Origin of the sequence: Streptomyces sp. NPDC094448 (genome assembly GCF_044763775.1) — a bacterium.
Lineage (GTDB): Bacteria > Actinomycetota > Actinomycetes > Streptomycetales > Streptomycetaceae > Streptomyces.
The window spans coordinates 115,344-173,014 of the sequence record NZ_JBIWGU010000007.1 but is presented as its reverse complement, the minus strand read 5'-3'; the positions used below and the strand labels follow the sequence as shown (position 1 = coordinate 173,014).

Genomic DNA, 57,671 nt, shown 5'->3' with positions numbered 1-57,671 from the left:
TGCGCCGCTGACCGGTACCGGCAGCTTCACGGTATCGGCCCGGGTGCGGCTCTCCAGCAAGACCGCCACCACCCGACAGGCTCTGCTGTCCCTGCCCGGCGACACGACCAGCCGCTTCGTCGTGCGCTTCACCGCTTCCCAGGACGGACAGCCCGGTTACTGGGAACTGGTTGTACCGAGCGAGCCCGGCTCCGAGAGCCCCGCCGCGGTGGCCCGCGCCTACCCGAAGGGCAATCCGGATCAGGAATCGGGCCAGTTCATCACCGTGACGTACGACGCCCTGACCCAGAGGCTCAGCCTGTACGTCGACGGAGAGGCCGCCCTGCCGGTCCCCGGCTCCCCGGGTTCGGTGTCCGGCCACATCGACGGAGTCGTCATGACCTGGCCCGCGACCGGTGGTCTGCAGGTCGGTCGTGCCCGCACCGGTGCGGGCACCTGGGGCGATCACCTTGCCGGAGAGGTCGACGACATTCGCATCTACAACGGCGTCCTCGACAAGCCGACCATCGACCTTCTCCAAGACGTCTTTGCCAAGCCTCACCTTTAAAGACCAATAAAACCTCTTATATCCATCCATCATCCCGGGGTCGTCGCTCATGAGCGACGACCCCGGGTCTACCCACCCTTGTCTCTGTCACGGGAGTTCCCCATGCCAGCCCCCAGACGACGCTCACGCTTTCTCAGCGGGCCCAGAGTCGTCGCGGCCATCGCTCTGACGCTGTCGACCGTGCTCACGGCATCGACGGTGCAGGCGGCGACGGTCTACGACGATCAGGGCCGCCCCTACCGGGCGGAGAAACCCACCTTCGACGACCCCGCCGAAACCACCCCCATCAAAGCCAAGCCACGGGCGGCCGACGCGACGAAGAAAGCGGCGGTCACCAAGCTCGACCCGGCCAGCTGGCCCACCGCGGGCAGCACCACCGCCGACCTCACCACCGGGACCAAGACCGTCCGTCCGGGCGGCCTCCCCATCACTATCACCGCACCCGCCGCCGGCATAGCCGGGAAAGCCGCCGCTCGCAGCAGCACACCTGCCGCACCGCCGATAACGGGCAAGGTGCGCATCGAGGTCGTCGACCGGGCACGAGCCACCGCGGTCGGCGCCGCCGCCCTCCTCAAAGTGACCCAGGAGGAAACCGCGGCCGCCCTCACCGCCGGAACGCAGTCCAGGGCCGTGGCGACCGCATCCACCAAGGCCCGTATCACCGTCGACTACACAAGCTTCGCCGAAGGGCACGGCGGAGACTACGGCGCCCGACTCTCCCTCTTCCAGCTCCCCGCCTGTGCCCTGAACGCCGCACCGGGCTCCAAGGCATGCCCCCAGGCAGCTGTCCCCCTGCGGACAGTGAACAACACCGAGAAGAGAACCCTGGCCTCGGACATCACCGTCCCGGCCGGGAAGAGCGCGCCCCTGCTGGCGGTGGCCGCCACCCCCAGCTCCTCGCAGGGCTCCTACGACGCGACCCCGCTCACCGCCTCCGCCTCGTGGAACGTGTCCCCCTCCTCCGGCGGCTTCAGCTGGTCCCACCCGATGGACACGGTCCCCGTACCCGGCGGATTCCAGCCGGAGATCGGCCTCTCGTACTCCTCCCAGAGCGCGGACGGCAAAACCGCGATCACCAACAACCAGGGCTCCTGGATCGGTGAATCCTTCGGCTACGAACCGGGCTACATCGAGCGCCAGTACAAGCCGTGCTCGGACGACGGCCACAAGTCCTCCGGCGAGCTGTGCTGGTCCCACGAGAACGCCACCATCATGCTCAACGGCTCCTCCGGCCAGCTCATCCTGGATGACACGTCCAAAGAGTGGCGCATGGTCAGCGACGCCGGCTGGAAGATCGAGAAGCTGACCGGCGCCGTCAACGGCGACAATGACGGTGAGCACTGGAAGGTCACGGCCGACGGTACCGAGTACTACTTCGGGGTGAACCGGCGGACCAAGGCCTGGACGGCCGGGAAACCGGAGACCGAATCGGCCTGGACCGTTCCCGTCACCGGCGACGACGTCGGAGACGAGTGCTACAAGCCCGCGTTCGCCGACGCATGGTGTCAGCAGGCCTGGCGCTGGAACCTCGACTACGCCAAGGACCGTAACGGCAACACGATCTCCTACTTCTACGACAAGGAGCTCAACGCCTACGCCCGCGGTGGCAAGACCGATGTCAACGGCACCACTTACACCCGCGGCGGCCACCTCCAGCGCATCGAGTACGGCCAGCGTGAGGGCGAGCTCTACACCGTCGCGGCCCCGGCCCGGGTCCTGTTCACTACCGCAGAACGCTGCGAGAAGACGGCCGACTTCGACTGCGATCCGGCGAAGTGGACCGCGGCCAACACCGCCCGCTGGCCCGACACTCCCTTCGACCGCTACTGCGCCGTCGGTGCGAAGTGCACCTTCAGCCAGGCCACGCCGTCCTTCTTCACCCGCAAGAAGCTGACGACCGTCACCACCCAGATGCGGACCGGCACCGCCACCTACGCCAATGTCGAAGCCTGGCACCTCCGGCATCTGTTCACCGACAACGGCGATTCCTCCAAGACCCTGTGGCTCTCCGAGATCCAGCACGAGGGCCTGGCCGGGGGCGGCAGCATCAAGCTGCCATCGGTACAGCTCATCGGGCGGAAACTCGACAACCGGGTCGATGAGATCGGCAACAACCTCTCGCCGATCAAGAGATTCCGGCTCCACACGGTCACCAGCGAATCCGGCGCCCAACTCGATGTGACGTACAAGCCGGTCGAGTGCGCCGTCGGGTCGCTGCCGCAGCCCGGGGCATCCACGAAGCGGTGCTATCCGGTCGTATGGGCGCCACCCGGCTATCTGGACCCCATCACCGACTGGTTCCACAAGTACGTCGTCGCCTCGGTGCAGCATTCCGACCGCACCGGCCAGAGCGACCCGATGGTCACCCAGTACGACTACCTCGACGACGCCGGCTGGCGAAAGGCCAGGCCCGACGGCATCACCGACCCCAAATTCCTGACCTGGGGCCAGTGGCAGGGCTACGGCAAGGTCCGGGTCACCGCCGGCGACGGCCAGAACCAGACCTCACGGGTCGAGCACACCTATCTCCAGGGTCTGCACGGCGACGAACTCCCGGGCGGCGGCACCCGCACTTCCACGGTCACCGACTCCTCCGGCACGGCTCACCCCGACCACGAGGACTTCACGGGCTTCGAACTGGAGAAGGCCGCGTACAACGGGGGCAAGATCGCGTCCAAGACGATCAGCACCCCCTGGCGCCACACCACCGCCACCCAGACCCGCACCTGGGACGGGAAGAAGGAAGTCACTACCGCAGGCGTCACGGCCACCGAGCGCAACCGCGGATTCACCAAACTCCCCGGCGACGGCAAGACACCTGAGACTCCGGCGTGGCGGGAAGCCCTGTCCGAGAACACCCTGGACACCGCCAAGGACACCGCGGGACGCGTCACGGAGGTCAACGACCGCGGCGACCTGTCCACAACCGCCGACGACCGGTGCACCCGCACCGAATACGCTGACAATCCTGATCTCAACCTCCGCAACCTGCCGAGCCGGGTCGAGACCGTCTCCGTCGCCTGCACCGTCACACCCAAGCGCGGCACCCAGGTCGTCAGCGACGTGCGGACTCTGTACGACGGCAAGAAGCTCGGCGAGGCGCCCACCCGCGGTCTGGCCACCCAGTCCGAGCGGCTCACCGCCCACGACGGCACCAAGGCCACCTACCAGATCACCGGAATCTCGACCTACGACGACGACGGCCGACCGCTCAGCCAGACCGACGAGCGCGTCCCGGCTGACACCACCGACCCCACGAAGCCCGTCAAGGCCACCACCACTTACACCTATACCGAGACCAACGGCCTCACCACCAAGAACACCGTCAGAAACCCCGCAGGCCACGTTGTCACCACGGACCTCACGCCCGCATGGGGGCAACCCCTGGGCCGTACCGACACCAACAGCCGGCGCGTCGACTACGAGTACGACGCCCTCGGCCGTCTGGCCGCGGTATGGCAGCCCGACCGCCTGAAAGCTGTCAACCTCCCCAACATCCGGTACTCCTACCTCATCCGCCAGGACGCGACCTCCGCCATCAAGACGGAGAAGATCGGCAACAGCGGCGCCTACAACCCGCCCGAGTACGAGCTCTTCGACTCGCTGCTGCGCCCCCGCCAGCACCAGACCGAGGGTCCCAACGGCACTCGCATGATGGCCGACGTCTGGTACGACGGCCACGGCAGGATCGCCAAGGCCAACACCACCTACAACGCCCTGGGCGCCCCCTCCGACAACCTGGTCAACACACCCGACGGTGAAGTCGGCGCCCAGACCCTGAACCAGTACGACGGTATGGGACGCCCTGTCGTCGAGATCTCCGCCATCGCCGGTCACGAACAGTGGCGTACGACGACGAGCTACGACTCCACGGCAGAGGGCGACCGCGTCCACACCGACCCCCCGCAGGGCGGCATTCCGACCACGTCGATCACCAATGAAGCCGGACAGCTCACCGAACTGCGCCGCTTCGAGAGCGCGGCTCCGGTCGTCAGCGGCCCCCTCGGCACTCACACCAGCACCACCTACACCTACCGGCCCGCCGGCCAGCTCGCGACCGTCACGGACGACGACAACAACGTCTGGACCTACGAGTACGACCAGCTCGGCCGTAAGACCAAGGCGACCGACCCGGACGCCGGCACCACGACCACCGCATACGACACCGCCGACCGGCCGACCACCACGACGGACGCCCGCGGAAAATCCGTCACCACCGCCTACGACATCCTCAGCCGCCCGCTGACCACCCACGACGGTACGGCGAGCACGGACCCCAAGCTGACAGAGACCAAGTACGACCGGGCCGGCGCCCTCGGATACCCGTACGCCTCCTACCGCTACGTCAGCGCGGACAAGTACTTCGGCTCCACCACCGTCCGGTTCGACAGCTTCTACCGGCCCACCCAGCAGCTCTTCCAGGTGCCCGACACCGAAGGCGCGCTCAAGGGCAACTTCATCTACACCACCACCTACAACGCCGACGGCACGGTCAAGTCGACCGGTCTGCCCGGGATGGGAGGACTGCCTCAGGAGACCCTGGTCACCACCTACGACGAGCTCCAGAGGCCCGTCACTCTCACCGGAAACCACAGCTACGTCACCCGAACGGCCTGGACACCCACCAGCCAGCTCTCCACCCTCACTCTCAATACCGGTGCCAAGCAGTCCGAGCAGCACTTCTTCTACGAGAAGGGCACCGACCGCCTCGAACGCCAGCTGGTCACCGTAGAAGGCCTGGGCCGGGCGGCAAAGGACGTCCGCGCCTCCTACGACCTGTCAGGAAACGTCCTCTCGGTCTCCGACACCGCGAACACCAGCAGCGCTTCGGCGATCGACCTCCAGTGCTACGCCTACGACGGCCAGCGCAGGCTCACCGAGATCTGGACCCCCGAAGCCAACGCGACCACCGCGGCAGGCTCCGGCACCGTCGGTATGGCCACCCCCGAGTACGCGGGCAAGACACCGACCGCCTGCACCGACGCCAAACCCGGGGTCAATCCCCTCGGCGGGCCGTCCCCGTACTGGACGTCGTACTCCTTCGACAAGATCGGCAACCGCAGCAAGGAAATCCGCCACGACACCGGCCGTGACGCGTCGAAGGACATCGTCCGCACCTACGCATACGCCGACGCCAACCAGAACGGCACGCCCAAGGAAGCCGGTGACGGCGGCCCGCACGCCGTCACCAAGGTCTCCGAGACCACTCCCACGGGCCAGCAGGACTCCCACTTCGCCTACGACGCGTCCGGTAACACCACCCAGCGCAAGATCAGCGGCAATACCCAGACGTTGCAGTGGAACTCCGAGGGCAAGGTCGGCGAGATCACCGATCCCGACGACCTGACGACCCCGAACGTCAACGAGTCCAAGTCGACGACATTCCTCTACGACACCCAGGGAAACCGCCTCAAGCGAGAAGACTCGTCCGGCACCACCGTCTACCTGCCGGGAGGCACGGAACTCCACCTCCCCTTGACCACAGGCGCCACCCCCCAGGGCACCCGCTACTACAGCCACGCGGGCCAGGCCGTCGCCGTCCGCACCGCCGGCAAGGTCTCCTTCCTCGCCGCGGACCAGCACGGCACGGGCGATATCGCCATCGACGCCACCACCGGCGCGGTCACCCAACGCCGTCTGGACCCCTACGGCAACGAGCGGGCAGGCTCGGCGCAGCCCGGGGCCTGGCCGGGCCAGAAGGGCTTTGTCGGCGGAACGATCGACGCCGATACGGGCCTCACCAATATTGGCGCACGACAGTACGACTCAGCGCTCGGAAAGTTCATATCCGTCGACCCGATCATCGACGTGAACGACCCGCAGCAGATGAACGGCTACTCCTACGCCAACGACAACCCCACTACCTATTCCGACCCGACAGGCCTGAAACTCGCCTGCGGAGGCCGCGACGACCCCGCCTGCCCTCCCAACCCCAACAAGCCCAAGGAAGATTCCTCCTCATCGACAGGCAGCGGGGGCGGCAGCAGCGGCCCCAGCAAGGAAACCCAAAAAGCCCAGAAAGAGGTCAATAACGCCCAGGCGGCACACAACAAGGCCAAGCAGAAGATAATGGACACCGCAAAGGAGTTGGGCGAGGAGCGGCTGGAACTACTCGGCGTAACGGCCGCCCTCGACTGTATCTCCAGCGGAAATATGGACACCTGCGGTGACACGCTCCGCGCGGTTATTGAATACCGAGTGGGCATCAAATTTGTCAAGGTTGGAATCGCGAACTTTACACAGGCTCCGCGCAACCTAGGGCTCCTCGGAGACATTGTCTTCGGAGTGAAAAAGGCATACGACACCTCCAAGAAGCTCGACAGAGCCAGGGATAAGCTCGCAGCGTCTCAAGCGAAGGACAAAAAGAGGTCCGACGACGATGACGACTGTCATAGCTTCCTGCCTGGCACCCGGGTCCTACTCGCCGACGGATCGACAAAACGGATCGAAGACGTCAGGCCTGGCGATAAGATCATCACAACCGATCCCAAGACCGGTAAAGAAGTAATCCGCAACGTCTCCGGAACCATCGTCACCGAAGACGACAAAGACTTCGTCGACCTCACCATCACCGCAAACGGCGTAACGTCCTCTCTGATCTCCACCACGACCCACCCCTTCTGGGTCGAATCGGAACGCGACTGGGTCAAGGCCGGCAACCTCAAGCCGGGCATGCGGCTGACCACACCTGAGGGTGCTAACGCAACCCTGGACGACACCCGCTACTTCGAGAAGCGGCAGCGCACCCACGACCTCACCATCACCGACCTGCACGCGTACTATGTGCTGGCTGGAGCCGCGCCGGTCCTCGTTCACAACTGCAACACTCTGAGCTGGGAACGCGCAAAGATCAACGAAAGCGGCGTGAATGCTGTCGAGAAACATCTATCGCGATTCACGGATGGTGGTCCGCTCGAAGCCGCAGAACAAGGTATGCTGGATCGCCTGCGTTCGATTTCATCGGGCGAACTTAAAGCGACATCGCATGATCTCAAGTTCTACACTCACGAACTCCGTGAATCGGTTCTCTATCGCAAGGCGGGCTATCCAAGCGGACAGCCTGAAGTCGATTCTTATGAGCTATGGGATGAGCTTCACACTCAGGCGCTGAAGGATTATGGTTTGACGCGGAAGGGTGCTCCGAACGAGCTCTATCATCCAAGTGTGAGGTGATGAATGTGAATGTAATCCCGACACATCTTGTGCTTGAGGTCGTACGTGATGGTCGTGGGTATTGGGACACGCGGACCATCGATTTTGAATTGGGGCGGCGGGGTGCCATCATAGAAAGTGGAATCCTCGCAGAACTCCGACGGATTTCCGATCAAGGGTTGATTCAAGAAGACAACAGCGAGCCTCGCGGAACGGGTCCGCGATGGTGCCTGACTAGCCGCGGAATCACCTACCTTGAATCGTCGTCCGGCGAAGGCAGTCCTTAGATACGGAAAGAAGCAGTCCTTCCGCAAGGAAGCTCATCCCATCACATAGTGGTAGCAAAATTTGGGCCCCGCCAGGCATGTCCTGGCGGGGCTTTTGAATCGGCATTCGATCTCTACAGCAAGCTCTGGAAGTCGAGAGGGGGTCAAGTGTGATCCAGCTCCATGAATTCAGCGGTCCGCACGATTTTATTCGTCGCCAGCAGCCGCGATTCTTCCGAATGGGAGCCTGTGCTCCTCGGGATATGGCAAGCCGGATCGCTTCTGAGGCGGTTCTTGCTGGTGCCGGGGAAGTTCGTGTCTAATTCGATTCTGATTGGATCGTGATTCAGGCAGACATCGATTGGCTGGAAACGTTGACGGTGATGCTTTTGCCAATCCGACGGTATTTCCGCCCGGTGGGCCGACCGATACGACGAGAGAGGTTCTTGCCCGGCATGTTGAAGAGGTTCCGACTGTAGGTCACCCTGACCCCCCTTGGTAGTGGAATGACTACAGAGAGGAGTGAAGGCGTGGGCGCAGATGGAGTGAAGAGCCCCGTACCCATGGTGTTCACATGGCCGCCGTGCGAACGCGGGAGCGCGAAGTGCCCCGACGCGGCCCCGGCGGACGAAAGCACCAGCCGCGACGACTGGTCGTACAGCCCCACCATGGCGCGGCTGCGCCCCCGGGTGGAGGAAGCCAACCAGCGTGCGGGGGGACACCGGTGAACCGGCAAGACGACTGTTACGAGTGCGCGAGGCTCCGCACTCTCCTGGCGCGGGCGGAGGAAGCAGGAGACGGGACGGTTGCCACCGACTGCCGTGTGCTGCTCCGTCGCCATCCGGCACACGACGACGTACCCGTCGCAGCCGAGTGGGGAAAACCGTCCGGCCGCGTCGACGACGTGGTGCGGTGGTATCCGCCGACCAGTGACGAATTCATGTGCCTTCCGGACGCGTCACCATGACCCGCGAAGCCTTGCTCACCAGCGCGCCGGAACCGTTCACCGCGCCCTGTGTCCGCTGCGGGCGTACCACCACCGTGCCCGTTGTCGTCGGGGTCACCGAGCGCACCAGTGGACCCCCGATGGTGCAGTACGCATGCCCCGAGGACGCCGTACGGTACGGCGCCGGACCGTCCCCCGAGGACGAGATCGGGTAACTCCCGGACTCAGGGGCCTTGAGTGACGGGGCAAGTCGAGTGACGGGGGAGGGGCGTGCAGGGTCGCCCCCGCAGGGGACCGGTGAGCAGGTGGGTTCGCCCTCGGGCGGTGCATCGCCGGCCCCGAGGAGGTGAGCCCGGAGGCATCCGACCCACCCGCACCGGACAAAGACCGCGACCTACCCCCCGTCGCAACCGTGACCAACCGCCGAAGAAACCCGCGCCGGGCAAGGGCGGACACCACCCGGGGGCGGCCCGCGCCTCGGGGGTGGGCCACCCCAGGCGTCCGGGTCAGAGGCCCAGTTCGCGGGCGATCAGCATGCGTTGGACCTCGCTCGTGCCCTCGCCGATTTCCAGGATCTTCGAGTCGCGCCACATACGGGCCACCGGGTACTCGTTCATAAAGCCGTAGCCGCCGTGGATCTGGGTGGCGTCGCGGGCGTTGTCGACCGCGACCGTCGACGAGTAGAGCTTCGCCACCGCCGCCTCCTTCTTGAAGGGTTCGCCCGCGACCAGCCGGGACGCGGCGTCGCGCCAGCCGACGCGGGCCATGTGGGCCCGCATCTCCATGTCCGCGATCTTGAACTGGATCGCCTGGTTGGCGCCGATGGGGCGGCCGAAGGCGTGGCGCTCCTTGGCGTACTTCACGGATTCGTCGACACAGCCCTGGGCCAGCCCGGTGGCGAGGGCGGAGATCGCGATGCGGCCCTCGTCGAGGATGCGGAGGAACTGGGCGTACCCCCGGCCCTCCTCGCCCAGCAGATTGGCCGCCGGGACCCGGACGCCGTCGAAGGAGAGTTCGCGGGTGTCGGAGGCGTTCCAGCCGACCTTGGAGTAGGCGGGGGCGATCGTGAGGCCGGGGGTGCCGGAGGGGACGATGACGGAGGAGATCTCCGGACGGCCGTCCGTGCCGCGGCCGGTGACCGCGGTGGCCGTGATCAGGCCGGTGATATCGGTGCCCGCGTTGGTGATGAAGCATTTGGAGCCGTTGATCACCCACTCGTCGCCGTCCAGGACGGCGGTCGTACGGGTGCCGCCCGCGTCGGAGCCGCCTTCGGGTTCGGTGAGCCCGAAGGCCCCCAGCAGCTCCCCGGAGCAGAGCCGCGGCAGCCAGGTGCGGCGCTGTTCCTCCGTACCGAAGCGGTAGACCGGCATGGCGCCGAGGGAGACCGCCGCCTCCAGGGTGATCGCGACGGAGGAGTCGACCCGGGCGAGTTCCTCCAGGGCGATGCCGAGGGCCAGGTAGTCGCCGCCCATCCCGCCGTACTCCTCCGGGAACGGCAGCCCGAACAGGCCCATGCGGCCCATTTCGCGGACGATCTCGTACGGGAATTCATGGCGCTCGTACAGGTCACCGATCTTGGGAGCGATCACCTCGTGGGCGAACTCCTCCACGGTGCGGCGGAGTTCCTCGTGCTCGGGGGTGAGCCGGTGGTCCAGAGGCATGGGGTCACTCCTTGGGGGACAGGGCGCGGACGGTGCGGGACGGGCTGGGGCGGCCCAGCTTCTCGGCCATCCAGGAGCTGGTGGCGGCGAGCAGGCCGAGGTCGACGCCGGTCTCGATGCCGAGGCCCTGGAGCATCCACACCAGATCCTCGGTCGCGAGATTGCCCGTGGCGCTGCGGGCGTAGGGGCAGCCGCCGAGGCCGCCCGCGGAGGCGTCGACGGTGGTGATGCCCCGCTCCAGCGCGGCGAGGGTGTTGGCGAGGGCCTGGCCGTAGGTGTCGTGGAAGTGGACGGCCAGGGCGGAGACGGGCACGCCCTCCTCGCCGAGCCGGTCGAGCAGGGCCCGGACATGGCCGGGGGTGGCGGTGCCGATGGTGTCGCCGAGGGAGAGTTCGTCGCAGCCCAGGTCGTAGAGCTGTCGGGCGATCCGGACGACCTGGCGGAGGGGGACAGGGCCCTCCCAGGGGTCGCCGAAGCACATGGAGAGATAGCCGCGGACCCGGATCCCGTCGGCCTTGGCCCGGCCGATCACGGGTTCGAACATGGCGAGGGACTCGTCGACGGTCCGGTTGAGGTTCCGCCGGGCGAAGGTCTCGGTCGCGGAGCCGAAGACGGCGATGCTCCGGGCGCCGAGCGCCACCGCCCGCTCCAGACCCCTCTCATTGGGTACGAGGACGGGCAGCCGGACGCCGGGCAGATCACCGAGGAGGGGGTACAGCTCCTCCGCGTCGGCCAGTTGGGGCACCCAGGAGGGGTGGACGAAGCTGGTCGCCTCGATGGTGGTGAGCCCGGCGGCGGCCAGCCGGTGGACGAATTCGGCCTTCGCCGGGGTGGGGATGGTGGTCTTCTCGTTCTGGAGGCCGTCCCGGGGGCCGACCTCGTGGATCGTGACCCGGGCCGGCAGGCCGGGGGCCGGGAATCGCATCGGCAGTCCGGGGGCGCTCATCGTCCGTCCCCTTCCGATGGCGTGACCACGGCCAGCACCTGGTCCATGGCCACGGTCGCCCCGGGCGTCACATCCAGTTCGGTGACGGTCCCCGCGTGCGGTGCGGAGATCGTGTGCTCCATCTTCATCGCCTCCACGACCAGCAGGCTCTGCCCGGCCGTGACCTCGTCGCCGACGGCGACCTTGACCACCGTCACCGTGCCGGGCATGGGCGCCGCGAGGGTGTCGGCGCCCGCGTGCCCGGCGGCCGACAGGGAGGCGGCGACCGGGTCGTGGTCCCTGATGTGCCAGGAGTCGCCGTCCCGACCCAGCCAGTCGGCCGCGCGGCGGAAGGTGTGGGTGATGCCGTCGAGGGTGACGGTGACCGTGCCGGCGGTGACCACCGCCGTCGCGGGGGCTTCCTGTACGACGGGTTCACCTCCCGTCACTCGCAGGGGGAACGCGAGCGGTGCCGGGGTGCCCCCGAGCCGCCAGCCGTCGGGCCGGCCGAAGGGGTCGGTCCAGCCGGCGGCGTCGGGAGCGGGGGCGAGCGCCGCCGCCCGTACCGCCGCGGCCGCCGCGTACACCTCGGCCGGGACGGCGTCCGGCAGCAGCCCGTCCGCCTCCCGCTCCACCAGACCCGTGTCCAGGTCGCCCGCGACGACCGCGGGATGGGCCAGCAGTCGGCGCAGGAAGCCCGCGTTGGTGGGGACGCCGAGGGTGACCGTCTCGCCGAGGGCGGCCCGCAGCCGGCGCAGGGCGGTGGGCCGGTCGGGGCCGTACGCGATCACCTTGGAGAGCATCGGGTCGTAGAGGCTGGAGACCTCGGTGCCGGGGCTCAGCCCGGAGTCGGTGCGCACCCCGGCGCCGTCCGGTTCGCTGAGGGCGAGGACCGTACCGCCGGAGGGGAGGAAACCGCGCGAGGGGTCCTCGGCGCAGATCCGGGCCTCGACCGCATGGCCGGTGAGCGCGATGTCCCGCTGTTCGTACGGCAGGGGCTCGCCCGCCGCGATCCGTACCTGCCACTCGACCAGGTCGAGGCCGGTGACCAGTTCCGTGACGGGGTGTTCGACCTGGAGACGGGTGTTCATCTCCATGAAGAAGTAGTCGGAGGGGTTGCTGCCGGGGACGATGAACTCGACCGTCCCGGCGCCGGTGTAGCCGCAGGAACGGGCCGCCTGGACGGCCGCCTCGCCCATGGCCGCCCGGGTCTCCTCGTCGAGCAGGACGGACGGAGCCTCCTCGATGACCTTCTGGTGGCGGCGCTGGAGGGAGCATTCGCGCTCGCCGAGGTGGAGCACCCGGCCGTGCCCGTCGGCGAGGACCTGGATCTCGATATGGCGGGGCCGGTCGATCCACCGCTCCACCAGCAGGGTGTCGTCGCCGAAGGAGGCGCGGGCCTCCCGGCGGGCCGCCGCGATCTCGTCGAAGAGGGCGGATTCCAGCCGGGTCAGCCGCATGCCCTTGCCGCCGCCGCCCGCGGACGGTTTGAAGAGGACCGGCATCCCGATCTCCCGGGCCGCCGCGGCCAGTTCGCCGTCGGTCAGCCCGGATCCGGAGGAACCGGGGACCACCGGCACCCCGGCGGCCCGGACCGTCTCCTTGGCCCGGATCTTGTCGCCCATCAGGGCGATCGCGTCCGGCGGGGGGCCGATGAAGACCAGTCCGGCATCCGCGCAGGCGCGGGCGAAGGCGGCGTTCTCCGCGAGGAAGCCGTACCCGGGGTGGACCGCCCCGGCGCCGGTCCTGGCCGCGGCCTCCAGCAGCCGTGGGACGGAGAGATAGCTCTCGGCGGCGGGCGCCGGGCCGATCCGGACCGCGGTGTCCGCTTCCCGTACATGCCGGGCCCCGGCGTCGGCATCGCTGAACACGGCGACCGAGCGGATGCCGAGGGTCCGCAGGGTCCGGATGACGCGGACCGCGATCTCGCCCCGGTTGGCCACGAGGACGGTGTCGAACATGGTCACGGTGCCCCTCACATCCGGAAGACGCCGAAACCCGGCGCCGACGGGTCCTTGGCGGGCAGGGGCGCGTTCGCGCAGACGGTCAGCGCGAGCCCCAGCACCCGGCGGGTCTCCAGCGGGTCGATGATCCCGTCGTCCCAGAGCCGGGCCGTGGCGTAGTAGGCGCTGCCCTGCTCCTCGTACCGGCTGCGGATGGGGGCCTTGAACGCCTCCTCGTCGGCGGCCGGCCACTCCTCGCCACGGGCCTCGGCCTGATCGCGCCGGACCGTCGCCAGCACGGACGCGGCCTGCTCGCCGCCCATGACGGAGATCTTGGCGTTGGGCCACATCCACAGGAAGCGCGGCGAGTAGGCCCGGCCGCACATCGAGTAGTTCCCCGCGCCGTAGGAACCGCCGACGACGACCGTCAGCTTGGGCACCCTCGTACACGCGACGGCGGTCACCATCTTGGCGCCGTGCTTGGCGATCCCGCCGTGCTCGTAGTCCTTGCCGACCATGAAGCCGGAGATGTTCTGGAGGAAGAGCAGCGGGATACCGCGCTGGTCGCACAGCTCGATGAAATGCGCACCCTTCTGGGCGGACTCCGCGAACAGGATGCCGTTGTTCGCCACGATGCCGACGGGATGGCCGTGGATCCGGGCGAAACCGGTCACCAGCGTCTGCCCGAACTCGGACTTGAACTCGGCGAACCGGGAGCCGTCGGTGATCCGGGCGATCACCTCCCGGACGTCGTACGGAGTCCGCGGGTCGACGGGCACCGCCCCGTAGAGCCCGGCCGGATCGGCGGCCGGCTCCTCGACGGGCGCGACCGTCCACGGGAGCGGGCCGCGGGCCGGGAGCGTCTCCACGATGGTCCGGACGATACGCAGCGCATGGGCGTCGTCCTCCGCGAGATGGTCGGTGACCCCGGAGATCCGGGAGTGCACCTCGCCGCCGCCCAGCTCCTCCGCGGTGACGACCTCGCCGGTGGCGGCCTTCACCAGGGGCGGGCCGCCCAGGAAGATCGTGCCCTGGTTCCGTACGATCACGGCCTCGTCGCTCATCGCGGGGACGTACGCCCCGCCCGCCGTGCAGGAACCGAGGACCGCGGCGATCTGCGGGATGCCCGCGCCGGACATCCGGGCCTGGTTGTAGAAGATCCGGCCGAAGTGCTCCCGGTCCGGGAAGACCTCGTCCTGGAGGGGCAGGAAGGCGCCGCCCGAGTCCACCAGATAGACGCACGGCAGCCGGTTCTCCAGGGCCACCTCCTGGGCCCGCAGATGCTTCTTGACCGTCATCGGGTAGTACGTCCCGCCCTTGACGGTCGCGTCATTGGCGACGATCACCGTCTCGCGCCCGGCGACCCGGCCGATGCCCGCCACCACTCCGGCGGCCGGCGCCTGCCCGTCGTACATCCCGTGGGCCGCGAGGGGGGCCAGCTCCAGGAAGGGGGAGCCGGGGTCGAGCAGGGTGTCGACCCGGTCGCGGGGGAGCAGCTTGCCCCGGGCGGTATGCCGGGCGCGGGCCTTCTCGCCGCCGCCGAGCCGGGCCGCGGCGAGCGCCGTCCGCAGCGCGTCCGCCAGCTCCCGGTGGCCCGCCTCATTGGCCTGCCAGGCCGCGGACGCCGGGTCGGCGGCGCTCGTCAGGACGGGCGCCTGCCGTGGCGGCACGGGTGTCTGGTGCATCGAGTCGAGCCCCCTTGCCCGGACGGCGTCAGTTAATGAGCGTTAACACTCGGTTCCCAGGTTAACGATCGCTAACCAGCTTGTCTAGAATTGTTTTCCATGAGCACCAGGACGGACGCGCCCACCCGCCGCGAGCAGATCCTCAAAGAGGCCGCGCGGCTCTTCGCGGAGCGCGGATTCCACGGCGTCGGCGTGGACGAGATAGGGGCCGCCGTCGGCATCAGCGGCCCCGGCCTCTACCGCCATTTCGCGGGCAAGGAGGCGATGCTCGCCGAGCTGCTCGTCGGCATCAGCGAACGGCTGCTGAGCGGCGGCAGGCTGCGGGTCCAGGAAGCGGCCGAGGACCCCGGGGTGCTGCTGGCCTCCCTCATCGACGGCCATATCGACTTCGCGCTCGACGACCGGCCGCTGATCACGCTGCACGACCGGGAGCTGGACCGGCTCCGCGAGAGCGACCGCAAGCTGGTCCGGCAGCTCCAGCGGCAGTACGCCGAACTCTGGGTGACCGCGGTACGGGAACTCCACCCCGAGGTGCCGGAGGCCGAGGCCCGCGCCGCCGTCCACGCCGTCTTCGGGCTGCTGAACTCCACCCCGCACCTGGGCACCCGGGCCGACGGGGGCGCGGCGGCGCGCGCCCGTACCGAGACGCTGCTCCGGAGGCTCGCGCACGGCGCGTTCGCATCCCTGACGCCCTGATGCCCTGATGCCCTGATGCCCTGACGTTGTGACGTTGTGACGCCCTGACGTTGTGGTGCCGTGACGTCGTGACACTGTGGTGCCGTGGTGCCGTGGTGTCGAGTGGTCGGATCCGGGTTCCCCCGTGGTCGCTTTCCGGGCGCCCCCTCGGTCTCCGGCGTCCGCGCGGCCGTGACGGCACAATGGTGACCATGCCGATACCCAGCCGTGCCGCCCTCGTCGAGCATCTCGTCCGCACCCGCATCGCGGGCGACGTCGCCACACCCCGCGACAACAACCTCTCCCACTACCGCCGGCTCGCCAACGGCGACCGGCACTACTGGCTGGGCCTCGAACTGGGCGACCGCTGGACGGACGAGCAGGACGTGCTCGCCGTGATGGCCGAGCGGTGCGGTGTCAGCGACGACCCGGAGCACCGCGCGGGCCAGGACACCATCGACCCCGAGCTGACCGTGGCCGGTCTGGACCGGCTTGCGGCCCGGCTCCGCAAGGCCGCCGCCGGACGGGAGCGGGTCCTCTTCGCCACCGGGCACCCCGGTGGCCTCCTCGACGTCCACCGCAGGACCGCCGACGCGCTGCGCGCCGCGGGCTGCGAGATCGTCGCGATCCCGGGCGGACTCCAGGCCGACGACGGCATGGTCTACCAGGTCGCCGGGGTCGCCGTGCTGGAGCGCGGCGCGACCCTGTGGCACACCCACTCGCCGGTGCCGATGGCCGCGATCCTCGACGGGCTCGCCCGCGACGGCAGCCCGCTGCCCGATCTGGTCGTGGCCGACCACGGCTGGGCGGGCTGCGCCGCACAGCGCGGCTTCGACACCGTCGGCTACGCGGACTCCAACGATCCCGCGCTCTTCATCGGTGAGGCCGAGGGCGCCCTCCAGGTGACCGTCCCCCTCGACGACCATGTCTACGACCCGCGGTTCTACGAGCCCATGACGGACTATCTGCTGGACGCGGCGGGCCTGGCGGTCTGACCCCGCGGGAGCCGGGAACGGCGGGGCCGGGACGCATCACCGGGCCCCGGGCTCCGGGCCGCCGCCTTCCGTTCCCGGGTTCTCCGTTCCCGGGTTCTCCGTTCCCGGATTCTCCGGTCCTGAGTTTTCCGTTCCCGGGCTTTCCGTTCCCGGGCTTTCCGGTCCCGAGCCCGGGCCCGCGCCTTCCGGAGCCGCGCCTTCCGGGCGCCCGGCGCTCGCGTCCCGTTCCCCCGCGATACCGGGCGTCGGGTCCAGATAGACCCGCCGGACCGCCGGGAACCGCTCCCGTACCTGCTGCTCCGCCTCCTCGCACGCCCACTCCACCTGGCGGGCGCTCGACGCGTCCCGGAAGTCGACCTTCGCCGCCACCAGCACCTCCCGCGGCCCCTGGATCAGCGTCGTCAGCTCCAGCACCGCCACGATGTGCGGCACCGTCAGGATCTCCTCGCGGACCGCGTCCCGCAGCGCCCGCGGCAGCGGCCTGCCGATCAGCAGCCCGGCATTGCTGCGGCCGAGCACCCAGGCCACGTACACCAGCAGCAGTCCGATCAGGACCGACGCGATGCCGTCGGGCACCGCCGAGCCGGTGAGCTGCGTGCCGAGCAGCCCGGCCGCGGCGAGCAGCAGACCCGCCAGCGCCGCCGAGTCCTCCATCACCACCGCCTTGACGGCCGTGTCCGGGGTGAACCGCAGATAGTGCTTCGCGGGGACCCCGAGACCGGCCGCCTCCGCCCGGACCTGGCGCAGCCCGGTCCGCAGCGACAGGGCCTCCAGTACGAAGGCGACGCCGAGGACCACGTACGACAGCAGGGGGTCGCCCGGCTCCTCGCCGTGGGCGAGCGTGTGGATCCCGTCGTACACCGAGAACACCGCGCCGCCGACGAAGGTGGCGACCGCGGCGAGCAGCGCCCAGATGTACCGCTCCGGGCCGTAGCCGAGGGGGTGGTCCTCGTCGGGCGGCCGTTCGCTGCGCCGCAGGGCGGTCAGCAGCATCACCTCGGTGACCGTGTCGGCGACCGAATGCGCGGCCTCGGAGAGCATGGCGCTGGAGCCGCTGAGCAGGCCCGCGACGGCCTTGGCGGCCGCGATGCCGAGATTGGCCACGGCGGCGACGACCACCGTCGTGACGCTCTCCGGCCGCTCCGGCTCCGGCGGCGGGGGAGCGGAGCGGGGCCGGACGTCCGAGTCGGTCATACGGCGGACCGTATGCGGCGCGGGCGATCCGGCCGGTGCGCCACGCCCCGCGGCCCGGGGCCGGCTCCGCGCCGTTCACCATGCCGCCGACCGTCGGCCGAGGGGACTGCGGCGGCGGGGCTCAGCCCAGCGCCCGGATGACCCCCTCCTGGATGACCGAGATCGCGAGCCGTCCGTCCCGGGTCCAGATTCGGGCCTGGCCGAGCCCCCGGCCACCGGCCGCGGACGGCGACTCCTGGTCGTACAGCAGCCATTCGTCGGCGCGGAACGGCCGGTGGAACCACATCGCGTGGTCCAGGGACGCGCCCATCACGTCGCCGACGGCCCAGCCGCCGCGCCCGTGGGCCAGCAGCACCGAGTCCAGCAGGGTCATATCGGAGACGTACGTCGCCAGGCAGACGTGGAGCAGCGGATCGTCGTCGAGTTTGCCCGCGGTGCGGAACCAGACCTGCGAACGGGGTTCGCGGACCTCGCCGACGGTGGCGTACGGCGGCGGGTTGGCGTACCGCAGATCGACCGCCGCCCGAGCCTCCAGGAGGCGTTCCGCGGTCGCCGGATCGGTGAAGTGCCGGGCGTACGAGGGCAGGGCCTCGGCTGCCGTCGGCAGGGAGTCGGGGTCCGGCGCGGGCGGCATCGGCGCCTGGTGGTCCAGCCCCTCCTCGTACCTCTGGAACGAGGCCGAGAGGTGGAAGATCGGCCGGCCGTGCTGGACGGCGACCACCCGCCGGGTGGTGAAGGACATCCCGTCGCGGATCCGGTCGACGGTGTAGACGATGGGCGCGCCGGGGTCCCCCATGCGCAGGAAGTACGCGTGCAGGGAGTGCGCGCCCCGGTCGGCGGGGACGGTACGGCCCGCGGCCACCAGGGCCTGGGCCGCCACCTGGCCGCCGAAGACCCGGGGGACGATCGTCGGGCGGGACCGGCCGCGGAAGATATCCCGCTCGATCGGTTCGAGGTCGAGCAGACCGAGCAGATCGTCCAGTGCGGTGTCCGGGCCCGGGGCCGGTTCCCCGGGCCCGGAGGGTGGTGCGGTGCTCATGGGGCGTTGCGTCCCGTCGCCTCAGAGGCCCATGGACTTGGCGATGATCGACTTCATCACTTCGCTGGTGCCGCCGTAGATCCGGTTGACGCGGTTGTCCGCGTACAGGCGGGCGATCGGGTACTCGTTCATATAGCCGTAGCCGCCGTGGAGCTGGAGGCAGCGGTCGATCACCCGGTGGGCGACCTCGGTGCAGAACAGCTTCGCCGACGCGGCTTCGGCGGCGGTCAGCTCGCCCGCGTCATGGGCCTCCAGGGCGCGGTCGGCGACGGCCTCGGCGGCGTCCACCTCGGCCTGGCAGGCGGCCAGTTCGAACTTGGTGTTCTGGAAGGCGGCCACCGGCTGTCCGAAGACCGTGCGGTCGGTGACGTACTGGCGGGCGAACCGGATTGCGGCCTTGGCCTGCGCATAGGCGCCGACGGCGATCGCCAGCCGCTCCTGCGGCAGATTCCGGCCCAGGTAGGAGAAGCCCTGGTGCTCCGCGCCCAGCAGGTCCTCGGCGGGGACCCTGACGTCCGTGAAGGACAGTTCGGCGGTGTCCGAGGTGCGCAGGCCCAGCTTGTCGAGCTTGCGGCCGACCGCGTACCCGGGCAGCTTTGTGTCCACGACGAACAGGGATATGCCGTGGCGGCGGTCCTCGGGGCTCGGCGGCGCGGTCCGGGCGCAGACGATGACCCGGTCGGCGTGGACACCGCCGGTGATGAAGGTCTTCGCGCCGTTGAGGACGTAGTGCGTGCCGTCCTCGGAGAGCTTGGCGGTGGTCTTCATACCGGCCAGATCGGAGCCGGTGCCGGGTTCGGTCATCGCGATCGCGTACATGGCGGAGCCGGAGACGAAGTCGGGCAGCCAGCGCTTCTTCTGCTCCTCGGTGCCGTACTCCAGCAGATAGGGGAGGCAGAGCGCGACATGCACCCCGGAACCGCCGAAGGAGACCGCGGCCCGTGCGGTCTCCTCGGTGATGACCGCCTGGAACTTGAACGACGTCTCGCCGGCGCCGCCGTACTCCTCGGGCACCTCGATACCGAAGACGCCCAGCTCGCCGAGCTTGTAGTAGAAGTCGCGGGGCGCCTGCCCGGCCGTGTACCAATCGTCGTACACGGGAACGACCTCGGCCTCGATGAAGGCGCGGATGGTCTCGCGGAACGCCTCGTGGTCCTCGTTGTACACGGTGCGGCGCATGAACGCCCTCCTTCTCGCGGTGCCTGCGGCTGTCCCCGGGTGCTGTGTCCTGTGTCCTGTGTGCCGTGCGGCGAGCCGTTGGCTAAGCGCTTGCTCAGACGTGGCCCGTGGCCGAAGTTACCCGTAGGTCACGGGGCCTGTCCAGAGTCGCCGGGGCGATGGCCGCGGGCTTCGGACCGGCCCGGGCGGGGCCGGGAACCCGCGGCCGGCCGGGGTCAGGGCAGGGACCGCAGGGCGAACCACAGCTCCGCGCGGACATCCGCGTCGTCCAGATCGGCGGGAACAGTATCGGCGGGAAGGGTGTCGGCGGAGGCGGTATCGGCGGGGGCGGTCGCAGTTGTGCGGGTGGCGGGCGTGCCGAGGAGGGCGGCGCAGCGGGCGATGCGCTGGCGGACGGTGTTCCGGTGGATGCCGAGCGCCGCAGCGGTACGGTCCCAGCTCCCGTGCAGCGACAGCCAGGCCCGCAGGGTCTCGCGGAGCGCGGGCGCGCCGGCCAGCGGGGCGAGCAGCGTCCGGGCGTGGGTGGCGGCCTCGGCGGGCGGGACCAGCGCGGTCAGCGGGCCCGGACGGTGCACGGCCACGTCCCGGCGGGCCGCTGTCGCCGTGTCCAGCGCCCGCGCGGCCTGCGCGTCGGAGTCCGCGAGGCCGCCGGGTCCGGCCGGGCCGCCGACCCCGAGCACCCAGCCCGGCTGCGCGGGCACGTCGTCCACCGCGCGGGGGAGCAGGACGCGGACGGTCCCGTCGGGTGCCGGATCGACGAGCGGGCTGCCGAGGGCCGCGCCGAGGGCGGCCGTGGCGAACGGGGTCGCGCCGCCGCGGCCGGGGCGGGCCCGGACCGCGGTCCACCGGTCGCCGCCGAGTTCGGCGGCGGTGGTGGCCGGATCGGCGCCCAGCAGCAGCCGGACGAGGGCGGCGTCCCGGCCCGAGCCGCCGTCGGCCTGGCCGGGGGCGGTCAGCAGGGAGAGCAGGACGACCGCGACCCCGGCGACGGTGTGGTCGCCCGGTTCGCGGTCAGGGGTGGCCAGGCCGAGCACCAGACCGCGGCCGCCGCCCACGGCGTAGGCGGCGAGCCGGGTGCCGTCGGCGGTGTCGGAAGCGGCGGAGACGCCCTTGCCCCCGGAGACCCCCTTGCCCCCGGGGGCGCCCTTGCCCCCGGGGGCGGCCGGGAGGTCCGGTGCCGACGGGCCCGCATGAGGTGTCGCCTTCCCGCCGCCGCCGGGCGCGGCACGGGCCTTCGGGGCCGGGGGAGGGGACTTCGGGCGGACGGCCCCGGAAGTGTCCGGTGCCGCGGGGCGCACCACGGCCGCGAGTCTGCCGAGCGCCCGCGCGGCCGGACCGGACAGCGGACGTCCGGCGGCGGCGAGTTCGGTGCCGTCGGCCGCCAGCAGCACCGCCCGGCCGCCGAGCCGGGACGCGAGCTGGCCGAGTACCGCCGGGATCGGGTCGGGCCGGGCCGCGGCGGTCGCCAGACCCTGCTGGGCCCGGGCCACCCGGCGCAGTTCGTGGTGGCGGGCCAGGGCCATCTGCTGCCAGACCGCCCGCGCCACGGCCGTGAACGGGGTCCTCGGCGGCACCTCGACCAGCGGCAGCCCGTACCGGTCGCAGGCCGCCACCAGCCCGGCGGGCACCGTGTCGTACACCGGCGCCACCCCGAAGCCGAGCGCCGCCGCGCCCGCCTCCACCAGCCGGGCGACATAGGTGTCGGGGTCCGCGAGCTGCACCCCGGCGCTCAGCAGCAGTTCACCGCCGAGGAGATACGGATACGGGTCGGCCATCTCCGAGGTGTGGACCCAGTGCACCACCGGCTCCGGATCCCAGGGCCCCGCGATCCGCTGCAGCCCGAGATCCTCCCGGGCCAGCAGGGCGCCCAGCGGAACGGGCGGTGTCGGCGGTGCCGCTGGGGTCTGTGCCGTCTGCGGGGGGCCTGCGGGCCCCGCGCCTGCGGAGCCCTCGGAGCCCTCGGAGCCCTCGGCGGGCTGCCCGGGCGCGCATTCCGGCACGGTCGGCATGTGCGGTCCATCCATCAAGGCCATCGGGAATGGAGGAAACGTACACTTCATGGTTTCTTTCCGGCCACCTACGGTCGGGGGGCGGCACGCTGCCGCAGCCCGGTGAACGGGTGAGCGGGTACGGGGCGGGTACGGGCGCATGCGCCGTGGTGCGGCCCCGAGTGCCGCACCGGCAGCACCGGCGGCACATGCGACTTATGCAGCACACGGGGCCACGTACGACCACGTACGACCAGGGACCCGGGGGACCGGAAACGGAAGCGGGAGGGAGAGCCGATGGCTGTCGACTACGCGGTGATCGTCGTCTATCTGGCCGGAATGCTCGGTATGGGCTGGTGGGGCATGCGCCGCGCCAAGTCCAAGAGCGAGTTCCTGGTCGCAGGGCGCCGGCTCGGTCCGGGCATGTACTCCGGCACCATGGCCGCCATCGTCCTCGGCGGCGCCTCCACCATCGGCGGTGTCGGCCTCGGCTACAAGCACGGTCTCTCCGGTGCCTGGATGGTCCTAACCATCGGCTTCGGCCTGCTCGCGCTCTCGGTCCTCTTCTCCGCGCGTATCGCCCGGCTGAAGGTCTACACCGTCTCGGAGATGCTCGACCTGCGGTACGGCGGCCGGGCCGGGCTGATCTCGGGCCTTGTGATGTGGGCGTACACCCTGATGCTGGCGGTCACGTCGACCATCGCCTACGCCACCATCTTCGACGTCCTGTTCGACGTGAACCGCACGGTGTCGATCGTCCTCGGCGGCGCCATCGTCGTGGCCTACTCCACGCTCGGCGGCATGTGGTCCATCACCCTGACCGACATGGTGCAGTTCGTCGTCAAAACGGTCGGCGTGCTGCTGATCCTGCTGCCGGTCGCGGTCGTCAAGGCGGGCGGCTGGAGCGAGATGCGGGCCGAGCTGCCCGACGAGTACTTCGCCCCGCTCGGCATCGGCGGCGAGACGATCTTCACCTATGTGCTGATCTACACCTTCGGCATGCTCATCGGGCAGGACATCTGGCAGCGGGTCTTCACCGCCCGCAGCGACAAGGTCGCCCGCTGGGGCGGCACCGCGGCCGGCACCTACTGTCTGGTGTACGCCGTCGCCGGGGCCGTGATCGGCACCGCGGCCAAGGTGCTCTACCCGAACCTCACCAACCCCGACGACGCCTTCGCGCTGATCGTCAAGGACGAGCTGCCGATGGGCGCCCGCGGGCTGGTGCTGGCCGCCGCACTGGCCGCCGTGATGTCGACCTCCTCCGGTGCGCTGATCGCCTGTGCCACCGTCGCCAACAACGACATCTGGTCCAAGCTGCGCGGGCTCGGCTCGGGAGCCGGGACCGGGACCGGGGGCGGGACCGGTGCCGGGGGCGGTGCGGACGAGCCGCACGACGAGGTCAAGGGCAACCGGGTGTTCATCCTGGCCATGGGGATCGCGGTGATCGTGATCGCCATCGCGCTCAACGATGTGATCCAGGCGCTGACCGTGGCGTACAACCTGCTGGTCGGCGGGCTGCTGGTACCGATTCTCGGCGGACTGCTGTGGAAGCGCGGCACCGTCCAGGGCGCGCTGGCCGCGGTCGCCGTCGGCGGAGTCGCGGTGATCGGCCTGATGGCGTCGTACGGCATCCTCGCCACCGAAGCCGTCTACTACGGTCTGCTGTCGTCGCTCGCCGCATACGTCGCCGTCAGCCTACTGACCCGGCCCACGGACGAGGCGATCCTCGCCCACTGGCGGGAGCGGCTCGCGGGCCGCGGCGGCGACGACGGCGACGGCGAGACCGGGGCCGCTGCCACCGCGGCGGACCCCGGGGCGAAGACCCCCGTCTGAGCACCCGGCGGCCGGGGGCAGGCCCCCCGACCCGCGGCCCCGGCCGCCGGGCACCCCCGCCCGCTGGTTACCGTGGAAACCTCGAACCCCTTCAAGAGGGTGAGAGGCCCCCAAAAGGGGACGAAAGTCGGCCGGGGTGGGCGGCGGGAAAAGCGGCCGCCCCGGCATCCGGGCGCTGTCGGCGCCATCCCTACCAGGAAGAACGCAGGAAGAGGGCATACGGGTATGAGCACTGCTCCGAACAGCGGCGGTAGCACCACCGGCACCACCACCGGCACCGGCGGCGACGGCCGGCCGCGCGGCCCCGTCGACTCCTCCCGCATCCCCCGCTACGCGGGCCCGGCCACCTTCGCCCGGCTGCCCCGCCTCGACGAGGTCGGCAGCGCCGATGTCGCCGTCGTCGGCGTGCCCTTCGACGCCGGGGTCTCCTACCGGCCCGGCGCCCGCTTCGGCGGCAACGCGATCCGGGAGGCCTCGCGCCTGCTGCGCCCGTACAACCCGGCACAGGACGCCTCGCCGTTCGCGCTCGCCCAGGTCGCCGACGCGGGCGACATCGCTGCCAACCCGTTCAACATCAACGAAGCCGTGGAGACCATCGAGGCCGCCGCCGACGACCTCCTCGGCACCGGCGCCCGCATGATGACCCTCGGCGGCGACCACACCATCGCCCTGCCGCTGCTGCGCTCCGTCGCCAAGAAGCACGGGCCGGTCGCGCTCCTCCACTTCGACGCCCACCTCGACACCTGGGACACGTACTTCGGTGCCGAATACACCCACGGCACCCCGTTCCGGCGGGCCGTGGAAGAGGGCATCCTCGACACCTCCGCCCTCTCCCACGTCGGCATCCGCGGCCCCCTCTACGGCAAGCAGGACCTCACCGACGACGAGAAGCTGGGCTTCGGCATCGTCACCTCCGCCGACGTCTACCGGCGCGGCGCCGACGAGATCGCCGACCAGCTCCGGCAGCGCATCGGCGACCGGCCGCTCTACATCTCCATCGACATCGACTGCCTCGACCCGGCGCACGCGCCCGGCACCGGCACCCCCGAGGCGGGCGGTATGACCTCTCGCGAACTCCTGGAGATCCTCCGCGGACTGGCCTCCTGCCATCTGGTCTCCGCCGATGTCGTCGAGGTGGCCCCCGCCTACGACCACGCCGAGATCACCGCGGTCGCCGCCTCCCACACCGCGTACGAACTCACCACGATCATGAGCCGGCAGATCGCCGCCGAGAGGGCCGGGAAGTGACCCACGACCACGACCTGGTGCTGAAGCCGACCGCCCGGCAGACCGAGGCGGCGCTCAATCCGCCGCCCGGCCGTACCGGCGGCGACCTCGTCGTCGAGACCCTCCAGGGTCTGGGCGCCACCACCGTCTTCGGACTGCCCGGACAGCACGCCCTCGGCATGTTCGACGCGCTGCGCCGCTCGTCGCTCTCGTACGTCGGACTGCGCGTCGAGAACAACGCGGGCTTCGCCGCCGACGCCTACGGCCGGATCACCGGAGAGGCCGCCCCGCTGCTGCTCTCCACCGGCCCCGGCGCGCTGATGTCGCTCGCCGCCCTCCAGGAGGCGGCCGCGGCCTCCGCGCCCGTGCTCGCCATCGGCAGCCAGGTGCCCTCCGCCGGGCTCGGCGGCGGCCGCCACGGCTACCTCCACGAACTCCGCGACCAGCAGGCGTCGTTCCGGGACATCGTCAAATCGGTGCACACCGCCCGTACCGCCTCCCAGATCCCGTCCGCGATCGCCGACGCCTGGCGGTCCGCGCTGACCGCCCCGCACGGGCCGGTCTGGGTCGAGATCCCGCAGGACGTCCTCCTCGCCGAGACCCTGCTGCCGGTCGTCACCGCCATGGACGCCACCCCGGAGGACGTGCTTCCGCGGCCCGAGCTGACCGCGCTCGCCGCCCATCTGCTGGCCGGTGCCGAACGCCCGGCGATCATCGCGGGCGGCGGAGTGGTCCGCTCCGACGCGGCGGGCAAACTGCTCGCGCTCGCGGAACGGCTCAACGCGCCCGTCGTCACCACCTTCGGCGGCAAGGGCGCCTTCCCCTGGGAGCATCCGCTCTCGCTCCAGTCGTGGCTGGAGGACCGGCACACCACCGACTTCCTGGAGGACGCCGACGTCCTTCTGGTCGTCGGCTCCGGCCTCGGCGAACTCTCCTCGAACTACCACACCTTCGCCCCGCGCGGCCGGGTGATCCAGGTCGAGGCGGACGCGGGTAAACTGGAGGCCAACCACGCGGGCATCGGTATCCACGCGGACGCCAGGCTCGCCCTCTCCGCCCTGCTGGAGACCGTGCCGGAGCGGCCCGACCCGGCGGCGCCGGAGCGGGTCCGGACCGTACTCGCGAAGGTACGGGAGCGGATCGCCGCCCAGGACCGGACGGAGGAGCAGCAGCTGCTGGCCGCCGTCCGGGAGGCGCTGCCCGACACCTCGCCCAGCTTCTGGGACATGACGATCCTCGCCTACTGGGCCTGGTCCGCCTTCGACGCCCGGCAGCCCAACACCATGCACTCCGCACAGGGCGCGGGCGGCCTCGGCTACGGCTTCCCGGCCGCGCTGGGCGCCGCCGCCGCGGATCCGTCCCGGCCGGTGCTCGCCGTCTCCGGCGACGGCGGCGCGATGTACTCGATCGCGGAGCTGGCCACCGCCCGGCAGTACGGACTGCCGGTGACCTGGCTGATCGTCGACGACGGCGGCTACGGCATCCTCCGCGAGTACATGACGGACGCCTTCGGGGAGGCGACGGGCACCGAACTGGCCCGGCCCGACTTCGTGGCGCTCGCCGAGTCCTTCGGTGTACCCGCGGTCCGTACGGCTCCGGAGACGCTCGCGGCCGATCTGGCGAAGGCACTGGCGGAGCCGGGGCCCTCGGTGGTGGTGCTGCCCGCACTGCTGAGGATGTTCGCGCCCACGCACCTGTAGGAGGCCGTGTCCGGCGCCCCGCCCCGCCCTTGGCGCCCCCGCCGCCCCCGCCCGCGTCGCCCCGCCTCCAGTGCCGTCTGCTGTCCGCCGTCCGGCCCGACGACCCTTCGTCCGGCACCCACGGCCCGACTCCGACGCGGACCTGGCCTGGACCTGGCCTGGACCTGGCCTGCGCTGCGCCCGTGCGATGCAGTGCCCGGCGGTGGTGGGGGCGCACCGGGCGAGGCGGGGGTTCCGGCCGCCGGCATCGGCACCGGCAGCAGGCGGCCCGGGGTCCGACCGCGGAGGCGCGGCCGCCAGGCGGGGGCGGCGTCAGGTGGGGCGGGGTCAGGCCGGCGGGCGGGGTCACCGGCTCCGGCCCGGGAACGGCGGGGCGGAGGTACCGGTTCCGGTAGTGGCTCCGGCCGTCCGGCGCGCCGTCGCACCCTGGTGCCGATGTCGTTGATTCGTACACATGTGTCACTGGTAGGTAACTGTTCCCCCTCCGCGGCCCCCGGCGAGGCAACCATTCGGCCTCCCGGCTGTCATCTCCAACGGTGGACGTACCGAACGGTTGTACGCCCATGCATTGACTCCAGGGGATGGGAAGCTTCCATGATTCGTCAGCGCACCGCGATCACCGCGGCGCTCGCCGCCGCTGCGATGGTGCCGACACTGCTCGCCGCCACTCCGGCCGCCGCGGCCACACCGCAGGTCACGTGCGTCTCCAAGAAGGCCGGGCTCGCCGCCAAGCTCACCAAGGACATCAACGCGGCTCTCAAGGGCCGTACGTCGACGACGGCGATCTACCTGAACGACCGGGTCGGCGGCACCACCTGCCAGCTGCGGGAGACCCAGAAGTTCGACTCCGCCAGCATCGTGAAGTCCACGGTCCTGGCCGCCCTGCTGCACGATGCGGACCGGGCCAAGCGCAGCCTCACCTCCCGTGAGAAGAGCCTGGCCACCGCGATGATCACCAAGTCCGACAACAACTCCACCACCGCCCTCTGGAAGCAGCTCGGCACCACCAAGGTCCAGCGCTTCCTGACGGCCGCCGGAATGACGCAGACCGTCCCCGGCAAGAGCGGCTACTGGGGGCTCACCCAGATAACCGCCCGTGACCAGCAGATACTGCTGGGCCGACTGACCGAGAAGAACGGCCTGCTGACGGACGCCTCCCGGGCGTACGCCCTCAAGCTGATGCGCGCCGTCGTCAGCTCGCAGCGCTGGGGCACCCCGGCCGGTGCGCCGACCACGGCCGCCGTGCAGGTGAAGAACGGCTGGCTGCCGCGGGCCACGCTCGGCTGGCGGGTCCACAGCATCGGCGCCTTCACGGGCCGCGGCCACAACTACTCGCTGGTGGTGCTGACCCACAACAACAAGGCGATGCAGGACGGCGTCAACACCATCCAGGCCGTGGCGCGGGCGATCCACAAGGACATCAACCCGGCCGTGGCGGCCCGGAGCACCTTCGTGCCCACCGCCGTGCCGTACGAGTCCGTGCCCGCCACGCCCGAGCGGGCGGCGACGGAGGCCGTTCCGGCCACCCGCTGACCGCCGGGGTCCGGGGTAATCGGATCCGGCCACAGGCGTCATCCGCGCCCGGTGTGCGCCCTTCGCGCACGCCGGGCGCATTTTTATGGGGCCGCCGTGCTTCGTCACACGGTGTCGCCGATTGTTACGACGGGATGAAAACCGGACTGGGGCGTGTTGACGACATCCGCCGGTACGGACGGACCGGCGGACCGGTACGGACGGACCGGCGGAACCGAAGGGGAGGCATCACGTGGCGGCCCGAGGGGCGAAACAGCAGGCGGCGGACCTGCCTGAAGAGCAGGGTCCGGGACCGGGCCGGGGACCTGGGACGACCGGCCCGGCACCCGGGCCCGCTCCCGGCTGGGCGCGTCGCCTCTGGCAGTACGCCTGGCAGTACCGCCTCAACGTCGTCCTCGCCCTCGGCTCCTCCCTCGCCGGGATGGCCGTCATGGCACTGGTCCCGCTCATCACGAAGATCGTCATCGACGATGTGATCGGAGCGGGCAGCTCCGGCTCGGGCTCCCTCGCCCTGTGGACGGGGCTGCTGATCGCTGCCGCGCTTGTCGTCTACGTCCTCACGTACATCCGCCGCTACTACGGCGGCAAACTCGCCCTCGACGTCCAGCACGATCTGCGTACCGGGATGTACGCGACGATCACCCGGCTCGACGGACGCCGCCAGGACGAACTCTCCACCGGCCAGGTCGTCGGCCGTGCCACCAGCGACCTCCAGCTCATCCAGGGCCTGCTCTTCATGCTCCCGATGACCATCGGGAACGTCCTGCTCTTCCTGGTGTCCCTGGTGATCATGGCGTGGCTCTCGCTGCCGCTGACCCTGATCGCCCTGGCCGTCGGCCCCGCCCTGTGGTGGGTCGCCCGCCGCAGCCGGGCCCGGCTCCACCCCTCCACGTGGTACGCGCAGAGCCAGGCCGCCACCGTCGCGGGCGTCGTGGACGGTGCCGTATCGGGCGTCCGGGTCGTCAAGGGCTTCGGCCAGGAGGACCAGGAGTCGGCGAAGCTGCGCGACGCGGGCCGCCGGCTCTTCGCCGGACGGCTGCGCACCATCCGGCTGAACTCCCGCTACACCCCCGCCCTCCAGGCCATCCCCGCCCTCGGGCAGGTCGCGATGCTCGCGGTCGGCGGCTGGCTCGCCACCCGCGGCCAGATCACCCTGGGTACGTTCGTCGCCTTCTCCACCTATCTGGCACAGCTCATCGGGCCGGTCCGGATGCTCGCCATGGTGCTCACCGTCGGCCAGCAGGCCAGGGCGGGCGCCGAGCGGGTGCTGGAACTGATCGACACCGAGCCCGTGCTGAAGGACGGCAGCAGGGAACTGCCCGCGGACGCCCCCGCCACCGTCGAATTCGACGACGTCACCTTCGGATACGAGACGGAATCCGGCCGGCCGCCGGTACTCGACGGCTTCTCGCTGGAGATCGGCGCGGGCGAGACCGTCGCCGTGGTCGGTGCATCCGGCAGCGGCAAATCGACCGTCTCCCTGCTGCTTCCCCGCTTCTACGACGTCAGTCACGGCGCCGTGCTCGTCGGCGGCCACGACGTCCGCGAGCTGACCCTCGACTCCCTGCGCTCCGCCATTGCCCTGGTCCCCGAGGACAGCTTCCTCTTCTCCGACACCGTCCGCGCCAATATCGCGTACGGCAGGCCGGACGCCACCGAAGAGGAGATCGCCGCCGCGGCGCACGCCGCCCGCGCCGACGGGTTCATCGCCGAACTGCCCGACGGCTACGGCACCCGGGTCGGTGAACACGGACTGACCCTCTCCGGCGGACAGCGCCAGCGGATCGCCCTCGCCAGGGCCATCCTCACCGACCCCCGGCTGCTGCTCCTCGACGATGCCACCTCCGCCGTCGACGCCCGGGTCGAGCACGAGATCCACGAGGCGCTGCGGGCGGTCATGGCCGGGCGCACCACCCTGCTCATCGCCCACCGCCGTTCCACGCTCAACCTCGCGGACCGCATCGCCGTACTCGACGGCGGCCGGCTCACCGACATCGGCACCCACGACGAACTCGTCGAACGCTCCGCGCTCTACCGCAGGCTGCTGACCGACCCGGAGGAACTGGGCGGGATATCCCCCGGCCACGCGCCCGTACTCGACGCCGACCAGGAGGGAACCGGGCCCGGCCCGCTCGATCTCGACGCCGCTTCCGCGTACGACCCGGAGCGGGGCATCACGCCCCGGCTGTGGGTCCGCGACGAGACCGTCACCCCCCGGCCGGCCCCGGACGCCACCCCCGAACTGCTGGCCAAGGTCGCGGCGCTGCCCGCGGCCGACGACACCCCCGATATCGACGAGGACCGGGCCGTCCGGCCCGATCCGAAGCGCCGCGGGCTGCGGCTGGTGCTGAGCGGCTTCGGGCTGCCGCTGCTGCTCAGCCTGGCGTTCGTGGCCGTCGACGCCGGAATGGGCCTGCTGCTGCCGGTCCTGATCCGGCACGGGATCGACCAAGGCGTGGAGGAGGCGGCCCTCGGCGCCGTCTGGGCGGCGTCCCTGCTGGCACTGGCCGCGGTGCTGGTGCAGTGGGTCGCGCAGACCGCCGAGACCCGTACCACCGGGCGGACCGGTGAACGCGTGCTGTACTCGGTCCGGCTGCGGATCTTCGCCCAGCTCCAGCGCCTCGGCCTGGACTACTACGAGCGCGAGCTGACCGGCCGCATCATGACGCGGATGACGACCGACGTCGACGCGCTCTCCACCTTCCTCCAGACCGGTCTGGTCACGGCCTTCGTCTCGGTCGTCACCTTCTTCGGGGTCCTGGTGGTCCTCGTGGTCATCGACGCCTCACTGGCGCTGGTCGTCTTCGCCACGCTGCCCGTGCTCGTCATCGGCACCTACTTCTTCCGCAAGGAGAGCGTGAAGGCGTACGAGCTGGCGCGGGAGCGGGTCAGCACGGTCAACGCCGACCTCCAGGAGACGGTGTCGGGGCTGCGGATCGTGCAGGCCTTCCGCCGCGAGGAGCAGGGCCGGGCCCGCTACGCCGCCGGAAGCGACGCCTACCGCAGCGCCCGGATCCGCGGCCAGTGGCTGATCTCGGTCTACTTCCCGTTTGTGCAGCTGCTGGCCTCGGTGGCGGCGGCGGCCGTGCTGATCGTCGGCGCGGGCCGTATCGAGGCGGGCACCCTGACCACCGGCGCGCTGGTCGCGTACCTCCTCTACATCGACCTCTTCTTCGCCCCCGTCCAGCAGCTCTCCCAGGTCTTCGACGGCTATCAGCAGGCCGCGGTCTCCCTCGGCCGGATCCAGGAGCTGCTGGAGGAGGAGCCGTCGACCACGGGTGCCGCCCGGCCGGCGCCGGTGCCGGAACTGCGCGGCGACATCGCCTTCGAGGGCGTCGACTTCGGATACGGCGGCCGGGCCGGCGCTCCGTCCGCCGGTGTCGCCTCAGGTGTTCCCGCCGGTATCGGTGCCGGGGACGGCGGCGAGGGGGGCGCGGGCTTTGGCGTGGACGAGCGGGCGCTGACCGGTATCGACCTGCGGATACCGGCCGGGCAGACCGTCGCCTTCGTCGGCGAGACCGGCGCGGGCAAATCGACCCTGGTCAAACTGGTCGCCCGGTTCTACGACCCGACCCGGGGCCGGGTCACCGCCGACGGAGTGGACCTGCGGCAGCTGGACATGACCGCCTACCGGCGGCGGCTGGGCGTCGTCCCCCAGGAGGCGTACCTCTTCGCCGGTACCGTCCGCGATGCCATCGCGTACGGCCGTCCCGGCGCCGAGGACGCCGAAGTGGAGGCGGCGGCCAGGGCGGTCGGCGCCCACGACATGATCGCCACCCTGGAGGGCGGCTATCTGCACGAGGTCGCCGAACGCGGACGCAATCTCTCCGCCGGGCAGCGCCAGCTGATCGCCCTGGCCCGGGCCGAGCTGGTCGATCCGGACATCCTGCTCCTGGACGAGGCGACGGCCGCTCTGGACCTCGCCACCGAGGCGCAGGTCAACCAGGCCACGGACCGGCTCACCGGGCGCCGTACCACCCTGGTCGTCGCCCACCGCCTGACCACGGCGGCCAGGGCGGACCGGGTCGTCGTGATGGCGGACGGCCGGGTGGCGGAGGACGGCACCCACGACGAACTCCTCGCCCGCGACGGCCGGTACGCCCGGCTGTGGCGGACCTTCACCGGCGAGGACGACCGGCCCGGTGGCGGGCCGGACGCCCGGCCGGACGCCGACGAGGACGGCAACCCGGCTCCGGCCGTGGTGCGTTAGCGAACTCCCGGGGGGCCGGGCCCGGCCGGGCAGGATCCACCGGGGCCGCCCCGGACCCTGCTCCTACGGCCGGGCCGCCGGGCCCACCGGCACCGGGCTCACCGGAATCGGATCGGCGCCCTCCGGCTCTTTCACGGCTTTACCGCCGTCTTGTGACAACCCTTTCGCCGCTCCCGAGCGTCGTACGCACATACGACCGATGTCCGGTGACGCCGCGGGTGCGGAGGGGGAAGCAGCAGTGACGAGTCTCAGGGGGTCCGGCGGGCGGGCACGCAGCGGCTGGAGCAAACAGGGCAAACGGAGTGGTACGGGTGGGGGGCGCGGGGCCGTCGTGTACGGTCTCGCCCTGCTGCTGGCCGTCACCGTGCTCACCCTCGCCGGACCGGGTACGCCCCCGGCCGTCGCCGGACCGGACCGCCCGGCCGCCGGGGCCGGTGGTGCCGCGGCCGTCTCCGGGGCCGGTGGTGCCGCGGCCGCCTCGCCCCACCCCCGTACCCCCGGATTTGCCGAGGGGATCTTCGCCGTCGTCCCCGGCGCCGACGAGGTCCGGGCCGCCGGGCCCTGCTCCGGGAAGCTGGCCCGACGGATCGTGTTCCGCACCGGTGAACTCCACGTCTACAAGAGCCGGCGGTACGCCTGCGCGATCACCCACGCCAAGTCCCCCGGCACCCCCCGGCAGATGGTGCTCTCCATCCAGGCCCACGGCGGCAGGCCCGTCGTCGACCGCGGCCGCTACACCCGGCAGGCGGGCCCCAGGACCGTCCACGCGCTCAACCGCTGCGTCCGGGCCTACGGGGCGGTCGGGGGCTACGGCGGCTCCACCGGCTGGATCCTGTGCTGAGCAGAGGGGCCCCGCAGTTCGTCCGGATCAGTTGTCGCCGGAACCCGCGAACAGGAGTGAAAAATCCCGGTTCACGGGCCTTCAGCGGAAAGTTTTCCCAGGTCATCGGCGTTGGGGTCTGGCGGGTTCCCCGTCTGCGCCGCTAGGTTCACGGCGACCCACGTAGAAGCCAGGGGAGGGTTCATGCGTAAGGCGCTCAGAGGAGTGCTGTCTCTCGCGCTGCTCATCGGCACCGTGAGTGCGACCGGAGCGACGGCAGGTGCGGCCACCGCCGCAGAGCCGGCCACCGGAGCCGGGGCACCGGCGACCGCGGACATCAAGGACCGGATCCTCGCGATACCCGGCATGAGTCTCATCGAGGAGAAGCCGCTCACCGGGTACCGGTTCTTCGTCCTCAACTACACCCAGCCGGTGGACCACCGCAATCCGCGCAAGGGGACCTTCCAGCAGCGGCTCACCCTGCTGCACAAGGACACCAGCCGCCCCACCGTGTTCTTCACCTCCGGGTACGGACTGAACACCAACCCCCGGCGCAGTGAGCCCACGGCCATCATCGACGGTAACCAGGTCTCCATGGAGTACCGTTTCTTCACTCCGTCGCGGCCCGCTCCCGCCGACTGGACCAAGCTGGACATCTGGCAGGCGGCCAGCGACCAGCACCGGATCCACCGGGCGCTGAAGAAGATCTACGACCGCAACTGGATCTCCACCGGCGGCTCCAAGGGCGGTATGACCGCCACGTACTACGAGCGTTTCTACCCGCGGGACATGGACGGCGTCGTCGCCTACGTCGCGCCGAACGACGTCGACAACGACGAGGACTCGGCGTACGACCGGTTCCTGGAGAACGTGGGCACCCAGGAGTGCCGCGACAAGCTGAACGGCGTCCAGCGCGAGGCGCTGGTCCGGCGGGACGCGCTGTCGGCGAAGTACGCGGCGTACGCGACGGCGAACAACTACACCTTCAACACGATCGGTTCGCTGGACCGTGCGTTCGAGGCGGTCGTCCTCGACTACACGTGGGCGTTCTGGCAGTACAGCATGGTCGCCGACTGCGGCACGGTCCCGGACGCGAAGACGGCGACGGACGACGAGCTGTGGAACTCCGTCAACGACATCTCCGGCTTCTCGTTCTACACGGACCAGGGGCTGTCGGGGTACACGCCGTACTACTACCAGGCCGGTACGGAGCTGGGCTCCCCGGACGTCACGCAGCCGCACCTCAAGGGGCTGAGCCGGTACGGCTACCAGCCGCCGCGGAACTTCGTGCCGCGGGAGATCCCGATGAAGTTCAAGAAGAACGCGATGAAGGACGTCGACCACTGGGTGCGGAACAACGCCCGGCAGATGATGTTCGTCAACGGTGAGAACGACCCGTGGAGCGCCGAGCCGTTCCGGCTCGGCAAGGGCGCGCGCGACAGCTTCGTGCACACCGTGCCCGGGGCCAACCACGGTGCCCGGATCGACGGCCTGCCAGCCGAGCAGCGGGCCGCGGCGACGGCGTCGATCCTGAAGTGGGCGGGGGTCGCCCCGGCGCCGGTCCAGCAGGACGAGTCCAAGGCGAAGCGGCTGACGAAGGCCGATGTCCGGCTGGACCAGCAGGAACTGGAGCGGGAGCCCACCCTGCGTCCGTGACGGCGAATCGCCTCGGTCACGGGGTACGGCCCGGCCACCTCGGCCGGGCCGTACCCCGTGGTCCGGCCGCTGTCCTGTGACGGCGGTTGCGTCATGACGACGGCCCCACCGGAGGCGGCATGCTCCGGTGGGGCCGTCGGCGGTCCGGGGGCGGCGGCCCGGCCGGCCGTACGCCGACCGGCCCGCCGCTCCCCGGACCGGGCCGGCCGGTGCCGTCAGTCGTCGTACGACAGGCCGTGGCCGACCGGGTAGAGCGCCTGCGCGGGGTTGTCCGCGCGGAGCACGGGCACCGGGAGCTTGCCCTCCGGGTCCACCTTGCCCGCGATGACCCGGGCCGCGGAACGGACCTCGATCTCGGTCCAGCCGTACGAGGCGACCGAGGCGGCCACTCCGCTGAGCTGGGCGATGTCGTAGGGGTTGCCGACCGCGAGGTGCACGACCGGGATACCGGTCGCGACCAGGCGGGAGACCAGGGTGCGCTGGGGGCTGTCGGCGTTCACGTTCTGGGTGAGGACCACGATCGCGTCCTTGCCGCTCGCGGTGGTCACGGCCGAGTCGATCGCGGCGGGCGTGAGGTCGGCGTTCCTGGTGAAGCCGATGGCCGTGGGGGTGAACCCGAGGCCGGACAGCGTCTCCGACGCCACGGTGGTCGCGGGCCGGTCCGTACCGGTGGGCGAGCCCGGGTTGAACCCGACGACCAGGACGTTCTTCTGGCGCCGCTTGCTGAGGGGCAGCGCACCGCCCTTGTTGACCAGCAGAGTCGTGGTCTCGTCGGAGATCCGGTCGGCGACGGCCCGGTGCTTGCGGTTGCCGACGACACGGTCCAGACGGGAGAGGGAGACCAGCGGGTCCTTCAGCAGACCGTGCTTCTCCTTCAGCCGCAGGATGCGGAGTACCGACTCCTCGATCCGGGCCTCGGTCAGCTCACCGTCCTTGACGGCCTTCACCACGGCGTTCCAGGCGACCGGGAGGTTGAACGGGAAGAGGAGCTGGTCCACACCCGCCTTGAGCGCGAGCACCGGGATCCGGTCGTCGCCGTACTTGGTGCGGACACCCTGCATGTTGAGCGCGTCCGTCACGATCACTCCGTCGAAGCCCAGTTCCTCGCGGAGGATGCCGGTGATGATGGGCTTCGAGAGCGTCGCGGGGTCGTTGCTCGGGTCCAGGGCGGCGACCTGGAGATGCGCCGTCATGATGGAGTCGATCCCGGCCTTGATGGCGGCCCGGAACGGGGGTGCGTCGAGCCGCTCCCACTCCTCGCGGGTGTGGGTGATCACCGGCAGGGCGGTGTGGCTGTCCGTCGCGGTGTCGCCGTGGCCCGGGAAGTGCTTGGCGCAGGCGGCGACGCGCGCCGACTGGTAGCCGTCGACCTGCGCCGCGACCAGCCGGGACGCCGCGGCCGGGTCCGAGCCGAAGGAGCGGATGCCGATGACCGGGTTGGCCGGGTTCACATTGACGTCCGCCACCGGGGCGTAGTTCTCGTTGATGCCGATGGCGGCCAGCTCGGTGCCCGAGATGTAGGCGGCGGTCCGGGCGTCGCTGCGGGAGCCGGAGGCCCCGAGCGCCATCGCACCGGGGAGCTGGGTGGCCGGCAGGCCGACCCGGGTGACGATGCCGCCGTGCTCCTGGTCGATGGAGACCACCAGGGGGACGGAGTTCGGCTGGCTGAGCGCGGCCTTCTGAAGGTCGTTCGACAGCCCGCCGAGCTGGCGCGGGTTGGTGACGTTGCTGGACCAGCCGAAGTAGATGACACCACCGAGGTGGTAGTTCTTCACAATCTCGGCGGGGGTGCGGTAGCCGGTCCGCGCGAGGTTGTCCGCGGCGTGGTTCGGCGCCGGGTTGTGGGCGTCGTTGCCGGAGAACCAGTGGACGAAGAGCTGGCCCACCTTCTGCTCCAGGCTCATCCGGGCGATGAGCCGCTTGAGCCGTGCGTCGCGGTCCGGTCTGGGCTGTGTACTTCCGGCCACTGCGGGTGCGGCTCCCGCGGTGACGACGGCGGACGCGACCGCGGTGGCGGCGAGGAGCGTACGCCGGGAGACCCGCGCCTTCGGCAGGGGTTCGGGCTGGTGGGACTGGTCGAGCATGTGGGGGTGCTCCTTCCGGCCTTGCTGGCAAAGGATTTGAAGGAAACGTCCAGAATCCCTCGGACGGAGCTGAAACTAACTGCCAATGTGTAGGTAGGGCAATAAGACCCGCGAGTATAAAAATGAATGGTCATAGCGGTATGAGAGCCCCCGCTGGTGAAAGATCGTGAAACTTGTGAAGGTTCTGTGGATGCGGTGGTGTGGACCTCTGTGTTAATGGTTTGGACCTTTGAGCGGGGGGTCCAGAGCCTCCGTCCGAGCCCCTTCGGGCGCCCCTGAACCCCCCTTGGCGCTGCATGAATGCGCCATGTGCAACGGGCGGATCCGGCCACTTCCGGGCGGTTCCGAGGTCCCGTCAGCCGCCGGGACGATCCGGGGCGGAGGCCGCAAAGGGGGCCGGAGCGGTGACCGGCGAGATGGCGGCGGAGGGTATGGAGGGCGGCGGAGAGGCCGGGGCGAGGGTGCTGTCGAGCCGGATGAAATGTTTCTGAAGGGCCGTCACCGCGGCCCCGATCGCAGGACGCCGGGCCGCACGGGCCCGCCAGAGCGCGTACAGCCGCCGCCGCGGCACCGGGTCGAGACTCACCGCCACGGCCCCCGCGGGGAGGGGGCCGCGACCCAGCCGGGGCATTACGGCGATGCCGAGCCCCGCAGCCACCAGCGCGAGCTGTGTGTGGTTCTCCTCCGCCTGATGGACCAGATCCGGCTCACAGCCTGCCGTACGCAGCGTACGGATCAGCCAGTCGTGGCAGACCGTCCCCGGTGGCTGGCAGATCCACCGCTCGCCCGCCAGCTCCTCGCGCCGCACCGCCGGACGCCCGGCGAACCGGTGCCCCTCCGGGACCAGCAGATCGCACAGATCGTCACCGATCACCGCCTGCTCCACACCCTCCGGTGCGGGCAGCGGCGCGATGTCCCAGTCGTGGGCCACCGCCAGATCGGTGGTCCCGCGGGCGACCAGGTCGATGGACAGATGCGGATCGACCTCCGTCATCCGGACGTCCAGCCCCGGATGTGCCCGCTCCAGCCGGGCGAGCACGCCCGGCAGCAGCCCCCGGGCCGCCGAGGCGAACGCGGCGACGGTGAGCCGCCCGGCCGGCTTCCCCCGGCGCTCCTCCATGACCGTCTCGGCCCGCTCCACGATCGCCAGCAACTCCTGTGCTGTGAAGGCGAGGTGGAGCCCCTCCGCCGTGAGGGCGACACCCCGGCCGCGCCGCTCCAGCAGGGTGGTCCGGGTCTCCCGTTCCAACTTGGTGATCTGCTGCGACACCGCCGACGGGGTGTACCCGAGGGCCACGGCCGCGGCGGCCACCGAACCGTGCACCCAGACAGCGTGCAACGCCCGCAGTCTTCCCAGGTCGAGCATGGGTCTTCCCTTCCGTCCGCCCCCACCCGGGGTGCCCCGGGCCGGCGTACGGCGGTCGGCGGCCCGGCGCTCGCCCAGAGGAAATGATTAAGCAATGCTGAATTCCACCATAAAGAAATCCGTGCTGGTGCTACATGGTTGCCCTGGGTGATCCTCCTTTCATGCGTCCTGCACATACCGCCATCGCCGTCCTCGTCGCCGCCGTGTGGGGCGTGAACTTCGTCGTCCTGGAAATCGGTCTCGGGCACTTCCCGCCGCTGCTGCTGTCCGCCCTCCGCTTCCTGGTCGCGGCCCTCCCCGCCGTCTTCTTCGTCGGCCGGCCCAAGGTCGCCTGGAAGTGGATCATCGGTGTGGGGCTGGCCCTCGGCGTGGCCAAGTTCGGTCTGCTGTTCATCGGCATGGACCGCGGTATGCCCGCGGGCCTGTCCTCCCTCGTCCTCCAGGTCCAGGCCGTCTTCACCGCCCTCATCGCCGCCGTCGTACTGCGCGAGCGCCCGGGAAAAGTGCGGATCGCCGGAATGGCCGTTGCCATCGGCGGGATCGCGCTCGCCGCGGTCGACCGGGGAGCGTCGGGGCCGATGTCCGCCTTCGTCCTGGTCATCGCGGCCGCGGTCTGCTGGGGCGTGTCCAATGTGCTCACCCGCAGGGCCGCCCCGCCCGACGCCTTCAACTTCATGATCTGGGTCTGCACGGTGCCGGTCCTGCCGCTGCTCGCCCTCTCCCTGCTCTTCGAGGGCCCGCGCGCGGGCGCGGAGGCGCTGCGCGGCCTGGACTGGAGCGGCGCCGGGACGGTCCTCTACCTCGCCTGGGGCGCCACCGTCTTCGGCTTCGGCGCCTGGGGCTATCTGCTGCGCCGCTACCCCGCCTCCTCCGTCGCTCCCTTCTCCCTGCTCGTCCCGTTCTTCGGCATCTCCTCTGCCGCGCTGCTGCTCGGCGAGCGGGTTAGCGCCCTGGGCTGGACGGCGGCCGCACTGCTGGTCGCCGGAATCACCATCACCTCCCTGTCCCGAGCAGCCGCTCCAGATACTCCCGCCCCGGCACCAGCAGCTCCGGCAGCGGTACCGCCTCCGGAGCCCACCGCTTCTCGTACTCCCAGCTCAGCCACATCGGCCGGCTGAGTTCCGACAGGACCTCGGCGAGCGGCAGGACTCCCGCACCGAGCGGCAGCGGCGCCGGATCCTCCCGGGACGCCACGTCCTTGACCTGGACATAGCCCAGGAAGGGCGACAGCGCTTCCCGGGTCGCCGCCGGAGCCTCCCCGCCCAGCCAGGTGTGGAGCACGTCCCAGACCGCCCCTGCCGCCGCCCGCGCCGCCTGCTCCGGGGCCGGATGCGGCCCGCCCCCGCCCCCACCGCCCGACCGGGTCAACAGCCCCGCGTGCGTGCCGGGATGCGGGTCGGGGTGCGGGTCGGGGTGCGTGCCGGGATTCGGGTCGGGCGAAAGTCCGCGGCTCGGCTCGCGCGGAGGTCTGCGGCTCGGGCCGGGCGAAGGCCCGCGGTACGGGTCGGGCGAAGGTCCCGGAGGCGGGGCTTCCGGGACCCTCTGCGACCGGCCGGTCCGGGACAGGACCCGGGCGACCGACCTGCCCGTGCGGTGCGAGTCATGGGTCTCCAGCAGGAGCCGCACCCCCACCCTCTCCGCGGGCCCCACGGCCGCGGCGAGCCGCCGGGCGGCCACCGCGTCGGCGTCGCCGTCCGACGGGGCCCCGCCGGGGAACACCCGGACGTACGGCGCCCGCAGATCCCGGGCCAGCTCCACCAGCTCCGCGATCTCGTCCAGCACCGGGGTGTCCGGACCCGCCGCCGCGACCCGGGCGTAACCGCAGACGGACAGGACGGCCACACCCGCCCGCCTGAACTCCCCGAGCGCCGCGGCCCGTGCACCCGGGCCGATGCCCGGATGCACCGGCTCTTCGGGATGGGCCCGCAGCTCGACCCCCTGATAGCCCGTGTCGGCGGCGAGCGCGGCCACCTCGCGGACCGGCATCCCGGGCACCCCTAGCGTCGAGAACGCGAACGCCCATCCCCGCCCCGCGCCCGGCCCCCCGGCACCCGGCGCGGCCCCGGCCCGAGTCCCGGCCCCGGCGCAGGTCCCGGCCCCGAGCCCGCTTCCGGTCGCGTTCCCCCGCCTGTCCCCGCTCTTGTCGCCCGCTGCCGTCGCCGCCTCTGTTCCCGTTGCCCTTTCCGCTTCGGCTCGCGGCCCTGTCCCGGGGCTCATCCCGGCACCGCCTGCGGATCTCCGAGCGGCAGATGCCAGTTCTGGCCGACCAGATCCGCCCCGAAGCTGTGGTGCGGCTCCTCCGATACCAGGGTGAACCCACTGCGTTCGTATATCCGGCGGGCCCCGGTGAGCACATCGTTGGTCCACAGCACCAGATCCCGGTAACCCGCCTCCCGCGCGAAGTCGATCACCGCACGGACCAGCTGCTCCCCGATGCCGCGCCCGCGCGCCTCCGGTTCGACGAGCAGCACCCGCAGCCGGGCGGTGTCCGGCGCCTCGTCCCGGACGCACAGCACCGAACCGGCGGGGCGGCCGTCCAGCTCGGCGATCCAGGCACGCTCCCGGCGGGGATCGTGACCGGCGGCGAAATCCGCGACGATCCGGGCGACCTGGCCCTCGAACTCGCTGTTCCAGCCGTACTCCGCGGCATACAGAGCGCCGTGGCGCGACACCGTCCAGCCCAGATCGCCCGGTGCGGGCTCCCGCAGCACGGGCTCTCCGGATCCGGCGGGCCGGGCGTGCTCCAGGGCCTCGCGCACCGTCCGCAGTGCCTCGACGAACCGCTCGCGCTCTCCGGCGGGCACCCGCGCCACCAGCGTCCCCACGGCTTCCCGGGACCGCTCGTCGAGCAGCGTCGCGGCCTGCCTGCCCTGCCCCGTCAGGGTGATCCGCTGCCGCCGGCCGTCCTCCCTGGACGGGGCCCGCTCCACCAGCCCGTCACGCTCGAACTTCCCGAGCAGCCTGCTCAGATACCCGGCGTCCAGCGACAGCTCGACCCGCAGGTCCGCCGCGTCCGTCCGCGGGCTGTGGGCCAGCTCGTAGAGCACCCGGGACTCGGTGAGCGTGTACGGCGTGTAGAGATGCCTGCCGTAGTCCAAGGCGCCGATGAGGTTTGTGTAGAACCGGTTGAACGCGCGAATCTCCTGAATCACCACACCGACCGCCCTTCATTTCTTTGACTCAGTCAAAGATATGCCCGCGCCGGTGCTGCCCCAACCATCGACAATGCGTCGACCGTCACCGAACCTGCGCCGGGCTCCGCGGCCGGCCGGGCTCAGCCGCGCGGCGGCGCCGTCGACGCCCGCACCAGCAGTTCGGCCTCGACCGTCGCGATACCGCCCGGCGGAGCCTCCTCCCGGCCCATGGCCAGCCGCCCCGCCCGCGCGCCCGCCTCCGCCAACGGCAGCCGTACCGTCGTCAGCGCCGGCACCACATCCACCGAGAACGGCAGATCGTCGAAGCCTGCGACGGATACGTCCTGCGGTATCCGCAGCCCCTGGTCCCGCAGCGCCGCACAGGCCCCCAGCGCGACCGTGTCGTTGGCCGCCACGACCGCTGTCAGACCGGGAGCCCGCCGCAGCAGCTCCAGCGTCGAGTCGTAGCCCGACCGGCGGGCGTAAGGGCCGTGCAGCGTCATCCGGTCCTGGTCCTCGTCGATCCCGGCCGCACGCAGGGCCGCCCGGTGGCCCTCCAGCCGGTGCCGGGTCGTCGTACGCTCCGCAGGTCCGGCGACATAGCCGATCCGGCGGTGTCCGAGCGCCAGCAGATGCTCCGTCAGCTTGCGCCCGCCCCCGCGGTTGTCGAACGCGAGTGCCACCAGCAGTGCGTCGTTGTCCGGCATCGGGGGCCGTCCGCACAGCACGATCCTCGTCCCCGCGTCCGCCATCTTCGTCAGCTTCGCCGACATCGCCGCGATATGGGCCGGATCCTCCAGCGCACCCCCGGTCAGCACGACGGCCGCCGCCCGCTGCCGCTGGAGCAGGGTGAGGTACGTCAGCTCGCGATCGGGCGAGCCGCCCGTGTTGCAGACGACGGCCAGCTTCTCGCCGCCCGCGCGCCCCGTACCCTCCTGGCCCCCGATCTCGCCCTGGGCGGCGCCCGCCATGATGGCGAAGAAGGGGTCCGCGATGTCGTTGACCAGAATGCCGACCAGATCGGATGTGGCGGCGGCGAGCGAACTCGCCGGTCCGTTGAGGACGTAGTCCAGTTCGTCGACCGCCCGGAGCACCCGCTCCCGGGTCGAAGCGGCGACCGGGTAGTTGCCGTTGAGCACCCGGGACACGGTGGCCGGGGACACCCGGGCACGTGCGGCGACATCCGCCAGGGTGACCGTCATCGCTTCCTCCGGGGGAGTGTGGGGGGAGTTGGGTCGTGGCCCCTTGTCCGGGCCGCTTGCGGCAGGCTAGCGTCACGCCCTTGGGAAAGCGCTTACTAAGCCGACGGCATGGAGTGGCAGCGGACCGGAACCCATCCGTCCGATCAGTTGCCGCTCGTGGCACGGCGCGCCGACCGACGGGCCCGCGGCGGCGACCGGCCGGTACCGGGCCCGGTCCGAACCACCGCGACGAACCCGGCATCCGGAGGCCGTATGACACGCAGCACCGTGCGGATCGCAGTGAACGGCGTCACCGGGCGCATGGGCTACCAGCAGCACCTCGTCCGCTCCCTGCTGGAACTGCGGAAGGAAGGCGGCCTGGACCTCGGGGACGGCCGTACGCTCTGGCCGGAACCCGTTCTCGTCGGCCGCCGCGAGCCGGCGCTGAGATCCATCGCCGAACGCCATGAACTGCCCTACTGGGCCACCGACCTCGATGCCGTGCTCGCCGACGACACGGTCGACGTCTACTTCGACGCCCAGGCCACCGCCGTCCGCGCCGAGGCCCTGGGCCGGGCCATCGCCGCGGGCAAGCACGTCTATACGGAGAAGCCGACGGCGACCGGCCTCGACGGAGCCCTGGAGCTGGTAAGACTGGCCCGGAGCAGCGGGATTCGCCACGGCGTGGTCCAGGACAAGCTCTTCCTCCCGGGGCTGCAAAAGCTCAAACGGCTGGTCGACGGCGGATTCTTCGGTGAGATCCTCTCCGTGCGCGGCGAGTTCGGCTACTGGGTCTTCGAGGGCGACTGGCAGCCGGCGCAGCGCCCGTCGTGGAACTACCGCGGCGAGGACGGCGGCGGGATCACCGTCGATATGTTCCCCCACTGGTCCTATCTGCTGGAGAGCCTCTTCGGCCGGGTCACCAGCGTCATGGCCCATGCCACCACCCATATCCCCCGCCGCTGGGACGAGCGCGGCGAACCCTATGCGGCCACCGCCGACGACGCGGTCTACGCCGTCTTCGAACTCGACGGGGGCGCCGTGGCGCAGCTCAACTCCTCCTGGGCAGTCCGGGTCAACCGGGACGAGCTGGTGGAGTTCCAGGTCGACGGCGTCCACGGCTCGGCCGTCGCCGGGCTGCGCCACTGCCGGATCCAGCACCGCACCGCCACCCCGAGACCGGTCTGGAATCCGGATCTTCCGGGCAGCGGGAACTTCCGCGAGCAGTGGCAGGAGGTCCCCGACAACCAGCCGTTCGAGCACGCCTTCAAGGCCCAGTGGAAGCTTTTCCTGCGCCATGTCGCCCTGGGGGAGCCCTACCAAGGGGACCTCGCGGCAGGCGCCCGCGGTGTGCAGCTCGCGGAGCTGGGACTGCGTTCGTCGGCCGAAGGCCGCCGTATCGCGGTACCGGAGCCGGCGCTGTGACCGGTGCCCGCCCCGCCCCCGCCAACCGTCCCCCCGGCCCCGGCTCCGACCCCGACGCCGGATCCGTATCCGGCCTCGCACTCAGGTCTCCGGCCACCGGAGCGGGCCTCCTCGCCGTGTCTCCGCCGCATCGGCCGTGCTCCCGCCGGTTCTTCGCCGCCGCGCATATCGTCGCTGCCCCGGCAGCCGCATCCGGCCCCACCGGAAACACCACGGCCGTCGACTGGGACGCCACCCTCGCCTTCCGCCGCCATCTGTGGGCCCATGGCCTCGGCGTCGCGGAGGCCATGGACACCGCCCAGCGCGGCGCGGGCCTCGACTGGCCCGCCGCGGCCGAACTGATCAGCCGTACCGCCGCCGAGGCCGGTGCGGTCGGCGGCGATCTGGTCTGCGGCGCCGGAACCGATCAGCTCACCGGCCCGGCCACGCTCCCCGACGTCCTCGCGGCCTACGAGGAACAGCTCGCCCATGTCGAGCGGCACGGCGCGCGGGCCGTGCTGCTGGCGTCCCGCGCCCTCGCGGCCACGGCCCGCTCCCCGGAGGACTACCAGCATGTCTACGGGGAACTGCTGCGGCAGGCCCGGAGCCCCGTGATCCTCCACTGGCTGGGGCCCGCCTTCGACCCCGCGCTCGGCGGCTACTGGGGGAGCGACGACCGCGCCACCGCTACCGACACGCTCCTCGCCGTCGTCGCGGCCCGGCCGCACCAGGTCGACGGGGTGAAGATCTCCCTGCTCGACGTCGCACACGAGGCCGCCCTGCGCCGCAGACTTCCACCGGGCGTCCGGTGCTACACGGGCGACGACTTCCACTATCCGGAGCTGATCGCGGGCGACGAACACGGCCACAGCGATGCCCTGCTCGGGGTCTTCGACCCGCTGGCCCCGCTGGCCGCCGAGGCCCTGCGCGCCCTCGACGACCGCGGCCCTGAGGCCTTCCGGGCGGTTCTCGACCCGACCGTGGAACTCGCCCGGCACCTCTTCGCTCCGCCCACCCGCCACTACAAGACCGGTGTGGTCTTCCTCGCCTGGCTGGCCGGGCACCAGCGCCGCTTCACCATGGCGGGCGGACTCCACACCGCCCGTCCGCTCGCCCACCTCGCCCGCGCCCATGAACTCGCCGCCCGCCTCGGGCTCTTCCCCGACCCCGAGGCGGCCGCGGCCCGGATGGCGTCCCTGCTCACCCCTGCCGGAGCCTGAACCGTGCCCCAGAATCCCGGCGCCGGCGCGGTCCGGCACCGCCTCAGCATCAACCAGATGACCGTACGGCAGCTGTCCCTGCCCGAACTGGCCCACGCCTGCGCCCGGCTGGGCATTCCGGGCGCCGGACTCTGGCGTGAACCGGTCCGGGCCTACGGGGTGCGGGCGGCGGCCGGGCTGATGCGGGACCTGGGGCTGACCGTCACCAGCCTGTGCCGGGGCGGCTTCCTCACCGCGGCGGACTCCGCCGGGCGGAACCGCGCGCTGGACGACAACCGGACCGCGCTCGACGAGGCGGCGGCGCTGGGCACGAACACCCTGGTCCTGGTCTCCGGCGGACTGCCGTCGGGCAGCCGCGATCTGGCCGGGGCCCGGGAGCGGGTGGCGGATGCGCTGGCGGAACTGGTGCCGTACGCCGGTGCCGCGGGTGTACGGCTCGCGATCGAACCGCTGCACCCCATGTTCGCGGCGGACCGGTGCGTGGTCTCCACCCTGGGGCAGGCGCTCGATATCGCCGAACGCTTTCCGCCCGAACGGGTGGGGGTTGTCGTGGACACCTATCACGTCTGGTGGGACGAGCATGCGCCCGCGCAGGTGGCACGGGCGGGCACGGCGGGGCGGATCCACGCCTTCCAACTCGCGGACTGGACCACCCCTTTGCCCCACGGAGTGCTGAACGGCCGTGGGCAGCTCGGCGACGGCTGCGTCGATCTGCGGCACTGGCGGCGGACGGTCGACACGGCGGGCTACCGCGGCCCCATCGAGGTCGAGCTGTTCAACGAGGGGCTGTGGAGCCGGGACGGTGCCGAGGTCCTCGCCGAGACCGCGGCCCGCTTCACCGAGCATGTCGCAGGTCCATGACGGCCGCGGCCCACCGCCGTCCAACCTTCGGTGGCGAACCCGTGTTGTACGAGGCATCGGCACTCCCGTGGGAAATCGGGGAACAACAGGAGAAACGGCAAAACGGAAGAAACGGCGAAACAGGAGAAACGGCGAAACAGGAGAAACGGGGAAACAAGGGAATCGGGGGAGGGTACGGGGGAGCGGGAGCGCCGAGGGCGGCGAGGCCGGACCCGGCCGCCACGGCGCGGCCGGCTCCCCGCCGCGCCGTGCCGTCCGGGTCCCGCGCCTTCACGGTAGCCGGGGCCGGCGGACGGCCCGGGGTTTTCCACAGGCGGCCTCCGGGGCTTGCCCGCGGTTGCCCGCGCTTGTCCACAGGCCGCCCGCGCTGTCGGACCGTGGCGGTAGCGTCGGGGCATGTCCAATCTCGCTGTCCTCGAAGGGGTCCTGGAGCGGATCACGTACGCCAACGAGGAGAACGGCTACACGGTCGCCCGGGTCGACACCGGCCGGGGCGCCGGTGACCTGCTCACGGTCGTCGGCTCGCTGCTCGGCGCCCAGCCCGGCGAGTCCCTGCGGATGGAGGGCCGCTGGGGCTCCCATCCGCAGTACGGCAAGCAGTTCACCGTCGAGAACTACACGACGGTCCTGCCTGCCACGATCCAGGGCATCCGCCGCTATCTAGGCTCCGGCCTGATCAAGGGCATCGGGCCGCGGATCGCGGAGCGGATCGTCGACCACTTCGGTACGGACACCCTCGACATCATCGAGCAGGAGCCGGCCCGGCTTGTCGAGGTCCCCGGCCTCGGCCCCAAGCGGACCAGGCTGATCGGCACGGCCTGGGAGGAGCAGAAGGCCATCAAGGAGGTCATGGTCTTCCTCCAAGGCGTCGGCGTCTCCACCTCCATCGCCGTCCGCATCTACAAGAAATACGAGGACGCGTCGATCTCCGTCGTGAAGAACCAGCCCTACCGGCTCGCCGCCGACGTCTGGGGCATCGGCTTTCTCACCGCCGACCGGATCGCCCAGGCCGTGGGGATCCCGCACGACAGCCCGGAGCGCGTCAAGGCCGGTCTGCAGTACGCCCTGTCCCAATCCACCGATCAGGGGCACTGCTTCCTGCCCGAGGAACGGCTGATCGCCGATGCCGTGAAGCTGCTCCAGGTCGATACCGGCCTGGTCATCGAGTGCCTGGCCGAGCTGGCCGCCGACGAGGAGGGGGTGGTCAGGGAGCAGGTCCCCGGTCCCGAGGGCGGCGAGCCGGTCACCGCCGTCTATCTGGTGCCGTTCCACCGTGCCGAGCTGTCCCTGGCCGCCCAGGTGCTGCGGCTGCTGCGGACCCCCGAGGACCGGATGCCGGCCTTTGGGGACGTCGACTGGGACAAGGCCCTCGACTGGCTGGCCAAGCGGACGGGAGCCGAGTTGGCGCCCGAACAGGAGGCCGCCGTACGGCTCGCGCTGACCAGCCGGGTCGCGGTGCTGACGGGCGGGCCCGGCTGCGGCAAGTCGTTCACCGTCCGCTCCGTGGTGGAGCTGGCTCGGGCGAAGAAGGCCAAGGTGCTGCTGGCCGCCCCCACCGGCCGTGCCGCCAAACGGCTGGCCGAGCTGACCGGCGCCGAGGCGTCCACCGTCCACCGGCTGCTGGAGCTGAAACCCGGCGGTGACGCGGCGTACGACCGGGACCGGCCGCTCGACGCCGACCTCGTCGTGGTCGACGAGGCCTCGATGCTCGACCTGCTGCTCGCCAACAAGCTGGTGAAGGCGGTGGCGCCCGGGGCGCATCTGCTGCTGGTGGGCGATGTGGACCAGCTGCCCAGCGTGGGCGCCGGAGAGGTGCTGCGGGATCTGCTCGCCGACGGCGGCCCGGTGCCCCATGTCCGGCTGACCCGGATCTTTCGCCAGGCGCAGCAGTCCGGAGTGGTCACCAACGCCCACCGCATCAACTCGGGTGAGCAGCCGCTCACCACCGGTCTCTCCGATTTCTTTCTGTTCGTGGAGGAGGAGACCGAGGACGCGGGCAAGCTGGCCGTCGATGTGGCGGCCCGCAGGATTCCGGCCAAATTCGGTCTCGACCCCCGCCGGGACGTGCAGGTCCTCGCCCCGATGCACCGGGGCCCCGCGGGCGCCGGGGTCCTCAACGGGCTGCTACAGCAGGCGATTACCCCCGCCCGTCCCGACCTGGCCGAGAAGCGCTTCGGCGGCCGGGTCTTCCGGGTCGGTGACAAGGTCACCCAGATCCGTAACAACTACGACAAGGGCCGGAACGGGATCTTCAACGGCACGGTCGGCGTGGTCACCGCTCTGAACGTCGACGACCAGAAGCTGACGATCGTCACCGATGAGGACGAAGAAGTGGTCTACGACTTCGATGAACTGGACGAACTGGCCCATGCCTATGCGGTGACCATCCACCGCTCCCAGGGCAGCGAGTACCCCGCGGTGGTGATCCCGGTCACCACCGGCGCCTGGATGATGCTCCAGCGGAACCTGCTCTATACGGCGGTCACCCGGGCGAAGAAGCTGGTGGTGCTGGTCGGCTCCCGCCGGGCGATAGGGCAGGCCGTGCGGACCGTTTCCGCGGGCAGACGCTGCACCGCCCTCGACCACCGGCTCTCGCGGGGCTGACGCTCGGCACGCTCCTCCGCCCGGGGGAGCCGCGACCCCGCGGGGGTGGGAATCGACACCCCGACTTCCGGAAATCGGGCGAACGGGGCAGGATGAGCAGGTTGGCGGCACTGAGTGCCGCCAATAGGCCCAAAGGTCGACCCCGAGTGCACTCTCATGCGCCAAATGGGGGATGGTAGAGACAGTCAGGGCACCTCGAAGAAGAGGCACTACGTCGGTGAGGGATGACGTGAGCGACAACTCTGTAGTACTGCGGTACGCGGACGGTGAATACACCTACCCGGTGGTCGAGAGCACCGTCGGTGACAAGGGCTTCGACATCGGGAAGCTCCGGGCCCAGACGGGCCTCGTGACCCTGGACAGCGGCTACGGCAATACGGCCGCGTACAAATCCGCGATCACCTACCTCGACGGCGAGCAGGGCATTCTGCGCTACCGCGGTTACCCCATCGAGCAGCTGGCCGAGAGCTCCACCTTCGTCGAGGTGGCCTATCTGCTCATCAACGGTGAGCTGCCCACCGTTGACGAGCTGGCCGCCTTCAAGAACGAGATCACCCAGCACACGCTGCTGCACGAGGACGTCAAGCGGTTCTTCGACGGTTTCCCGCGCGACGCCCATCCGATGGCGATGCTGTCCTCCGTGGTCAGCGCCCTGTCCACGTTCTACCAGGACAGCCACAACCCGTTCGACGAGAAGCAGCGCCACCTCTCCACGATCCGGCTGCTCGCCAAGCTGCCGACGATCGCGGCGTACGCCTACAAGAAGTCGATCGGCCACCCCTTCGTCTACCCGCGCAACGACCTGGGGTATGTGGAGAACTTCCTGCGGATGACCTTCTCGGTCCCCGCCCAGGAGTACGACCTGGACCCGGTCGTGGTCGCCGCCCTGGACAAGCTGCTCATCCTCCACGCCGACCACGAGCAGAACTGTTCGACCTCCACGGTCCGCCTGGTGGGTTCCTCGCAGGCGAATATGTTCGCGTCGATCTCGGCCGGTATCTCCGCGCTCTGGGGCCCGCTGCACGGCGGTGCCAACCAGTCGGTGCTGGAGATGCTGGAGGGCATCCAGGCGGCGGGCGGCGACGTCGACTCCTTCATCCGCAAGGTGAAGAACAAGGAAGACGGCGTGAAGCTCATGGGCTTCGGGCACCGCGTCTACAAGAACTTCGACCCCCGGGCGAAGATCATCAAGGCGGCGGCGCACGATGTCCTCTCCGCGCTCGGCAAGTCCGACGAGCTGCTGGACATCGCCCTCAAGCTGGAGGAGCACGCGCTGGCCGACGACTACTTCGTCGAGCGCAAGCTCTACCCGAACGTCGACTTCTACACCGGCCTGATCTACCGGGCCATGGGCTTCCCGACCGAGATGTTCACCGTGCTCTTCGCGCTCGGCCGGCTGCCCGGCTGGATCGCCCAGTGGCACGAGATGATCAAGGAGCCCGGCTCCCGTATCGGTCGCCCGCGGCAGATCTACACGGGTGAGGTCCTCCGCGACTTCGTCCCCGTCGAGGCCCGCTGACCGAGCCGCAGCAAGCGGAAAGCGCCCCACCGCCGATCCCCCCACGGGTCGGCGAGCGGGGCGCTTCCCATATCCCCGGAGCGGATTCCCCCCACGGGATCCGGCCGGGTGTCTGCGACCGCAGCTACTGCTCATGCGGTATGCCGGGGTACGTACGCACGGGAGGGCCGCTCAAAGCTCCCCGGGCACGTGCCCCGGCCAACGCTTGCCTGAGATGTCCCCCAAGACATCCCATGAACGTCCCCCAAGACGTTCCTGGCATCGTCCATTTAGACCCTTGGAGGGCCTCAATGGTTACCCCTCAATATCTGTGATCTAGGTCTCTTTGTGAAGGTCTTGTGCCTCACATGTAGCTGCCGGACGGCCGTTGACGGGTGGGTGGCTGATTGCCTCGGGTGGCGTGGGTGCGATCGCCCGAAATGGTGGATCACGGTGGTGAGCAGGGGGAATGCCGGGAAAGCTGCTGCCGGGACGGTGATCGCCCGCCCCTGGAAAGCGCTCTCTCGCGGGTCCGGAAGCATCTTCCGGTGAGAGGCGGATCACGTTCGTACGTGTCCGGAATGTCGCTGATACCGCCCGCGGGAGGGCGCGGGCCCGCCCAGGATGTCCCCGAGTGGCCCGGTCGCGCGGACGGGCCGCACGGGCCGTCCGCGAAGAAACGGTCCCGTACGGCCCGGAAAGGGCTTGCCCCGGCTCAGGCGGTGCCGACCAGCTCGTAACCCGCCTCGTCCACGGCGTCGCGTACGGCGGTCTCGTCGAGCGGGGCCTCCGAGACGACGGTGACCAGGCCCGTGGCGGCGACCGCCGTCACGGAGGTGACGCCCGCGATGGCGGAGATCTCCTCCGAGATCGCCCCCTCGCAGTGGCCGCAGGTCATGCCCTTCACCTGGTAGACGGTGGTGACGGCGCCCTCGGTCCCGGCCTCGGCCGCGCCCGTGCCGCAGGAGCTTCCGCCGCAGCAGCTCGATGCGGGGGCCGTCTCGATGATCTCGATGTCGGACTGGGTGCTCATGGCGTTCTCCTCGTGGGCGTCGGGGGGCGCATTGCGGGCGGGCCGGGACGGATGGTGATCCCGTGGCCCGTGCTCCACACCATACTATACCCCTAGGGGGTATGGAATCTTCTGGTGCGTGTTGCCGACCGGAACTCCGGCGCCGCCGGGACGGGCCCGGTGTCCCGTCAGAGCCCGTGCAGCGCCCGCCACTCATGGGCCAGGACCGACATCGCCGTGGCGTCCACCCACTCGTCCCCGTGGCGCAGCACCTCCCGCTCGACGCCCTCCGCGACAAAGCCCACCTTCTCGTAGACCCGCCGGGCCCGGGGGTTGAAGGCGAAGACGCTGAGGGCGATGCGGTGGAGGCCGATGTGCTCGAAGCCGTGGTCCACGATCAGACGCGTGGCTTCGGTGCCCAGTCCGCGGCCCCGGCCCTCTGGCCCGATCAGGGTGCGGAAGCGGCAGTTTCGGTTCGCTTGATCCCATTCGTGGAGCACGACTTTTCCGACGACCCGGCCGCTCGTCCGGTCCACGACCGCGAGGTCGAGCCGGTCGTGCTGGTCGTTGCGGCTGGTGTACCAGGTGTGCAGGGCGGCCGTCGCCTGCGGATCCGCGGCGTCGGACCCGGAGGTGTCGTCCGCGGATCCGGTGAACCGCAGGACTTCGGGGTCGTCGAGGATCGCGGTCATCACGGGCACATCCGCCTCGGTGAAGGGGCGGAGCGTCACCTTCTCGCCGTGAAGGGTGGGTTTGAGGGAGAAGCCGGTGAGACCGGTGGTGCGGGTGGTGTCGGCAGTGTCAGTGGTGCCGTTGGTGTTGGGCATAAGCCGCATTCTCGGGATTCTTCCGGGTCCCGGACAACCGGATTCGCCGCGTCCCCGGGGGCTCCGGGCTCCGGACCTGCCGCACCTCGCGGCTGCCGCACCTCGGGGCTGCCGGGCGCCGGCCCGGAGGTCGCTCCCGGCGGCGAGGCGTCCCGGCGGGGCCCTGGGGCGACCAGGGGCGGGGGCGGGGCGTACCGAGGCGTTACGGGAGCGTCCCGCACCCCTCCTGGGGGTGCGGGACGCCGGGACCGGGCCATGGGTTGGGTCAGCGGCGGCCGCGGTTGTTGCCCGGACGGTTGGCCACCCAGGTGCGGATGGTGTCCGCGTACCAGTAAGGCTTCCCGCCCTCGACCAGATCGGGCGGCGGCAGATGTCCGTGCTTGCGGTAGGAGCGGACGGTATCCGGCTGCACCTGGATGTGTGCGGCGATCTCCTTGTACGACCAGAGCCTTCTGTCCGACATCTGTGAGACACCTCCTTGCGGGCGCCGCAGTCGTGGTGGGGGGACCGCGAAGGACCTGCGGCGGATGCGCTTGGCGAGCACCGAGCCTGTCCTCGCGGACCCCGCCGCGGGAGGGGAAGTGCCGCGGTGTTGATCACCTGTGACGGAAGACCCGCGTAATGGAGATATCTCTGATCATCGGTATAAATCGCCCCGGGCGGTCGTGCGCCGGTCCGGCCGGATCCGCACTCCGGTCGCGCACCCCGGCTCATGCGCCCCGCCGGGCAACTGTGCGCCCCCCATGGGCGGAACGCCCGGGTCCGTACCCCGCACGCCCCCGCCGGAGCGGTAGGGCCTCAGGCTCCGCAGGAGCGCAGGAAGCGCCGGGTCCGCTCGGCGATCGGGAACGGCTTGTCCGGCGGGCACGGATACATGTCCTGTTCGACGATGGCGAACAGCTCGATGCCGAGCGCCTGCGCGGCGGCCAGGACCGGCTCCAGCGCCGGCACCCCGCCGGGCGGCTCGCACATCACCCCCCGCGCGACCGCGGGCCCGAACGGCACCTCTTCCGCCACCACCCCGGCCAGTACTTCCGGATCGACCTGCTTCAGATGGAGGTAGCCGATCCGCTCCCCGTAGGTCTCGATGAGTTTCACGCTGTCGCCGCCGCAGTAGGCGTAGTGCCCGGTGTCGAGGCAGAGGGAGACCAGCCCGGGGTCGGTGGCGTCTAGGAACCGGGCCACGTTCTCCTCGCCGTCGATATGGGTGTCGGCATGGGGATGGACGACGATCTCCAGCCCGTACCGCTCACGGACCTCCCGCCCGAGCCGTTCGGTCTGACGGGTCAGATCGCGCCACTGTTCCGCCGTCAGCGTGCTGTCCTCCAGCACCTTCCCCGTCTTGTCGTCCCGCCAGAAGGACGGGATGACCACCAGATGACGGGCGCCCATCGCCTCCGTCAGCGCGGCAATGTCCGAAACGTGCGCCCAGGTCTCGTCCCAGACGGCGGGGCCGTGGTGGAGCCCAGTGAAGACGGTCCCCGCCGACACCTTCAGGCCCCGGCGCCCGGTCTCGGCGGCCAGTACCGCCGGATCGGAGGGCAGATAGCCGTACGGGCCCAGTTCGATCCACTCGTACCCCGCTTCGGCGACCTCGTCGAGGAAGCGCCGCCACGGGACCTGCCGGGAGTCGTCGGGAAACCACACGCCCCAGGAGTCGGGGGCCGAGCCGATCCGGATGCGATTCAAGGGAGCGCCGGGGCTGGTCATGCCCGAGAGCATTCCGGCCGCCCCGAAAGGGTGTCAAGCCTTCGTCCGAATGTCAGGACAAAATATTGACAGGGTCCGCACCGGCTATTAGACCTGTGCGCATCCGGACCTGTGCGCACCGGCTCACAGCTCCGGGGACCGGGCGCTGAACCGCAGGACCGAAGGGACGCGCATGCCGCCTCAGCCGGACGACCCGCCGCCGTACGACGTGATCACCATGGGCCGGATCGGCGTGGACCTGTACCCGCTGCGGACCGGTGTCCCGCTGGCCGAGGCCGATACCTTCGGGAAGTTCCTCGGCGGCTCCGCGAGCAACGTGGCCGTCGGCGCGGCCCGCCTGGGCCGCCGTACCGCCGTGATCACCCGCACGGGCAGCGACCCCTTCGGGGAGTACCTCCACCGCGCCCTGCGCGAATTCGGCGTCGACGACCGCTGGGTCACCCCCGTCCCCGCCTATCCGACCCCGGTCACCTTCTGCGAGATCTTCCCGCCGGACGACTTCCCGCTCTACTTCTACCGGCAGCCCAAGGCCCCCGACCTGGAGATCCGCACGGAGGAACTGGATCTGGCGGAGATCCGGCGGGCCCGGGTCTTCTGGGTGACCGGCACCGGTCTGAGCGCCGAGCCCAGCCGCGGCGCAACCCAGGCGGCCCTCGCCCACCGGGACCGCGCCGGGCTCACCGTCCTCGACCTCGACTGGCGGCCGATGTTCTGGCGGGACCCGGAGGCGGCCCGCCCCTACTACCGGGAGGCCCTCGGCTTCGCGACCGTCGCCGTCGGCAACGTCGACGAGTGCGAGATCGCCACGGGGGAGCGCGATCCGGAGACCGCCGCCCGGGCGCTGCTCGCCGCCGGAGCCGAACTCGCCGTGGTCAAACAGGGCCCGAAGGGGGTACTCGCGCTCCACCGCGACGGCACCCGGGCCGAGGTCCCGCCCGTCCCCGTCGAGGTCGTCAACGGTCTGGGCGCGGGGGACGCCTTCGGCGGCGCGCTCTGCCACGGACTGCTCGCCGGACTGCCGCTGGAGCAGGTCATGCGGTACGCCAACGCCGCGGGCGCGATCGTGGCGGCCAGGCTCGCCTGTTCCAGCGCGATGCCGTACGCGGACGAGGTCGAGCAGGTCCTCGCGGGCGGCCCCGTACCGCCGGAACGGACCCCGCCGCCGTCCGCGCAGCCGCCGTCCGCGCGGTCGCAGGCCGTGCAGTCGCAGGCCGTGCAGTCGTCGTCCGGGTCCGTCCGCGGCACCGCCCTCCCCGGCACCGCCGCCCCCGGGGCACCGTCATGAGCCGGGTCGCCATGACCGGACTGACCGGGATCCGCAGCCGCCACCCCGAAGCCGTGGCCGAAGCGGCGGCCCGCCGCAGCCGGCGGCCCCGGCTCCTCGGCGAGACCGGCCGACTGATGATCATCGCGGCCGACCATCCCGCCCGGGGCGCCCTCGCCGTCGGGGACCGCCGGCTCGCCATGGCCAACCGGCTCGACCTGCTGGAGCGGCTCTGTCTCGCGCTCTCGCGGCCCGGCGTGGACGGGGTGCTCGCCACCGCCGACATCCTCGACGACCTGCTGCTCCTCGGCGCGCTTGAGGACCGGATCGTCATCGGTTCCATGAACCGCGGCGGCCTCGCGGGCGCCGCCTTCGAACTCGACGACCGCTTCACCGGCCACCGCCCCCGCGATCTGGTCCGGCTCGGGTTCGACGCGGGGAAGCTGCTGCTCCGCATCGACTACGAGGACCCGGGGTCGCTCGACACCCTCCACACCACGGCACGGACCATCGACGAGATGGCCGAGCATCGACTTCCGGTCTTTGTGGAGCCGTTCATCTGCCACCGGGTGGACGGAAAGCTCCGCAACGACCTCGGCGCAGAGGCCGTCACCCGGTCGATAGCCATCGCCTCGGGCCTGGCCGGAACGTCCGCGTACACCTGGCTGAAGGTCCCCGTGACCGAGGATCCCGCCGATATGGAGGCCGTTCTGGAGACCTCCACCCTGCCCGCCGTCATCCTGGGGGGCGAGATCGGGGACGATCAGCACGGTGCGTACGAGAGATGGCGGACGGCGCTGCGCCTGCCCACCGTGCAGGGGCTGGTGGTGGGGCGCTCGCTGCTCTATCCCGTGGACGGCGATGTCGCCAAGGCCGTCGACACGGCCGTTGGCCTGCTCTGACAGCATCCGGGGCGCATCGCGGGCGCTGCCGCTGACGGCCCGGCGACGGCCATGACAACGGCCCGGGGGCCATGGCAACGGCCCGGCGGCAATGGCAACGGCACGACGGTATCGAGAGGGAGCGTACGGAGCGATGACCAGCGACGAGACCGGCGGACGGCCCTTGGAGCGGTACGTTCCGGCGGGCAGCGCCGCCGACGGGCCGTACGCCCTGCGGATCGACCCCGGCGACCCGGCCCGGCCGGGCTGGGAGCACACCGGCGTCCGGGTGCTGGAACTCCCACCGGGCGGCTCGCACTCCTTCCCGACCGGTGATGCCGAGTGGATCGTGCTGCCGTTGGCGGGAAGCTGCACGGTCACCGCCGACGGCGCGTTTTTCGAACTGCTGGGACGGGAAAGCGTGTTCAGCGGGGTCTCCGACTTCGCGTACGTCCCCCGTGACACCCGGGCACAGATCGCCTCCGGTGCGGGTGGCCGCTTCGCCTTGGCAGGAGCGAAGTGCGAGCGACGACTCCCCGCTCGCTACGGCCCCGCGCCGGAGGTACCGGTCGAGCTGCGCGGTACGGGCAACTGCTCGCGCCAGGTCAACAACTTCGCGGCGGCGGGCGTGTTCGACTGCGACCGGCTGATCGCGGTGGAGGTGCTGACCCCCGGCGGGAACTGGTCGTCCTACCCGCCGCACAAACACGACGAGTACCGGCCGGGCGCCGAATCCGTCCTGGAGGAGATCTACTACTTCGAGATCGACGGCGGTGGCCTCGGCTATCAGCGGGTCTCCCCGTCCAGACCCGGCGGTACGGACGTCCTGGCCGAAGTCCGCGGCGGGGACGCGGTGCTGATCCCGGACGGCTGGCACGGTCCTTCGATCGCCCCGCCCGGCCGGACCATGTACTACCTCAATGTGATGGCGGGGCCGGATCCGGAGCGGGAGTGGCTGATCTACGACCATCCGGACCATGCGTGGATCCGGGGCACCTGGCCGGAGCGGCCCGTGGACGCCCGGCTGCCGCTGTACGGGGCTCCGCCGGGCCCGGCGGGTCCGAACCCCGGCCCTGATCCGGGCCCGGCGGGCCCGAGCCCCACCCCGAACCCCGGCCCGAATCCGAATCCGAATCCGAATCCGGCCCCGCGCCCCGCGCCCCCGCCCGCCACGGCGGCACCCTCCGCCCCCGAGGAAGGACACCGATGACCACCCGGCTCACCGTCGCCCAGGCGCTCGTCGCCTTTCTCAGCCGCCAGTACACCGAGCGCGACGGCCGCCGCCACCGGCTGATCGCCGCCACCTGGGGCATCTTCGGCCACGGCAACGTGGCCGGGATCGGCCAGGCGCTGGTCGAATCCGGGACCGGACCGGACGCCCCGATGCCGTACTACCAGGGCCGTAACGAACAGGCCATGGTCCATGCCGCCGTCGGCTACGCCCGCCAGTC

39 protein-coding genes and 1 pseudogene (2 of these 40 cut by a window edge) are annotated in these 57,671 nt (G+C 71.0%); 23 read left to right on the top strand and 17 right to left on the bottom strand.

From position 1 onward, the window contains the following. From ACIQ9E_RS15485 to ACIQ9E_RS15470, 4 genes are all read left to right on the top strand, one after another. A protein-coding gene (locus tag ACIQ9E_RS15485; protein ID WP_403707074.1) for a LamG domain-containing protein crosses the window boundary here: on the top strand, positions 1–547 show its 3' end. Its footprint begins 3,122 nt before the window's first position; only the last 547 of its 3,669 coding nucleotides appear in the window; its start codon lies off the left edge, out of view; the stop codon is at positions 545–547. Positions 548–649: 102 nt separating this feature from the next. Then, positions 650–7,720, top strand: a complete 7,071-nt coding sequence (locus ACIQ9E_RS15480; RefSeq protein WP_403707072.1) for a polymorphic toxin-type HINT domain-containing protein — start codon at positions 650–652, stop codon at positions 7,718–7,720. A gap of 775 nt (positions 7,721–8,495) precedes the next feature. Beyond that, entirely contained in the window at positions 8,496–8,693 is a 198-nt protein-coding gene (locus tag ACIQ9E_RS15475; protein WP_403707070.1) for a hypothetical protein, read from the top strand. A 235-nt stretch (positions 8,694–8,928) separates the two neighbouring features. Further along, the gene (locus tag ACIQ9E_RS15470; RefSeq protein ID WP_403707068.1) at positions 8,929–9,126 is read left to right on the top strand and encodes a hypothetical protein; all 198 of its coding nucleotides are present in this window, start codon (positions 8,929–8,931) and stop codon (positions 9,124–9,126) included. 291 nt (positions 9,127–9,417) lie between these two features. On the opposite strand, the gene ACIQ9E_RS15465 is transcribed toward ACIQ9E_RS15470, so the two are convergent. Genes ACIQ9E_RS15465 through ACIQ9E_RS15450 form a run of 4 tightly spaced genes read right to left on the bottom strand, consistent with a single transcriptional unit; the run spans position 9,418 to position 15,125 of the window. Then, positions 9,418–10,572, bottom strand: coding sequence for an acyl-CoA dehydrogenase family protein (locus tag ACIQ9E_RS15465; RefSeq protein ID WP_403707067.1), 1,155 nt, complete (start codon positions 10,570–10,572; stop codon positions 9,418–9,420). 4 nt (positions 10,573–10,576) lie between these two features. Further along, positions 10,577–11,518, bottom strand: coding sequence for a hydroxymethylglutaryl-CoA lyase (locus ACIQ9E_RS15460; RefSeq protein ID WP_403707065.1), 942 nt, complete (start codon positions 11,516–11,518; stop codon positions 10,577–10,579). Continuing rightward, positions 11,515–13,458 carry an acetyl/propionyl/methylcrotonyl-CoA carboxylase subunit alpha gene (locus ACIQ9E_RS15455; protein ID WP_403707406.1) on the bottom strand — a complete coding sequence of 648 codons (1,944 nt, stop codon included), beginning with the start codon at positions 13,456–13,458 and terminating at the stop codon, positions 11,515–11,517. The genes ACIQ9E_RS15460 and ACIQ9E_RS15455 overlap by 4 nt, the downstream gene beginning before the upstream one ends. A gap of 14 nt (positions 13,459–13,472) precedes the next feature. Next, positions 13,473–15,125 carry a carboxyl transferase domain-containing protein gene (locus tag ACIQ9E_RS15450; protein ID WP_403707063.1) on the bottom strand — a complete coding sequence of 551 codons (1,653 nt, stop codon included), beginning with the start codon at positions 15,123–15,125 and terminating at the stop codon, positions 13,473–13,475. 99 nt (positions 15,126–15,224) lie between these two features. On the opposite strand from ACIQ9E_RS15450, the gene ACIQ9E_RS15445 reads away from it, so the two are divergent. Together ACIQ9E_RS15445 and ACIQ9E_RS15440 are read left to right on the top strand one after the other, a co-directional pair. Continuing rightward, positions 15,225–15,821 carry a TetR/AcrR family transcriptional regulator gene (locus tag ACIQ9E_RS15445; RefSeq protein ID WP_403707061.1) on the top strand — a complete coding sequence of 199 codons (597 nt, stop codon included), beginning with the start codon at positions 15,225–15,227 and terminating at the stop codon, positions 15,819–15,821. Between the two features lie 191 nt (positions 15,822–16,012). Then, positions 16,013–16,795 (top strand): phosphatase, encoded by a 783-nt coding sequence (locus tag ACIQ9E_RS15440; protein ID WP_403707059.1) that lies wholly within the window; start codon positions 16,013–16,015, stop codon positions 16,793–16,795. A gap of 36 nt (positions 16,796–16,831) precedes the next feature. Here the strand turns inward: ACIQ9E_RS15440 and ACIQ9E_RS15435 are convergent, their stop codons facing one another. From ACIQ9E_RS15435 to ACIQ9E_RS15420, 4 genes are all read right to left on the bottom strand, one after another. Then, positions 16,832–17,989: a cation diffusion facilitator family transporter gene (locus ACIQ9E_RS15435; RefSeq protein WP_403707057.1), complete on the bottom strand. Its 1,158-nt coding sequence runs from the start codon at positions 17,987–17,989 to the stop codon at positions 16,832–16,834. Between the two features lie 121 nt (positions 17,990–18,110). Next, a complete protein-coding gene (gene tesB / locus ACIQ9E_RS15430; protein ID WP_403707055.1) occupies positions 18,111–19,028 on the bottom strand; it encodes an acyl-CoA thioesterase II in 918 nt (305 codons plus the stop codon). A 21-nt stretch (positions 19,029–19,049) separates the two neighbouring features. Continuing rightward, positions 19,050–20,207 carry an acyl-CoA dehydrogenase family protein gene (locus ACIQ9E_RS15425; RefSeq protein ID WP_403707053.1) on the bottom strand — a complete coding sequence of 386 codons (1,158 nt, stop codon included), beginning with the start codon at positions 20,205–20,207 and terminating at the stop codon, positions 19,050–19,052. A gap of 215 nt (positions 20,208–20,422) precedes the next feature. After that, on the bottom strand, positions 20,423–22,216 hold the full coding sequence (locus ACIQ9E_RS15420; RefSeq protein ID WP_403707051.1) for a PucR family transcriptional regulator ligand-binding domain-containing protein: 1,794 nt from the start codon (positions 22,214–22,216) through the stop codon (positions 20,423–20,425). A gap of 276 nt (positions 22,217–22,492) precedes the next feature. Here ACIQ9E_RS15420 and ACIQ9E_RS15415 point away from each other — a divergent pair, with 276 nt between their 5' ends. The 7 genes from ACIQ9E_RS15415 to ACIQ9E_RS15385 all read left to right on the top strand — a co-directional run bounded on the left by ACIQ9E_RS15415 (position 22,493) and on the right by ACIQ9E_RS15385 (position 35,174). Continuing rightward, on the top strand, positions 22,493–24,028 hold the full coding sequence (locus tag ACIQ9E_RS15415) for a sodium:solute symporter (protein WP_403707049.1): 1,536 nt from the start codon (positions 22,493–22,495) through the stop codon (positions 24,026–24,028). Positions 24,029–24,253: 225 nt separating this feature from the next. Continuing rightward, complete coding sequence (gene speB / locus ACIQ9E_RS15410) at positions 24,254–25,276, top strand: agmatinase (RefSeq protein ID WP_403707047.1); 1,023 nt, start codon at positions 24,254–24,256, stop codon at positions 25,274–25,276. Beyond that, the gene (locus tag ACIQ9E_RS15405; RefSeq protein WP_403707045.1) at positions 25,273–26,955 is read left to right on the top strand and encodes a thiamine pyrophosphate-binding protein; all 1,683 of its coding nucleotides are present in this window, start codon (positions 25,273–25,275) and stop codon (positions 26,953–26,955) included. The genes speB and ACIQ9E_RS15405 overlap by 4 nt, the downstream gene beginning before the upstream one ends. A 594-nt stretch (positions 26,956–27,549) precedes the next feature. Next, positions 27,550–28,488 (top strand): serine hydrolase, encoded by a 939-nt coding sequence (locus tag ACIQ9E_RS15400; RefSeq protein ID WP_403707043.1) that lies wholly within the window; start codon positions 27,550–27,552, stop codon positions 28,486–28,488. A 232-nt stretch (positions 28,489–28,720) separates the two neighbouring features. Beyond that, a complete protein-coding gene (locus tag ACIQ9E_RS15395; RefSeq protein ID WP_403707041.1) occupies positions 28,721–32,698 on the top strand; it encodes an ABC transporter ATP-binding protein in 3,978 nt (1,325 codons plus the stop codon). A gap of 238 nt (positions 32,699–32,936) precedes the next feature. Continuing rightward, a complete protein-coding gene (locus tag ACIQ9E_RS15390) occupies positions 32,937–33,539 on the top strand; it encodes a hypothetical protein (RefSeq protein WP_403707039.1) in 603 nt (200 codons plus the stop codon). A 183-nt stretch (positions 33,540–33,722) separates the two neighbouring features. Then, positions 33,723–35,174, top strand: a complete 1,452-nt coding sequence (locus ACIQ9E_RS15385) for a S28 family serine protease (protein ID WP_403707037.1) — start codon at positions 33,723–33,725, stop codon at positions 35,172–35,174. Between the two features lie 215 nt (positions 35,175–35,389). On the opposite strand, the gene ACIQ9E_RS15380 is transcribed toward ACIQ9E_RS15385, so the two are convergent. Both ACIQ9E_RS15380 and ACIQ9E_RS15375 read right to left on the bottom strand, forming a co-directional pair. Beyond that, positions 35,390–37,258, bottom strand: a complete 1,869-nt coding sequence (locus tag ACIQ9E_RS15380; RefSeq protein WP_403707035.1) for a glycoside hydrolase family 3 protein — start codon at positions 37,256–37,258, stop codon at positions 35,390–35,392. A 355-nt stretch (positions 37,259–37,613) separates the two neighbouring features. Beyond that, on the bottom strand, positions 37,614–38,624 hold the full coding sequence (locus ACIQ9E_RS15375; RefSeq protein WP_403707033.1) for a LysR family transcriptional regulator: 1,011 nt from the start codon (positions 38,622–38,624) through the stop codon (positions 37,614–37,616). A 161-nt stretch (positions 38,625–38,785) separates the two neighbouring features. Here ACIQ9E_RS15375 and ACIQ9E_RS15370 point away from each other — a divergent pair. After that, positions 38,786–39,724: pseudogene (locus ACIQ9E_RS15370) on the top strand (EamA family transporter); the annotation flags it as partial. Here the strand turns inward: ACIQ9E_RS15370 and ACIQ9E_RS15365 are convergent. The 3 genes from ACIQ9E_RS15365 to ACIQ9E_RS15355 form a co-directional block, all read right to left on the bottom strand. Next, positions 39,618–40,610, bottom strand: a complete 993-nt coding sequence (locus tag ACIQ9E_RS15365) for a sugar phosphate isomerase/epimerase family protein (protein ID WP_403707031.1) — start codon at positions 40,608–40,610, stop codon at positions 39,618–39,620. The pseudogene ACIQ9E_RS15370 and the gene ACIQ9E_RS15365 overlap by 107 nt on opposite strands. Before the next feature lie 227 nt (positions 40,611–40,837). Beyond that, entirely contained in the window at positions 40,838–41,779 is a 942-nt protein-coding gene (locus ACIQ9E_RS15360; RefSeq protein WP_403707029.1) for a GNAT family N-acetyltransferase, read from the bottom strand. Positions 41,780–41,898: 119 nt separating this feature from the next. Beyond that, positions 41,899–42,960 carry a LacI family DNA-binding transcriptional regulator gene (locus ACIQ9E_RS15355; protein ID WP_403707027.1) on the bottom strand — a complete coding sequence of 354 codons (1,062 nt, stop codon included), beginning with the start codon at positions 42,958–42,960 and terminating at the stop codon, positions 41,899–41,901. Positions 42,961–43,212: 252 nt separating this feature from the next. Here ACIQ9E_RS15355 and ACIQ9E_RS15350 point away from each other — a divergent pair, with 252 nt between their 5' ends. From ACIQ9E_RS15350 to ACIQ9E_RS15330, 5 genes are all read left to right on the top strand, one after another. Then, positions 43,213–44,364: a Gfo/Idh/MocA family protein gene (locus tag ACIQ9E_RS15350; RefSeq protein ID WP_403707025.1), complete on the top strand. Its 1,152-nt coding sequence runs from the start codon at positions 43,213–43,215 to the stop codon at positions 44,362–44,364. A gap of 116 nt (positions 44,365–44,480) precedes the next feature. Next, entirely contained in the window at positions 44,481–45,563 is a 1,083-nt protein-coding gene (locus ACIQ9E_RS15345) for a DUF993 family protein (protein ID WP_403707022.1), read from the top strand. 57 nt (positions 45,564–45,620) lie between these two features. After that, a complete protein-coding gene (locus ACIQ9E_RS15340; protein WP_403707404.1) occupies positions 45,621–46,424 on the top strand; it encodes a sugar phosphate isomerase/epimerase family protein in 804 nt (267 codons plus the stop codon). A 396-nt stretch (positions 46,425–46,820) separates the two neighbouring features. Beyond that, positions 46,821–49,028 (top strand): ATP-dependent RecD-like DNA helicase, encoded by a 2,208-nt coding sequence (locus ACIQ9E_RS15335; protein ID WP_403707019.1) that lies wholly within the window; start codon positions 46,821–46,823, stop codon positions 49,026–49,028. Between the two features lie 229 nt (positions 49,029–49,257). Next, positions 49,258–50,547 (top strand): citrate synthase, encoded by a 1,290-nt coding sequence (locus tag ACIQ9E_RS15330; RefSeq protein ID WP_403707017.1) that lies wholly within the window; start codon positions 49,258–49,260, stop codon positions 50,545–50,547. A 694-nt stretch (positions 50,548–51,241) separates the two neighbouring features. Here ACIQ9E_RS15330 and ACIQ9E_RS15325 read toward each other — a convergent pair. From ACIQ9E_RS15325 to ACIQ9E_RS15310, 4 genes are all read right to left on the bottom strand, one after another. Continuing rightward, positions 51,242–51,559, bottom strand: a complete 318-nt coding sequence (locus tag ACIQ9E_RS15325; RefSeq protein ID WP_403707015.1) for a heavy-metal-associated domain-containing protein — start codon at positions 51,557–51,559, stop codon at positions 51,242–51,244. Between the two features lie 167 nt (positions 51,560–51,726). Then, positions 51,727–52,365: a GNAT family N-acetyltransferase gene (locus ACIQ9E_RS15320; protein ID WP_403707013.1), complete on the bottom strand. Its 639-nt coding sequence runs from the start codon at positions 52,363–52,365 to the stop codon at positions 51,727–51,729. A gap of 265 nt (positions 52,366–52,630) precedes the next feature. Then, the gene (locus ACIQ9E_RS15315; RefSeq protein WP_006349210.1) at positions 52,631–52,828 is read right to left on the bottom strand and encodes an AlpA family transcriptional regulator; all 198 of its coding nucleotides are present in this window, start codon (positions 52,826–52,828) and stop codon (positions 52,631–52,633) included. 335 nt (positions 52,829–53,163) lie between these two features. Beyond that, positions 53,164–54,075 carry a sugar phosphate isomerase/epimerase family protein gene (locus ACIQ9E_RS15310; RefSeq protein WP_403707010.1) on the bottom strand — a complete coding sequence of 304 codons (912 nt, stop codon included), beginning with the start codon at positions 54,073–54,075 and terminating at the stop codon, positions 53,164–53,166. Between the two features lie 172 nt (positions 54,076–54,247). Between ACIQ9E_RS15310 and iolC the strand changes: the two genes are divergently transcribed. From iolC to iolD, 4 genes are all read left to right on the top strand, one after another. Next, entirely contained in the window at positions 54,248–55,360 is a 1,113-nt protein-coding gene (gene iolC / locus ACIQ9E_RS15305) for a 5-dehydro-2-deoxygluconokinase (RefSeq protein WP_403707008.1), read from the top strand. Continuing rightward, positions 55,357–56,241 carry a deoxyribose-phosphate aldolase gene (locus tag ACIQ9E_RS15300; protein WP_403707006.1) on the top strand — a complete coding sequence of 295 codons (885 nt, stop codon included), beginning with the start codon at positions 55,357–55,359 and terminating at the stop codon, positions 56,239–56,241. Before iolC ends, ACIQ9E_RS15300 begins: the two co-directional genes overlap by 4 nt. A gap of 133 nt (positions 56,242–56,374) precedes the next feature. Further along, complete coding sequence (iolB, locus tag ACIQ9E_RS15295; protein WP_403707004.1) at positions 56,375–57,430, top strand: 5-deoxy-glucuronate isomerase; 1,056 nt, start codon at positions 56,375–56,377, stop codon at positions 57,428–57,430. After that, positions 57,427–57,671, top strand: the 5' portion of a protein-coding gene (iolD, locus tag ACIQ9E_RS15290) for a 3D-(3,5/4)-trihydroxycyclohexane-1,2-dione acylhydrolase (decyclizing) (protein ID WP_403707002.1). 1,648 nt of this gene lie beyond the right edge of the window; 245 of the gene's 1,893 nt are visible here — the first part of the coding sequence; the start codon lies at positions 57,427–57,429; its stop codon lies beyond the right edge, outside the window. Before iolB ends, iolD begins: the two co-directional genes overlap by 4 nt.

Bases quoted from the DNA above. Each gene is read 5' to 3' on its own strand.
- ACIQ9E_RS15480 (WP_403707072.1), top strand. From the start codon at position 650: ATGCCAGCCCCCAGACGACGCTCACGCTTTCTCAGCGGGCCCAGAGTC.
- ACIQ9E_RS15470 (WP_403707068.1), top strand. From the start codon at position 8,929: ATGACCCGCGAAGCCTTGCTCACCAGCGCGCCGGAACCGTTCACCGCG.
- ACIQ9E_RS15465 (WP_403707067.1), bottom strand. From the start codon at position 10,572: ATGCCTCTGGACCACCGGCTCACCCCCGAGCACGAGGAACTCCGCCGC.
- ACIQ9E_RS15460 (WP_403707065.1), bottom strand. From the start codon at position 11,518: ATGAGCGCCCCCGGACTGCCGATGCGATTCCCGGCCCCCGGCCTGCCG.
- ACIQ9E_RS15455 (WP_403707406.1), bottom strand. From the start codon at position 13,458: ATGTTCGACACCGTCCTCGTGGCCAACCGGGGCGAGATCGCGGTCCGC.
- ACIQ9E_RS15450 (WP_403707063.1), bottom strand. From the start codon at position 15,125: ATGCACCAGACACCCGTGCCGCCACGGCAGGCGCCCGTCCTGACGAGC.
- ACIQ9E_RS15445 (WP_403707061.1), top strand. From the start codon at position 15,225: ATGAGCACCAGGACGGACGCGCCCACCCGCCGCGAGCAGATCCTCAAA.
- ACIQ9E_RS15440 (WP_403707059.1), top strand. From the start codon at position 16,013: ATGCCGATACCCAGCCGTGCCGCCCTCGTCGAGCATCTCGTCCGCACC.
- ACIQ9E_RS15435 (WP_403707057.1), bottom strand. From the start codon at position 17,989: ATGACCGACTCGGACGTCCGGCCCCGCTCCGCTCCCCCGCCGCCGGAG.
- tesB (WP_403707055.1), bottom strand. From the start codon at position 19,028: ATGAGCACCGCACCACCCTCCGGGCCCGGGGAACCGGCCCCGGGCCCG.
- ACIQ9E_RS15425 (WP_403707053.1), bottom strand. From the start codon at position 20,207: ATGCGCCGCACCGTGTACAACGAGGACCACGAGGCGTTCCGCGAGACC.
- ACIQ9E_RS15420 (WP_403707051.1), bottom strand. From the start codon at position 22,216: ATGCCGACCGTGCCGGAATGCGCGCCCGGGCAGCCCGCCGAGGGCTCC.
- ACIQ9E_RS15415 (WP_403707049.1), top strand. From the start codon at position 22,493: ATGGCTGTCGACTACGCGGTGATCGTCGTCTATCTGGCCGGAATGCTC.
- speB (WP_403707047.1), top strand. From the start codon at position 24,254: ATGAGCACTGCTCCGAACAGCGGCGGTAGCACCACCGGCACCACCACC.
- ACIQ9E_RS15400 (WP_403707043.1), top strand. From the start codon at position 27,550: ATGATTCGTCAGCGCACCGCGATCACCGCGGCGCTCGCCGCCGCTGCG.
- ACIQ9E_RS15385 (WP_403707037.1), top strand. From the start codon at position 33,723: ATGCGTAAGGCGCTCAGAGGAGTGCTGTCTCTCGCGCTGCTCATCGGC.
- ACIQ9E_RS15380 (WP_403707035.1), bottom strand. From the start codon at position 37,258: ATGCTCGACCAGTCCCACCAGCCCGAACCCCTGCCGAAGGCGCGGGTC.
- ACIQ9E_RS15375 (WP_403707033.1), bottom strand. From the start codon at position 38,624: ATGCTCGACCTGGGAAGACTGCGGGCGTTGCACGCTGTCTGGGTGCAC.
- ACIQ9E_RS15365 (WP_403707031.1), bottom strand. From the start codon at position 40,610: ATGCCGGTCCGCGAGGTGGCCGCGCTCGCCGCCGACACGGGCTATCAG.
- ACIQ9E_RS15355 (WP_403707027.1), bottom strand. From the start codon at position 42,960: ATGACGGTCACCCTGGCGGATGTCGCCGCACGTGCCCGGGTGTCCCCG.
- ACIQ9E_RS15350 (WP_403707025.1), top strand. From the start codon at position 43,213: ATGACACGCAGCACCGTGCGGATCGCAGTGAACGGCGTCACCGGGCGC.
- ACIQ9E_RS15340 (WP_403707404.1), top strand. From the start codon at position 45,621: ATGACCGTACGGCAGCTGTCCCTGCCCGAACTGGCCCACGCCTGCGCC.
- ACIQ9E_RS15335 (WP_403707019.1), top strand. From the start codon at position 46,821: ATGTCCAATCTCGCTGTCCTCGAAGGGGTCCTGGAGCGGATCACGTAC.
- ACIQ9E_RS15325 (WP_403707015.1), bottom strand. From the start codon at position 51,559: ATGAGCACCCAGTCCGACATCGAGATCATCGAGACGGCCCCCGCATCG.
- ACIQ9E_RS15320 (WP_403707013.1), bottom strand. From the start codon at position 52,365: ATGCCCAACACCAACGGCACCACTGACACTGCCGACACCACCCGCACC.
- ACIQ9E_RS15315 (WP_006349210.1), bottom strand. From the start codon at position 52,828: ATGTCGGACAGAAGGCTCTGGTCGTACAAGGAGATCGCCGCACACATC.
- ACIQ9E_RS15310 (WP_403707010.1), bottom strand. From the start codon at position 54,075: ATGACCAGCCCCGGCGCTCCCTTGAATCGCATCCGGATCGGCTCGGCC.
- iolC (WP_403707008.1), top strand. From the start codon at position 54,248: ATGCCGCCTCAGCCGGACGACCCGCCGCCGTACGACGTGATCACCATG.
- ACIQ9E_RS15300 (WP_403707006.1), top strand. From the start codon at position 55,357: ATGAGCCGGGTCGCCATGACCGGACTGACCGGGATCCGCAGCCGCCAC.
- iolB (WP_403707004.1), top strand. From the start codon at position 56,375: ATGACCAGCGACGAGACCGGCGGACGGCCCTTGGAGCGGTACGTTCCG.